This is a genomic window from Vreelandella andesensis (assembly GCF_003989795.1).
Classification (GTDB): domain Bacteria; phylum Pseudomonadota; class Gammaproteobacteria; order Pseudomonadales; family Halomonadaceae; genus Vreelandella; species Vreelandella andesensis.
Map to the genome: position 1 here is coordinate 204,474 of NZ_RZHG01000030.1, position 50,552 is coordinate 255,025.

Sequence of the window (50,552 nt, forward strand, 5' to 3'; positions counted from 1 at the left end):
TCGCTGGGCATCCCACGAATGCTGATATTGCTGCCACCGGTTTTGCCAACCGCCCCACCAACATCGACACCCTCTACATCACGCAACGCATCCGCCACGCTGGTAATGCGTTGGCGCTCAAGTGCTTCACGCGTTACAACGGAAATGCTAGCGGGGGCATCCACCATTGCCTGCTCAAAGCCACTGGCCGATACAACAATACTATCCAGTTGTTCAGACGCTTGAGCATAAGCTGCAGTGGCAGTAACGCAAAGAGCGACGGCGCTGGCTAAGGCGTTGCGAGTAAAGCGTGACATGGTGATCCTCTGAGATAAAACTTGTTTGCTAATGAAAATTGTTTGCTAATGAAAATTGTTATCAAGAGAGGTGGTGATTTTAAGAAGAAAAGTTCCTATGTGCGAGTTTGTTTCATCGAACATTGTGTTGCTTAATCTCGAACAAGATTGCGTGAAAAAGTGATGGTGTTGCATGATCTCGCTAGTGCCTGTCGCTATTCAGACAACTTAATTGCTATCTATGGTGATCATTCGCGATAGGCAAATCATTACTCAGGGCGCGCCGGCTGAGGTGGTTACACGCTACTGCTAGCCCCCGACACCAAAAGCCCGCTGCTAGCGAACGTTCGCTGAGTGGCGTAGCCTGCTTAACCTCGCTCAGATGTATAACGTAACAATCGAAAAGGTACCGATGTGGCTTCTTCAACGCCTCGTTCTCACGCTGAATCTTCAGAAAATACAGGCGCTCACAGCCAAAGTTTTCAAGCGCTCGTCAGGCTGCTGCGTTACGCAAAAGGCTATCGACGGCGGATAGCTGCGGCTACTGCCTGCTCCATTATCAACAAGCTGTTTGATATCGCTCCGGAAATTCTGATCGGTGTGGCGATTGACGTGGTGGTGAACCAGGAAAACAGCTTTGTCGCGCGCTTGGGGTTTGAGTCTCCTCAGGAGCAGATCACTATTCTTGCGGTGCTGACGTTCTTTATTTGGGCAGGGGAATCGCTGTTCGAGTACCTGTTCCAAATCCTTTGGCGCAACCTTGCTCAGCGGTTGCAGGCCGATATGCGCCAAGACACCTACGAGCATGCCCAGCGGCTGGACATGGCGTTTTTCGAATCGAAAAGCTCCGGCCAGCTCGTTGCTACCATGAATGACGATGTTAACCAGTTGGAGCGCTTTCTGGACGGCGGTGCCAATGCATTGATTCAAGTCGGCGTAACGGTGGTGGCAGTGGGGGCAGTGTTCTTTGTGCTGTCACCGCTGATTGCACTACTAGCGTTTACCCCTATTCCGCTGATCATCTGGGGGGCGTTTTTCTTCCAGCGCAAGGCAGGGCCGCTGTATAGCGATGTGCGCGAAAAAGTCGGTGATTTGGCCAGCCGACTTTCAAACAACCTGAGCGGCATTGCCACTATTAAAAGCTTCACCAGCGAAACGCGGGAAGCCGAGCGGCTGCGTGATGCCAGCGAAGCCTATGTGGAAGCCAATCGCCGCGCGATCCAGGTGAGTTCCGCCTTTATTCCAGTCATTCGCATGGCGATTTTGGCGGGGTTCCTGGCGACCTTTACCGTTGGGGGCATGATGGCGCTGAACGGCGACTTAAACGTAGGGGCTTACGGGGTATTGGTTTTCCTGACTCAGCGTTTGTTGTGGCCGCTCACTGGTTTAGCCCAAGTGATCGATCTGTTCGAGCGGGCAATGGCCAGTACCAAGCGAATTCTTGACCTGCTGGAAGTGCCGATAACTGTAAAAGACGACAGCACGACGCCACTGACTGCGCCAGTGAAAGGCGAAGTGCGTTTTGAAGCGGTGAGCTTTCTTTATCCCTCTAGCCAAGTGGGGGTGAGAGGCGTTGATCTGCATGTGCCTGCAGGCAATACCTTAGCGCTGGTAGGCGCCACTGGCTCCGGTAAATCGACCCTGATTAAGCTACTGCTGCGTTTCTACGACCCAGTCAGCGGCCGTGTGTTGGTTGACGGCCAGCCGATTACAGAGGTCAGCATGCACTCGCTGCGCCAAGCGATTGGCCTCGTTAGCCAGGACGTTTACCTATTTGAAGGCAGCATCCGTGACAACATCACCTACGGCAACCCCGATGCCTCGGAAACCGAGATCATTGATGCTGCTAAAACAGCCGAAGCCTGGAGCTTTATTGAAACGCTGCCTCAAGGGCTGGAAACGCCGGTCGGCGAGCGGGGCGTTCGGCTTTCTGGGGGCCAGCGCCAGCGGCTCTCGCTGGCCAGGGCATTGCTTAAAGATCCGCCGATTCTGGTGCTGGATGAAGCCACCAGCGCGGTGGATAACGAAACCGAAGCGGCCATTCAGCGTTCACTAAAGCGTATCGCCCACGGCCGTACGGTGATTATGATTGCCCACCGGCTTTCGACCATTGTGCATGCCGATGAAATCGTGGTGATTGAGCAAGGCCACGTTGCTGAGCGAGGCAACCACTCAAGCCTGCTGGCGGCCAACGGCCACTATGCTGCTCAGTGGCGGGTGCAAACCGGTGCCGCCCAGGCAGGCGATGTGGAAACACTCAGCCACTGAGATGGGCGTGATTGACAGCGTGCTAGCGGTTCACCAGAAGGGCATTCAAGGTGACGGGCACATGCTCGTCGATCTCCTGATAACCTAGTAACGACAGCACGGTTCGCACCGTGCTGTTGGCCATCAGTGCTCGGCCATCCATCGCCATGGGTTCGGCGTGAGTAACGCGCACCTCGTTTAACCCTTCCCGAGTAAAGCGCAGGGGCACCGACTCTTCTTGGCTGATCAAATCGGTTTGCACTCGAAAGGTCAGTGTTTCCACTATAGATTCACCCATATCCAAACCATCCAATCGCTCCGGCGGCATTTGCGCGACCAGCGTAACTAGCGTGGTATTGGCCAGCAAACCTACCCACGGCGGCAAATCACCAAAACGGGTAAGTAAATCGGTCTGGCTCAGGCGCAACGGCAGGCGTAGGGTGCCATCGTCAGAAATATCACCCTGCAGATTATTCACCTGATGATGATGAGTTTGCGGGGTATCGCCATCTAATTGTGTAATGGATGCCTGCACCTGCGACTGGCCAGGGTCCAACTGCCAATCCGCATGAACCGGTGCCGCTAACAACAGCGGGATAAGAGCAATCAAAGCTTTCACAGCGCGTCTCCTCAATAGGAACTCTCTAGCAGACCCCAGGGTTTTCAATAAGTGCCCCTAAAAAAATTCCACTATCACCACAAGATAGCGTGACAAGGGGTAGCCTCGCCCGAACACATTCGCTATTATATGCACGCTTTTCGGGCCTATAGCTCAGTTGGTCAGAGCAGGGGACTCATAATCCCTTGGTCGTAGGTTCAAGTCCTACTGGGCCCACCATCTTTTCCTTTCTATTTCATCGCTTTATCAACTTCAGTCCCTTGCTTGCCTCTGCTGTGGTCGCGTTTTGGTCGCATATGCGCGGGAGCTTATCTTGTATTCCGTCTAGCTTGGCGTCGAAGAAATGCGCGTAGCGACTCGTTACCGTTAAGCTGCTGTGCCCAAGTAGTGCTTGAACCGTAGTCATTGTTTCGCCCGCATTTGCTAGAATGGAAGCGTAGGTGTGGCGTAGGTCGTGAAAGCGCAGGTCTGGCCTTCCAATAATAGCCCTAGCTTTCTCAAAACTATTCCTCAGTCGCGTGTCAGTCGTTGGGAAGGGTAACTCTGCCAAAAGCCCCATCGCTTCGTCTGGCACCGGCACCACTCGCGCCTTGCCGTTCTTAGTCTGGTTTGGTCGCAGCACAATGCGACCATCCTGAATGTTGCTAGGCACTAGGCTAAGCAACTCGCCCCGCCTCAACCCTGTTAGGCACGCCATTACCACCAGCCGCCTATCAACCTCCCTGTGATCCGGTATAGCTGCCACTAGCGCCCTGATTTCATCCTCACTCAGATAGACGTGCCGCGCATTGCGTGGCATAGGCTTACGCAGTTTTGCATCCAGAGGTCTGTCTATCCAATCCCATTCCCGATACGCCAGCGACAACACCCGCTTAACGACTTGGGTGCGGTTGTTGATCGTGCTCTGCGACTTGCCCGACGCCTTCACCTCTTTCTGCATACGCCTTGCCGCGTCCAGCGTTTCTTGACCAATCAGCACACCAGGGGCGTGGTACTCAAACCATCGCGCTACCCACTGAATACTATTGGCTTGGCTGGACACGTCGTATTCCTCAACCCAGCGTGCCAACCCTTCCATAAATGATCGGCGTTCTTGCCGTCCCATCGTGCCGTTAAACTCAGCCTCAATTAATTCCGCGTGACGCCTCGCAGCGTACTCGCGGGCTTGCTTTTCCGCTTCAAAAGTCCGCTGATGACGTTTGCCGTTACTGGTTTCTGTGACGACCCAAACGCCTCGCGCTTCTCGGTATCGTGTCGTGACTCCCATAACCTTTCCTCTTTTTGAGAGCCGCGCTTGCATCTATCAATGTATGCCAGCACGGCGTCACGCTCAAATCTTACATTGCCCTCAATAGCGACATAGCCAATTACGTCTTTTAGCGCATAGGCTTTGCGGGTGCTGACAGACAGCATCTTTGCCACGTCGTCAGGCTTTAATAGTGGCTGCATAAAAACCCCAGGCAAAATAAAACCGCCATCTGGCGGAAGTTTTAAATAAAGCGAGCTTTCTGCTGGGCTAGGCCGATTTTCGCTTATAGCCAATCAACGCTGGCAAGCTAAGCGGCGCATGATGGCCATTGTCGCCATTGAGAAGTCCGTTTAATTCTGGCTGTAAAAAGTGAATATAAAGCGACTCAAGTACATCTAGGTCTTGCGCGTCACATGGCACAAAGGCAAATCGATCAAAGTCCTTTTGTTTAACATGAGCCGCTACGCGCGAAATAATGTTTACGGACTGCCCGACATAAACAACATTTTCATCTTTTATTAGAAAATAAACACCAGTCAAATGAGGCGTCTTTCCGCTGTTTTTCACAATTTCTTTGGCAGTAAGAAGCCGCCTGTCAGTTAAACTGCTGCTGAGTTGGTGCATGTTTATTTGGTGAGGCATGTTTGTTGTGGCGGCTTCTAACTCCGCATACCTAGCCTCAAGTGAGGCCAAAGTATTTCTGACGCGCTCAACTTTAGGTGGTCGTACAATATGATTCTTGGCTCTTGCGCGAGCAATAATATCTATAGGCCTATAAAGATTCTGCCTGCTCTTTATAGGCTTTCCCTTGTTTTCCCATCGATAGATGTACCCCGCCGCAGTAACTCCATCAACCTCTATTAGCTTGTTCATCCGAGACTTACCAATCCACTGTCTGAAAACTTCGCGCGGAATAAAGTCAGGTCTCCCGTAGCGCTCACATAGCTGGCTAGTACTTACGTATTGCTCTTGCATGGTGTTCTCCTGAAAAAAGAAACTGAACCAAGACGGCTTTTACCAAACCTCGGTTTCGATAAATTCGCCGCACACATGCTCCCGCGGCGTAACGATATGGCCGGAATCAATTCGCATGGTTACGTTGTCCCAGCCCAACATTGACACCCTATCAATGCCCGTCACAGGCGCTGTTCTCGTGCATTCACCCACGCTTGCGCCCAGCGGGTCCCAGTGATCGCAGCCTGCGCAGCATGGACCGTTCTTCACGTAGAACTCTTTAATGTTTTTGCGGGCCAGCGCCTCTTTTTCTTCTTTGCTTCGCACGATGCGCATTAAGAACCGGCTTGCCGCTACCTGCTCAATGTCCATACTTTTCTCCTGACAATAAAAAACCGCCTCTTGGGCGGCGTTATCGGTGCTTAGCGCTTCGGCTCACTTCATCACCCTCATCACGTAATACTCATCCCATATATGCCTAACATTTACATCGTTGTGCGCTCGCTGCATTAGCTCATTACGCAAATCAGTCAGCTCGTTAGGCGTGGCCGCTTGCCCGCACTCTGCTGACTGCTCTGCTATGTAACGAGTGCCGTCATCGGCTTTGCATGCGCAGTACGCAGTCACATGCCAGCGCAGCGGGGCGTGAGTAGCAAACGCAGCTATATCCTCATGCTTATGCGTCGGTACATGAGCGCCAAACTCCCAATCGCCATCAAGCTCATCCCCCAAGTGTCGCAGCGTCAGCACGGCACCTCGCGACCATAGTTCAGCGCGCTCTCTATACGCATCGTAGGCTTTGCGGTTAGCACCCAGCTTGCGGCGGCGCTTCTCTACAGCGCCTTGCTGGCGTTTCTGTGTGCGGTTCATGGCTGCGCCTTGCGGTAGCCCATCGCGATAAGTGTTCGTGCTAGCCACCTATCGCATGAAACACTTATGCCATCAGGCTGGGTTTCGTGTATGCGCTTAATGGCGGTTGTTAGATCATCCTCTGCCCGCTGCTCTTGGGTGCGGATGGGGCGAAAGCACTCCGCGCCAAAAGCATCTAGGCTCTTAACTTTATTGTCTCTCAGCTCAACGGTGAACGCCGCTACCATCCCAGCCTGCTGCTGAAAATGAGCGATTACACTGCACTCATGCCACGCTTCACAATAATCTACTTCACACACCGTACCCACTGGCGGTAATCCCTCGCCATTCCATTCAGCCTCCCGCAACTGCCTTTCTTTCAGCGCCCACTCTTCATCCTCCTCGGGCGTGCATACATCACGTTCAACGCGCTTTAGGGTCTCATGCCATTTGTGACCTTCGGGGATTTGGCCCTTTGTTGCCTGCTCGCTGCACATAGGCTCAACGTTCCATCCTGAGAATCGAGTGGAGTACACTGTTATTGATTCGGGCTTTTGGCCCCATGCCCAATACCATTGGCCGGTTGAGCCTTGAATCTTATATTTAGCTTCAGGAGGCGCTGCCGAATCATCTGGCTCGTTGATTAGCTCAGTTCGGCGGGCAAGCCAGTCGCTCTTATCAATAACCTCGCTGCCATCATCAAGCAGGGCAGTGCACTGCCAACCGCTGTGATATATTGACCATGCGCCAGGTGCATCAGGTGCCGGCACTTCACCATTATTAAAATCAGGCCAATGCGGCCACTCCATTGCCAGCTTCGTCAATAATTCATCACGCTTCATAAATACCTCGCATAAAAAAACCGCATTAGCGGTAGTCTTTAAACAGTCTCGTCATTAGCCGCCGGTGCAGCGATCCGCTTGGCGCTGGGGAGTTTGTCGAGCATATTCCGTACACCTAACTATCACTGTGCGGCCGTCGCGCCTAAGCTGTGGCATGGATTCAAAAGGTAGGCTGCTGCAATTTCTCAAGGCGTGGGTGCAGGTTCGGCACATCCCGCCAGCAGGCTGGTGGATCATCTTTCACACTCCATCTTCTGCCTTAGCGCTATCTGCATTTCCTCGGCAGCCTTGTGAAGGTCGCGTTCCTTCTCTAGCTCGGCAATGCGCTCAGTCAATAGCGCATTGGCTTCACGCTCGCTTTCCAGCGCTTCGGGATTGCACTCGGCATGCAGACGCTTGGCTGCGGCTTCCATATGTGAGCCGTGTTCTTTGGCAGCATTCATGCCCATCCTGGCCAAGCTAGCTTGTCTTTTGATGATGGCGTCGTGTACATCCTTGCGCACATACTCAACGGCCTCTCTTTCGTCGTGATGCTCGTTGGGCGTAGGATCATCGCACCAGACATAACCAAGCCGACCATCGCTTGCATCGGGAATTAAATAGATGCGCTCTGTTGCTAGGTGTTTAATGTCGTTAATGTCCATTTATGCCACCCTCAATCTAGCCAGTTGCTTTGCCTGATCCGCAATATCACGGCGCAGTCGAATGTTGTGCTTTGCGTTACCGTCTGCCTCGGCAATAGCTGCCAGTTTTTCATCAAACAGCGTCATCATTTCGCTGATCAACTGATCGTGCAGGCGCTCCATTGCGGCGCTATGCCGTCGATCAAGCGTGCCCGCGTGTACGGGTATCATCATGTTTATCTCCGGTAATGACGTAACGGTCTGCGCTTGGCCCCACTAGCGGCTTTTGCTTTGGCGCTAAGCGCCACGGGAAACGGTGCAAGCACTCATCGCATTGCTTGGTGTTCATCGACATAAACAGTCGCAGGCGAGTGCAACCGCATCGTGGGCATTGCTTGGTGGTGGGCTTCATAGTCCAGGCTTCAAAAAGTCGTGATTAGCGCGTCGGCTTAACTCAGACGCCAGCCAGCGCCGGCAGTGGGCTTCTCGCGCTACGTCATGTACGCGCTGCGCTTCACGTATATGCGCAATCACGTAGCGACACTCTTGATTCCAGAATCGCCGGTTTCGCTTGCGGCATGTGCTGATTTCGTCGTAGGTGGTCATACATCGCCTTTAATCCGCTTCACGCCATCATGGGGAAGAAAGTCGGTGCCTTGTGTTTGGCCAGTAGTGCGCAGGTAGTCAACCTCAACGCGAGCGCTGTCGATGATCGTGCTAGCCACGCCCTGAATAGCTTTGCCGCGGTCCACTTCGCGCTTAATGCCTTCGGCGTCTAACTCTTCATTACCCAAGCGCTCTAGCTGCGCAAACAAGTGCTCACGCAGATCGGTGATTTTCGTTTTCAAGTTCTCGGCTCCTGCGGTTCATTTTGCGAGATAGCGCACCCTTCAACTGGTAAAGCTGCGCAATCTCAGGCCCATAACGGTGGTAACTGTTTCGCTGCATGTTTTCGCTGCGACTGATTAGCTCAAGATTGGAAGGATCGAAATTGCGCTTGTCGCCATCTCGGAAAAGCACAACATAACCATCGGGTATAGGGCCGTATGCTTCCTCCCAGGCGATGCGCTGCACCTCTACCCAGTCATGTAGTGGGTAACCCGTATCTGTCATTTTCCGCTGCAAGTAGCCTTCCTTAGTGACGCGCTCACTTCCGATAGGCTGCCAGCTGTGCGGCTTTTGCCCTGGCTTAAACCTGCCTTTCTCACTGCCTGGCGGGTTAAACGGTATGCCTTTATTCCACGGCTGTTGACCTTTCTTAAAGCACCCACGCCTTGGCGGCACATAGTCATCCGCTTTCGTCAGCCCTAGTTTGTGAGCCCTTGCGGTGATAGCCTTCTCGGCACGGCCAAAAAGGCGCTCAAGTACGCGTATTTCGTTAACAGGGTAGAGACGGCGCATATCCTCATCATCCTGCGGTGACCAGGGCTTGCCGTGGTTTCGCATCATCACCTCCTTTAAGTGCCGCTCTCACGCGGCGGCATACGGCTTGCTCACGGCCCTACTGCTAATGCAGTGCCGCGCATCCTGTCGGGTAGCGCGTTAAGGAGCGGAACCGCGCAAGCTGGTGCAGTTATTCGCCCCACTGCATCCTAGGGTAAAGTTGATAAGTTATTGATCTAAAACGGGATTTCCGAGTCAAAATCATCATGCTGACCTGGATCAGTCGCGCCATAGGCTTGATGCTGCTGGCCTTGCGGCGGCTGGTTTTGCGGCGGGCGCTGTTGCTGGGCCTGCTGATAGTTCTGCTGTGGTTGTTGCTGCGGCTGCTGCCGTGGCTGTTGCTGCTGCCCGCTTTGCTGACTGCCTGCAAGCGTCAAATCATTAAGCCGAAGCGTCACAGCAAAGCCCTGGCTGCCATCGTTCTTTTGGAATTGGCGGGTGCCAAGCTCGCCGGTCACGCCTACCTGCTGGCCTTTAGTGAGATACTGCACCACGCCACCCTCTGCGCGCTTACCAAACAGTGCGCAATCAAGCCAAAGCGTTGACTTGTTATCGCCATAGCCCACATCTACAGCGACAGGAAAGCCCGCTACTGCTGTGCCGTTTTGCGTGCTGCGAACCTCAACATCACGCCCAATTCGCCCAATTCCGGTAAATACGTTCATGCTCGTTACTCCATTAAAAAGCCCCTTTCGGGGCTATTAGGCAGCCATGACTAGCTGCATTCGTTTGTCTAGCTCTTCGTAGAACGCTTCTACGCGCTCGCTGATTTTGCGAATCATCACTTCATCGCGGTAGGCTCGCTTAACGAACATCGGCATGCCTGGGTAGTAGCTAATAAAGTCAATCCATTCGCGCTCGCTGACCCACAACCCTCCTTGGCATTGGGCGATATGCTCCTTGGGAATCTCGCCATCCAACAGCACTTCAACCTGAAACTTGGGTAGCTTCGTTTTAATCTCTGCCAGCCCATCATTTCCAATCAAGCTGTCAGGGGAGTAGCCAGCACCATAGTTAAGGATGATGCCCACTTGCTCCAATTCCAGCCCGTAGCGCTCGGTGTAAAGCTCCCTGGCCATTGGCTCCAATAAATGCCCGCGCTCGGTGTGGCGATTGCCCTGGAAGGCGTCGGAGGGTTCCTCAGTGATGCGCTCACCGATAAGCTGGTTCATGTAAGTGATAGCGCCGGCACCAAAGCCAGACGGCCCCTTGCCATTAACCAGCAAGCATTGAAGTTCGCTCATGGTCACGATGCCCATGCGGGCTAAGTGCCAAGCCTCAGTGCCTTGCTCTAGCTCCTTAATGACCTGCATTAGCCGTCTCCTGCTGGGCAACGATCTTGCTTAGCTGCGCTATGGTGCTATCGAACTTGGCCTTCGGCACTTTGCTGGCGTCGCCATAATTTGATGCAAACCACTCCTGAGTAGTCTCTGGGCATGCGGCCAGCGCCTTAGCTATCTGCGCAGACTGGAAGGATGTAACTAGCTTGGTAGGCGCTGATGACTCACCATCATCATCTTCGCCGCGTGTAGTGATATTGAGCAGCGAGCAGATCACGTATCGCTTGCCGTAACTGGTAGAGCTACCGAAGGCCTGGACTGCATTTTTGCTACCGCTGGTGTCAGCAGGCAAAATCATTGCCGTTTCTTCGCGGTGCCCGCCTCTGTGCATCAATACGCCGGTGACCTCAACGGCTCTATCCAGAGTCTTGACGCGGAAGCTGACCGCAAACCCATGACGCTGGAGGATAGGGCGCACCTCATCAACAATATCCTCAAGACTCGCGTAATTGCCGTTATGCGATTTGCCACGTCTAGTGATGCTTGGGATTTCTGACTGCATGGCCGCCATTGCCGCGCTGTAGTCGGCGGAGGCCTGTCGATCCATGACGCGCTCCTGCATTTGCAGCAAGCGCTCCATCTTGTCAATGTCCACATCTGGATTCATCGCGGCCCGCTCAATCACCTGGATGATGGCGGTGGCCTCATTGCGCGGCGCTTCAACGGATAGCGCTGCCTCTTGTGTTGTCGCAACTGCATTGCTCATATAAACTCCTTAGCTGATCTTCTCGACGTTGATCTTGGCCCGCTACCTGTTTGCCCAGGTAAGCGGGCTTTTTAGTTGGCGGGCGGCGCAGCTAGCGGCTTCCAGTGAGTAGGATTGCAAAGAAGCACGCCGTTAAACTCACTGTTCACGGGGTAAGTTCCAAACTGGAACCGACCATTGGTCACCAAAAACGCCACCAGTTGCTCTCGCGTATCGCTGCAATAAACCTGAACGTCCTCGCCTTTAGTGGGGAGCTGCTCATCAACGCTTATCCATCCAGCTAGCAGTGCCTCTAATTCGTCTTGCTCGCGATGGTCCAGCCGCTTAGTGCCTTTGGTTACCGTAAACACGCCACGGCTAGCGCTATCAAAGTGCCCGCCGGTGACTTTCCACTCGCTCATAGCTCACCCCGTTGGCGTTTCTCGCTCCACGCTTTAATCAAGTGTCGTACGATCAAGCTGTCAGACTCCTGAAGCAGATAGTCGTAAAGCTCTTGCTCTTGATCCGGCTCACGCATCCATGCGACGAATTCATCCGCTGCCCATACTTCGCCATCATCAAGCGCTTCTTCGGGCGTCAGCTCACGGTCCGGGTCAAATTGAGGGAAGCGGACGGCGTTCTGATCCGGTACTGCGTATGCTGTATTCATTTTGCGGGCCTCAGTCCTGGGCAATGCTCTTCTGCAATGCCGCGATAATCGGGATGGCCAGTTCTGCGCAGCGGGTCAATGCCGCGTGCCGCTTCGGCTTGCCAGACTGCGACGTCTGCGCAGTAGGTGCGGTGCAGATGTCTTTCGTCAGCGGCGTCTAAGTTGGCGGCTAGCACCATGCTGCCGGTGACGACTAACAGGGCAGCGAGGCTAAGTGTTCGCGTGGTCATAGCGCGTTACCTTCTTGATTAGCTCAATAGGAAAACCGCAACGCTTAGCGGCTCGCTTAGCATTTTTGCGGCTACAAAAAAGCCCCAGATGGGGCAGTGGGGTGATGATGTGCCCGCGCTGTTTGCGCAGGATGAAGGCGGCTCTCATGGTTTACCTCGGCTTTCAGCAATCTTCTCTGCTTCTTGCCACACCGCACACCAGCCGCATTTTTTTCCAGCCAGCGCTCCGTTGTCGTAATCCCAAACACCCGGAACTGAATGGCTATGGCCGGGAGCATTGCCGTTCCTGCTATCGCGGTGCGGGATTTCGCTAACGACCGCAGCGATAACGCCATGCGCTTGATTGCGCTCACGCTCTGCAACCTCTAGTCGGTTGAGTAGCTCGATTGCCATTCTGGCCGGGATACTGATTCCCGATTCTGCAAACTCTTTGATCACTGCAATATCAGAACTCATAATCACCTCTCTCGAATTAGGCGCGCTGCCTCTGCAACTCTCGCAGTGCCAACATTGATAGAAGAGAAGCAGCGCGGGCATGGCAGCTCAGTGAAGTGCCATGCCAATAAAAAAGCCCGCGTGGGCGGGCAAAAGGGTAGGAGTCGATGCAATAACATCGGAAAGGGCTCGGTTGCCGACGCGCCTTGCTCAAGGCGCTATGAGTGAGCGATTCTCACGGGCCAAACCCTTGCCGATGCCGCCTGTATTCTCAGCCCAGGCGGCAGGCTCTACACCGCACTACGTAGCGGATCACGACCCCTGTACGCCAGGGGTGGGCGTCTTACTGACTAGCCTTAAATAAGGCAAATACGTCACGGTTGCCTTTCTCAACCATTCCAGAGAGGGCGGCAACGCGGATCTCCGTGTCCGTATGGCGTCGCCTTTCGTCGGTATCCAGCTGATTAAGGCGCGTATGCGTTAGGAGTGAGTTAGCCTTGCGCAGCCCCTTGCTCATGTAGCGGCTTACTTCCTCAGCTGCGTATCGCGCTTGCTCTGATGGCGGAACCAGTCGATAACCGCGCCCTCGCACGTTTTGCAAGGCAATCTGGTGATCGTGTAGCAGAGTCGTTTTCAACGCATCCATACGCTCTAGCAAGATGAACTCGTTTTCACGCACCGCTTGATCGTTAATATCAAGCGCCCATCGCAACCAGTCGTGGCTAACTAAATCGCCATCCTGAAAGTCGGATTGCATGAACCGATCAACCGTTAGACCCAGACTCCACCCCTGTACGGGAAAGTGCTGTGCGACTGTCATTGCATAACCTCCACATCAAAGCGTCCGAACTTCGGGCGATAATCACCAATGCCGCAATATTGGCCGCCATCTTGCAGGCACTTGATAACCTGCTGCCTGTCGATTGACTCAGGATCAAACGCTACTTCGCACGTTAGCGACCAGTGATTGAAAATAGGCCGGTAGCGCATTAATCGACTTGTCTGAACCTTCACCGAGCGGGCGTCATAGAACCGTTGATTCCATAGCTTTTCTACGGTGCGTGGCCCGTCGTATTCGAGCTTGCACTTGTCGTCGATAATCTCAACGCTGCGCTTAAGCTGCGTGCCTAGCTTGCTCAGCTTGCCGCCTGCAATCATGCTGGCTTCGATGTTGACGCCGGGAACGTATGGCCCCAGTTTTTCATCGAAGTACATGCCGCCGCGCCACTCGCTTTTGGCGATCAGCTCGTGATCGTCATCCGTTTTCTTGCGCTTGCCGGTTAGCGTTTTGTGCGCCTTAGTCAGCGGGTTAAGCGGATCAGCGAAAATGTCAGCGTGCATAAGAAGGGGGCGTGCGCCCGTTAGCTTTACCTTGATGATTTCCACGAAAGTCACTCCTTGTTGTCCGCTGCGTGTGCCTTGCGCCGTATGCGCTGCACTGTGCTTTGCGGTGATGCTGAATACACCGGAGGGCACCCGAACCGGATGCCAACCGCTGAAACCAGCCCTTGCCTTGCACTGCCACTCCGTGCCATACCCTGCCGCGCCCCACCTAACCCCGCGATGCTTTCGCACCGCATAACGCTCTCAATGAAAGCGCTACACGCTGTGTCAGCCCTTGCCAAACCCGGCCTAACCAAGCCTCACCCAGGCATTCCGAACCAAGCCGCATGATGCTTTCGCACCGGAAAGGCGACTCTCTGAATCGCCAGACCGCTACGTTGTAGCCCTTGCCTCATCTAGACCTGCCGCACCGCGCCACGCCCGACCTAACCCGGCCTGAGCACGCCTCAATGGTGGCTACCCACCGCACAGCGCCCGTTATAGACGCTGTACGCTTTGCAGCCCTTGCCTAGCCAGGCCAGACCTCGCCACGCCGTGCCTTACCGCGCCTTGCCACGATGGAGTGATGCTTTCGCATCGCGCAACGCCCTCAAAGAAGGCGCTGCAAGATGGCCTGATACTTCAACAGCCTCAGGCAGGCGTACTCCTATCGACCTCTCGTGAGATGCAATCCCCTACGGGCGGATAGGCTTATCTGATTTTTAAAGAGCCTGCTGTTGGTCGGTCAGCATCCGGTGATTCCGTTTCGGTGTTCATACTGCGCTTCCATGTGTTGAAATTTAGCACGCGATGTTTAGCACGTCAAGGGCGTAATTTAGCAAAAATGGCAATAAAAAAAGCCCAGCTAAAAAGCTGAGCCTTTCTTAGTAAAAGCCGACTACGTTATTCGTCTTTTTTATCCTCGCTTTCACTAAGTAAAAAGTCTATTGCTGCTGCCATGCGCGCTACCAACTGATCGTCCACCGCCTCTTGCATAAAACCTCCGTGTGAAAAGAATGTATGAATATACAGTTTAGCTGCTGGATGGTTAAAATCCAACCGCTAAAACTAGTTCATTTTTAGCAGAGGTCGTGCAAAAACTAAACCTTTATAGGCAAAAAAAAGCCCCTAGCAGGCGGCCAGGGGCTTAATGAGAATTTTTAAAGCAGTTTGTTGGCAATATCACCCGATATAGCGGCTGGGTCGCGCTTCGCTTTCAGTTGGGCGTAGGTCTGTTTCATTAGTCCATCTAATTCGTCTTGGCTTATTTCAGGCTTTAGGCGCTGCACTAGCGGGAAAACAATGGTAGCCGCTTGTCCGACAGCTTTAGCATCGGCATCTCCACTATGACGCAGTGAATGAGGCTGCTCGTGTACTGATCCGGTTAGCCACTGCGCACTAACATTTAAATTGGCAGCTAGCTCTGCCCATTTATCAACATCCGGCACAACCAGGCCGCGCAACCATTTACTAGCTGTCTGCGCAGAAACGTCCATATCTTCCGCAAGGCGCGACGCCATGCCGTGCTCTTTGCCGTATTTAGCCGCGCACGCTTGCTTCAAGCGCTCCCCGAAAAGCTCCCTTTTATCTGGTTCTAGTCGCATATCTAACCGCCTCGAAATCTAATTAGTAAGCCCTTTCTTCTATTCTGGCCTAAGCATTGAAATCTAGCAAGCGCTGCGCTCGTTTAGTTTGCTCGTTCGCCATTTACGTGCTAAATTGCGCACTATACAAGCAATTATTAAACCGGAACGCTATGATGCTTAAAGAAATCATCGACTCGATTGGAACCAATCGACTCGCCAGAGAGTGCGGTGTGACAGACGTTGCGGTGGTGAGCTGGAAGCAAAAAGGATTGCCAGTTCGCAGAGGTAACGCACAGAAGCGCCGCGCCCACTACGAGCGAGTTATTGCACGTATGGCAGGAATGAAAGTAGGGGAGCTAAGAGAGCTTCTCGCAAAGGAAGAGGCTGAGCACAAGCAAGCAGCCTAAACGCAAAAAGCCCGGCGCGCTGGGGAGCGAGAACCGGGCTTTAAATACACAACGTGTTGAAGGAATTAAAGCATGGATAACGAAGATCAGCAAGCTAGCCAGCATCAATGGGAGCGCTACGAGTTCGCCAAGAAAGAGCGCCGCGCTTTGCAGCGTTCTGGTGTTCCGCTCGTTGAAACCTACGAGCAGTTTATTTCCCGCATCACTCACGAGCTGGGGGTTTAAAAATGGCCGGAATCGGATTTGTTTATGTAATGACTAACCCGGCCATGCCTGGAATTGTCAAGGTAGGTATGACTGACAGGTCTCCGCACGCACGCGCTATGGAGTTAAGCGCAGGAACCTCTATCCCTTGCCCGTTTGCAGTTGAATATTACGTTGAAGTCGGATCCCCGAGAGAGGTTGAGGCTGATTTTCATGATGCGATGGCAGATTTTAGGGTTAATCAAAGCAGAGAGTTTTTTGCAATGCCTGTTGAGCAGGCGATTTGCGAGATATCTCTAGGCGTAATAGGGCTAAAAGGCATCCTGTCTTCATGGCATAGCGATAAATACCACCCGAGTAAATACGAAAGCTTTCATGCCTTTACAAGAATCTCCATCTCGCCCAGCCAGATAAACAACCATTTATCCGGCGCTAGGCAGTCTGAGCTAAGCCTCCTGGTTATTGAAGGAGGTAAAAAATGAGCGAACATCGAGCATTCCGCGGGGTGTGGATACCCGCAGAGTTATGGATGACCAAAGAGTTATCCATTCAAGAAAAGCTCATGCTAGTTGAGATTGATAGCCTTCAGCACCCTGGTCGCGGGTGCTTTAAATCTAACCGGAAGATGGCTGAGTTTTTCGGTCTATCCGCGCCACGTATCTCAGCAATCATTTCTTCTCTTACAAAGAAGGGCTTTATTCGCGTCGAACAGATTCGCGACGGAAAACAAACGGTGGAGCGTCGCATATTTATGGAGCGCTCTATCCAAGAGGCCTTTGGTGGTCAGGATACAAAAGGGGGGTATTCAGGATCCAATGAGAACCCTAGTCAGGATACAAAAGGGGGGTATTCAGGATCCAATGAAGAGAGGGGTTCAGGGGTTAGGGGTTCAGGTTTAGGGGTTCAGAGTGAGAACCCCCTTGTCTCGTCTGACGACGTGACGGCTGTATTTGAGTTCTGGAAAACGCAGCTAGGAAAGACCAGAACCACCAAGCTGGACAACAAGCGCCGCACCAAGATCAAGACCGCTCTGACTGATTACGGCATGGTTCAAGTGCAGCAGGCCATCATCGGCTGTACGCTTTCCGCGCACCACATGGGCCAGAATCCTCAAAACAAGCGCTATGACGACATAGAGCTAATCCTTCGTGATGCCAAACACGTTGAGCAGTTCATTGGCTATTTTGACCGCAAGCCTACCAACGTAAGCCTTTACGACAATCGCCCCCGCCCCAAGCACACTGGCCTGGATCAAGCCAACGCCGCTGGGTTACGCCAACGCGCTGATGGAGCCTATTCGCTATGACCACTAACCCCATCATGGGCGTGGTTGAAACGAAGCGCGCCCACTGCGAAACACACGGTGATTATGAATCGGTGCTGCTGAACCTGGGACAACCCCGCTGGACTGGATGCCCTGGGTGCTCAAGGGCGGCTATTGCTGACCATGAAGCTAAGCGCGCCGTCGACCAGCCAGAAGAACTACGCCGCCTGCAAGCCCAAGCCATGCTTGAAGCCGCTGGCGTGCCGCGTCGCCTGCAAACGGCCACGCTAAGAACCTATGTGAGCGAGACCGATAGCCAGCAAGCAGCGCACAAGTTGGTGTGCGAATACGCCAAGCACCTGGGCGAGAAGCTGGAAAGCGGTGACGGCCTGATCATGATGGGCAACATGGGCACTGGCAAGACCCACCTAGCCGTTGGCTTGATCCGCGTGGCTACCCGCACCCATAACGTCAAGGCGCGCTACGTAACCGCCCCTGCGCTGTTCTCCCGCGTTCGCGCTTCTTACTCAGGCAACGGCGAGACAGAGGCCGATATTCTCGCTGAATACGCAGACACACCGCTGCTCGTGCTAGACGAAATCGGCGTGGGTAAAGGCTCTGATAACGAGCTGAACCTGATCTACGCCTTGCTAGGCCGCCGCTACGACGAATGCCGCCCCACGGTGATTATCACCAACCTTATGAGCGAAGACCTCCGTGCATGGCTTGGGGAGCGCGTGGTTGACCGTTTACGCGAGACCAGCCCTGTCGTTTTGTTCAACTGGGAATCTTATCGGGGGCGCGCATGAACCTGTTTAGCTTTGACGCTGAAGCGTCCGTGATTGGCTCCGCGTTTATTGAGCCGGATTTGATTGCCGAGCTAGCCGACATCGTTAAGACCGATGATCTTTACCACTACGAGCATCGCGTGGTGTGGGGCGCATTGATCAATACCGCTAAACAAGGCGGTAGCACCGACATCGTGACGATTAGCGAGTACCTGGAATCTATCGGCGTGCTTGATGACATTGGCGGCATGGCGGCATTGGCGGAAATGACCCGCAACACGCCAAGCGCAAACAATGCGAAAGCCTACGCCGAGATTGTTGCTGACTTAGCCCAGCGCCGCCGTCTAGCTGACTTGATGCCCGAAACAGAGGCTACCTTCGCTGACCGCCAATCAGACACTGACACGCTGATAACGCAGGCCGTTAGCCGCCTGGAAGCGATGCGTCGCAGCCGTAAAAACCAGCTACTTCGAGCTGCTGACTACTTGGGTGAACAGTTTGTCGATCCGCTTGATCGCCGCGCAAACGGTGATGAGGATGCAATGGGGCTGCCTTACGGGCTTAAAGAGCTTGATGAGGCCACGCTGGGCATGAAGGACAATGAGCTAGTGATCGTTGGTGGTCGCCCATCAATGGGCAAAACGGCCTTTATGATGAACTGCCTTCGCGCTGCACTAAACACCCATGCGCCGGTGCTGGTGGAGTCGCTAGAGATGAAGCGGCCAGCTTTGTTTAATCGCCTGATTGCCAGTATTGGCGACATCCCTCTTGCAGTGCTTTATGACCCGCGCAACAACGATATAGACGCCTACTGGTCACGCCTATCATTCCCAGTTGTGCAGGTTAAAGAGTCGAATCTGTATATCAATGACGAAACGCCCCGCACGATCAGCCAGATACGCGCCCAGGCCAAAGAGATTTACGACCGCCATGGGCGCATCGGCCTTGTGATGATCGACTACTTGGGCAAGGTTCGCATTGAAGGCGACTACGGCTCACGCCATGACCGCGCTATTGAGGAAGTAGTTGCCGGTGCCAAGTCAATCGCCAAAGAGTTTAGCTGCCCAGTAATGCTGCTATCCCAGCTTAACCGGAAGCTGGAAGACCGCCCGAACAAGCGCCCAAACATGGGTGACCTCAAGGATTCATCGGCTATCGAGCAAGAGGCTGACACCATCCTATTCCTGTATCGCGACGAGGTTTATCACCCTGATAACCCTGATAGCAAAGGCATTGCCGAAATCATCATCGGTAAGCAGCGCGAAGGCCGCACCGACACCATCCATGTTGCTTCTCGACTTGCCAACGCTCGCTTTGAAGACCTCGCTCCGCGCCACTATGAGGAGTCGTTCTCATGATGCTCTCTATCAAGCAACTCGCACAGCTACGCGCCAAAGGCATCTTTGTGCGCATCGAATTCGCCAACGGCGTCGTTAAGTGCAGTACACCGCAAGGCGTGACGTATTACGCCCGCAACGAGCTAGAGCGGATGGCTGAGTCTACGGGGGTGCAGGTATGAAGCTCACAGCCTTCGAGCTAGCACAAAAGCCAGTATCAACTAAGAAGCCGAAAGGCGCTCGCTATCGCGCCGTTTATTCGATTGTCGATAACAACGAATACCGAGCAGACCTTGCGACTGCGCACAGAGCGCCAGAGGTAGCAAAAAAGTGGGGCATCGCAGCCAGCACGGTACGCCAGCATCGCTGCAACTTACGAAAGCGGGGTGAGTTATGAGCAAAGCTAGCCGCGCACGGCGCTTTTTCGACTATGAGCCATGGGCTGAATGGGAAGATGAGTTTGTCACCGAAGTCTACCCGCTGGCGAGTTGGAAGATTGCCGAGATCGCCAAGAAGCTCGATAGAACGGTTGATGCTGTTGTCTCGCGTGCTCATGTGCTGAGCGTCAAGCGTCCGCCTCACCAGCTCGACTACGACGCTATCTGGCAGCTATGGCAGAAGGGTTACAACTACAGCCGCATCGCAAACCGATTAGGGTATTTAGCGCCGTCGGTTAGCTATGCCGTTAAGGCGATGCAGAGGGGGCGGGTATGAGTAAGGAGCAGCCTATTCACCTTCGCCTTGAGATTCTGCGAGACGATAACGGCAATCAGAGAGCGGCCTGGGTAGCCGCTTCTGCTACCGATGCGACAGCTATGCGAGAACGCGGTTACAAGCCAGGAGCGGTTACCAGGGCTGATATGAAGCAGCCGCGCAACATTGGTTTTCATCGGCTTGCCCACGCCATCGGCGGATTGATTGCTGAGCATATCGACGACTTCAACGGCATGGGCCAGCACGAAGCCATCAAAGAGTTGCAGTTCAAAAGCGGCATCGAGTGCGAAGTCACACGCACCGAAATACCCGGCATTGGCATCTTGGAAAGCAAGCAGCCGCGCTCGCTGGCGTTCTCCGCAATGGAGCAAGAACGCTTTTACAAGTTTGTAGCAAGCGTGTGTGAGTACATCGCGCAAGGCTACTGGCCGCAATGCACGCCTGAGCAAATCGAAGATATGGCGTCGGCAATGATTAGCAGAGAGGAAGCGTAATGCTTAAAGCAACGCGCATTGAATCCAAGCATGTTCGCCAAGCGGCCAAAGGCGAGCATTGCACGCTGCAAATTGTCGGCGCTTGCAGTGGTGGCACCGAGACAACCGTATTAGCCCACTTGCCGGATGAGTCGCATGGCATGAGCCGCAAGGCAGACGATCTTAGCGCAGCATTCTGCTGTTCAGCGTGCCATGACGTACTTGATGGGCGTCGTCGCTGGCCGGAAAGCGAGGATCGTGCAGACGTTAAGCAGTTCTACATGCGTCGCGCACAGACGCGCACGCTTCGCCGCTTAGTGGAACTAGGCGTGGTGACCATAAAGGGAGTGAAGCTATGAGTAAGCGCGAAATCGACCCCATCACCGGATTCCCTATGCACATGGTCGACCCGGGCTATGAGGTTGCTGGGCCTGTTGCTGCCACTCTAGAAAAACAGCCGCGCTATCAGGACGCTAAAGGCGAGGACTGGATAGACGAGTTCGCCCGCACTGCAACGGCTGACGAGTTTCGCGGGGCTATGCGCTTCACCATCGGAAAATATAACCGCCGTGCTGGAAAAAAGGACGCGCTAATAAGCGAAATCCGAAAGATGCGTGATTACTGCCAGCGTTGGGAAGATTACGAGCTAGCCCTGCGAGGTGACCAATGAGCATCTGGATTTTACCCGCCGTAGCGCTAGTGGGTGTGATGGCTATTGTCGGCTTTGCGGCATACATCACGCACGGATACGACGACCAGGGCGAGCCAATGGAGCAACAGCATGATCATGATTAGCAGTAAGGCTGGGCAGCGGCTGGCGAAAGCAAAAGCGAGTCGAGACGATCAGCAGATGATCCATAGTGGCGGTGGAGATAACTGGCGCGAGCTGCGCAATGCCCGTCATCAATTTGCAGTTGCTGCTGAGGATTTAGCAGATGAGCTGATAGCTGATTTTCATCACTGCGTCGAGGGGGATTGATGCGCCTATTCATCCCCTACCTGGGCCCAAGCACTAACGCTATATACGCGGGCATTCACTGGACAAAGCGTAAGGAGGCTAAAGACGACGCCGCGGTAGCGGTTGAGGCTGCTATCAACAAAGCCGATATCGGTATGCCGATATCCAGCCGCGTTGATCTTGTGTTCACGCCGCAGCTAGGCAAGGGTGCGCGCAAGCGAGACACCAGCAATAACAGTATGACGGCCAAGCTGATTGAGGATGCGCTGGTGAAAGCTGGTGTGCTCAAAGATGACACAGAGCAGTACGTGCGTAACGTGACGTTATGCCCTGCCCAGGTGGATCGAAGCGCAGACACTGGCATGTGGGTCGAGCTGATACCTGTGGAGGTGGCAGCTTGAAATGGAAACTGAAAGACCGCGCCAATGACCGCTGCATCGTCAGCGACTGTGGCGAGTACCGGATAAGCAAGTACACGCTAAGCGGCGTTGATCTACTTCTGGTGTACCACGCCAGCAACGAGATTGGCAGCGCAGAGAATGGCAATGAAGCACGCAAGATAGCGGTTAAGCACAAGGGGGCAGTATGAGTTATTTGGATTCTAATCCTCGCGTGAGTTGGGCAAATGCGTTTGAGAGTGGCATCCGCACACAAGCCGCTGCCGACTTAGAAGAGGCTGGCTGCCAGGTGCAGACAAGCGGCGCTAAGAGCGGCGGCTGCTATGGAGACGAATACACGCCCGTTTACTCAGCTATCCGGCTAATGGAGCGTGAGCAGCCTTTGCTGGCCGCTGTAGGCCACTGGCTGAGCCTTGCGGATACTCCCGCGGCTAACCAGCACTTAGATGACGTGGCCGACGCCGTACTAGCGCTGTACGTTGCCAAGACGCCTGAATGGACCACCTACCGCAAAGCGCGCAAGGAGCGCGTAGAGGCTCTTATCCAGGCGCGCATGATGCAGGAGCGCAATGATATGGATGGCAGCCGCCCGCTGTGGCAGCCGCTAGAAGTGTGCTTCTACTGTCAGGAATACATGGGGGTGAGGCTGATCGCTAAGAACTGGATACAGGATGGCTGGCACAAGGAGTGGGCAAAGCTAGGCGACATTCTAGCGGCGCTTGAAAGCGAGGCCATGGAGCCGATTTATCAGGTAGTCAAAAAGACTAATCGACTGTACAAAAAAGCAGCATAAAGCCTTGACCCCACAATAAGGTTCCAGTAAGGTGTATTTCACTACGCTGAACAAATTGCGCTTCACCAGCCCTTGATTATAAAGCCTCGACTCTAATCAGTCGGGGCTTTTTGCGTTCTATGCCGTCCTGCGAGCTTACTCCTCGCCCTGAGACAGGGGCGGCAACCCATTCCCATGCCTCGCTTATGCGGGGCTTTTTGTTTTCCGAGGTGTGTATGGCTACCAGTCTAAAGCAGCGGCTGGTGGCAGCCGTTATTGATCGCGAAGGCGGCTACATCAATCACAAGTCGGATCGCGGCGGCCCCACTAACTACGGCATCACCCAGGCAGTTGCTCGCGAAAACGGCTATCACGGGGATATGCGAAAGCTACCCAAGTCGCTAGCGGTGCGTATCTATGAGGCTCGCTACTGGAACAGCATCCGCTTAGACCGTATCGCGCCCATTAGCGCCACGCTTGCAGAATACCTGTTCGACTTCGGTGTTCATTCCGGCCCAGGGCGAGCAGTGCAAGAGCTACAGCGCACGCTCAACGTTCTCAACGGTCGCGGCAAGCTGTTTGCTGACATGCCGGTTGATGGTGCTGTTGGCCCCACTACGCTAAATGCCCTCGCTGATTATCGAAAGCATCGCGGCGGTGCAGGCGCTCACGTACTAGCTGAGTCTATTAACGGTATGCGCATCGCGTTCTGCCGTGGCCTTGCTGAGCGAGATGAGCGGCAAGAGGATTTTGCTTATGGCTGGTTTCACCGCATCGTTAATCTGCGTAACGAGGTAGAGAGCGACTACGGGGAACGCTTAGCGCTTTCGCTCTATTCAGAAATAGATACGGGGGTCGCTTAGCGTCATGGCTAACGAAAGCATACAGCGCACTCAGCTAGACCGCATTGAGGGCAGTCTTGAGCATGTAGATGCCCGCGTTGGGCAGGTGCTTGAGCGCATGGCTCGCGTCGAAGAGCGGCAAGACAATCTCGGCGCGATGGTTGAGTCGCACAGAGTCAAGCTGGAATCGCACGAAAGGCGTATCGGTGCTGCTGAACTACATCAAGCAGTACAAGAGCGAACGCAGGATTCAGATTCCCGCAGAAGCGACGGGCGCTGGTCTGGTGCAGGTGCTATCGGAATGGTGCTGATGGGCGGGTTGCTTAGCTTTGTCGCGTACCTCGCTATCAACTATCTAGAAAACCTGTGAGGCCGTGCCATGAACTTAGTCACTAAAGCGCTTGGTGCTATCACTGGCCCGCTATTCGGCGTGATTGATAAAGCTGTGACCGATAAAGACGAAGCTAATCGCCTCAAACAGCAAATACAGTCTCAGTTGATCGACTCGAAAGACAGCATCGTAAAAGCACAGATGCAGATCATTCTCGCAGAGGCGCAGGGCGAGAGTTGGGCACAGCGTAATTGGCGTCCGGTATTGATGCTGGTAATTGTTGCTGTGATTGCGAACAACTACCTGCTGGCACCGTACCTTGGTGCGATGTTCGGCGTCGGCTTGATGCTCGACTTGCCAGAGCCTTTATGGAATCTAATGACGCTAGGCGTTGGCGGGTACGTTGGCGCACGCACGGCGGATAAGGGCATTAGCGCATGGCGTGAAGTGCAGAGTGAGCGCAATCGCACACAATCGAGCCTTTACCGTGAGGCTGATACCAAGTAGGCGCGTCGAGGCGTGGCTAAGGCTTCACTACCCGTCACCACGCGGCGTGGTGTAGATGCGCATCAAAGAGCGTTCCGTTTTCCTGGGCGCTCTCTAATGTGTATTAACCAAGGAGTGAGCAATGGGCGGTGATTCGGAAGAGATGAAGTTTCAGGAAGGCGAGATCAACTGCTTTGATGATTACGCACTTGAGTCTGCTATCGGCTCTACAGCAGAGGCCGCGCATGGCAAGCAAGGTTTGACGGAGATGATTCTACAGTCGCACCTCAAGATGTTATGCGCTCTACAGTACAAGCGCTTATCAAGTGCCTGTGACGAAAGCCATTAAGCTGAATAGGTAACGATATGAACGATGAAAACGACGGCTTGTAAAACTTTGCAAAGGTAACGATATGACTAAGAAGCCAGATTGGGAGGCAATAGAATCAGCTTTCCGAGCTGGCTCTTTGTCTATCCGCAACATTGCCGACCAGCACGGCGTATCAGATACCGCTATCCGTAAGCGAGCCACTAAGCATGGATGGCAGCGTGATCTTACAGAGCAGGTTCAGAAAGCGGCTAGAGATAAGCTAGTTCGCAAGAAGGTTCGCGAAGCTGGTTCGCAGGAGCAGTTGCGAACTGACGCCGAGATCATTGAAGAAGCGTCTACCGAAGCGGCCAGCGTCGTGCTTAGGCACCGTGCAGGCTTAGCGCAATGGCGCAGCATCTCCGACAAGCTGTGTGCTGCACTGGCAGAGATGGATGTCAACGAAGACAACCACGACAAGTTCAGTCGCTCACTAAATGCGGGCGTCGATGCGCAGCTCAAGGTCATTAAGGGTGAGCGTCAAGCGTATAACCTGGATGAACCCGGCGACAGTGAAGACGAACCGCAACGAGTCAACAAGGTGGAGATAGCCATTGTCGGGCAGGACGCTACAGATACAGGCGACGAAGCCGCAAGCTGAGTTCCTGACCCTCAAGGCTAAGTATCGTCTTTTCTGTGCGGGCTTTGGTTCGGGCAAATCAGAAACAATGGCGAGCGCTGCATTGATTGACGCCAGCCAGTCAGCGTCGATTCTGGTAGGGCTTTACGCGCCCACCTTTGACCTAGTGCGCCTGATTACCGCGCCCCGTATTCAGCTCAAGCTAGCCGAGCATGGCGTCGTTCACCGCTACAACAAGAACGACAACGCCATCTATACCAGCTCGCCAGGGTTTGGCGACTTCATCATGCGCACGCTGGATAACCCTGAGCGCATCGTTGGCTATGAAACCTACACCGCCCACGCGGATGAGCTAGACACGCTCAAGACGGAACATGCCCGCAAGGCGTGGAACCAGATCATTGCCCGTAACCGACAGCGCCCCAAGGGGCTGACTGAACCGTTCAATCAGGCGAGCGCGTACACCACGCCGGAAGGCTTTAAGTTCTGCCATGATCGTTGGGTGGCTAATCGCGGCCCATCGTACGCACTGGTACAGGCGTCTACGTATTCAAATCCGTATCTGCCCAAAGACTATATCGAAAGCCTGCGGGAAAGTTACCCCGCTGAACTGATCGACGCTTACATCGAAGGCAAGTTCGTCAACCTGACGACCGGCACGGTGTACAGCGCTTATGACCGCGAGCGTTGCCGCAGCCATGAGACGATCAAGCAAGGTGAGCCGCTATTCATCGGCCAAGACTTTAACGTAGGGGCCATGGCTAGCACGATCTACGTGCGCCGCCCTAATGGCTGGCATGCAGTCGATCAGCTTACCGGCATCTACGATACGCCAAGCCTGATCACAACCATTGATGATCGCTATGTCGGCCATCAAATCACGATTTATCCCGATGCGTCGGGCAAGAGTCGCAAGACCGTCAATGCCTCAACGTCTGATATTGCCCTGCTTCAACAAGCTGGCTATCGAGTAAAAGCGCCCAACGCTAACCCGCCTGTGAAAGATCGCATCATGGCGGTTAACGGTGCGCTGAGTCGTGGTGATTTATGGGTCAATGACCGCAAATGCCCCGACGTGGCGGCGTGCCTTGAGCAGCAGGCATATGACAAGAACGGCGAGCCGGACAAGCAAGGCGGCTTTGACCACCAGAATGACGCAACCGGCTATATGCCAGCCTTTGAAATGCCTATTCGCAAACCCGTCGCAAGCGTCGGCCCAATCCGTTTTATGTGAGGACACTTCATGCCTGCCGATACTCTCCACCCGCTATACCTAGCGCACGAAGACCGCGCATCGCGGGTGCGGGATGCTGTGGCCGGAACCGATGCCATTAAGGGCAAAGGTGAGCGCTATTTGCCCAACCCTTCCGGCAAGATCAGCGCATTGCCTGAGCGTGAGCGTGAGCAAGCCCAGGCACGCTATGACGCCTACAAGAATCGGGCGTTCTGGCTCGGTGTGACCGGACGCACGCATGAAGGCTTAGTAGGCGCTGTGTTCCGCAAAGCACCGACCGTTGAGCTACCCAGCGTTATCGAGTACATGCGTGATGATGCAGACGGCTCCGGCCTAGCGTTGGAGCAATTTGCTCGCCTGATTACCTCATCGCTAATGAAATCAGGCCGTCACGGGGTGCTAGTGGACTACCCCGAAGCAGAAGACGGACTGACCCGCGAGCAAACCGCAGGGCTGAAAGCCACGCTGCGCAGTTATGACAGCGAGAGCATTATTAACTGGCGGCGTGAAGGTGAAGCACTAACGCTCGTGGTACTAAGAGAAGTCTACGAGAAAGAAGTCGATCAGTTTGAGCGTGACCGTGAGTTTCAGTATCGCGTACTGTCGCTGGAAGATGGCCGTTATGTGCAGACCGTCTACCGCGACAACAAGGAAGTGCCAGCGGCGCGCATAGAGCCGCGTATGGCGAACGGTCAAGCATGGCCGGTGATTCCGTTTATCTTTGTTGGCGCTGTCGCTAACGACGAAACCCCAGACAAGCCGGTATTACTCGACCTTGCTGATGCCAACATTGCGCACTATCAGTCAAGCGCTGATCGCCGCGAAGGCTCGCACACGGTAGGCCAGCCCATGCTCGTGATCGACATTGGCGACATGAGTACACATGAGTTTCAGGAAGCTAACCCGGCGGGCGTCTTGTACGGCAGCCGCTTTGGCCTGCAAGTCAAAGGCGGCAAGGCTGAATTGCTTCAAGCACAGCCGCACGACATGGCGCGCCAAGACATGCTTGATGCCCGAGAAGATATGAAGGCTATCGGTGCGCGGCTTATTGACAGCAAGGGCGGCAATGAGACGGCGGAAGGCGTTCGCGAGCGCTCGGGTGCTGAGCACTCCGCCCTGGCTAGTGTCGCAGTCAACGTAGGTGACGCACTAGAGAAAGCGCTAGAGTACGCGGCGCAATTTATGACCGCTGCTGATGTGTTTGAGCAGATTCTGATAGCGCTAAATCAAGAATTTTACCCAGAAGGCACAGACCCGCAAATGGTGATGGCTCGCATTGCTGAGTTAGACCGGGGGCTGATTGCCGACACCGATTACTGGCAGTGGGCACGAAAGCACGGCTTGATTGATTCTGATCGTGATGATGAGAGTTTGCGTGCAGATGTGCAGGCAGGCGGCACTAACTTAAACGCCATATGATATAATCATGCAGTGGCTAGGCCCGTACAGCCGAAAAGCGGTTACCTCACCGCCTGCCACTCCCATAAACGAGGTGATCGAAGAGAGGTATTCGATATGAAGGTAATCATAAACGACCTAACTCACTCAGATACTGCATATAACTACGCGCTGGCTATTGCCGCCGGGGTTGGTGAGTTTCAGTTAAAGAAAGGCAAAGCACCTAAACTCGTTTCCAGCGGGCGCGGAAGATGGCTTTGGCTTAAGAGACAGATAGACATTAAGAACGATGCGGGATGGCTGATGGCAGTCATTGAGAAGGAAGAGATTAGCGTCTCGCACGCCTCGCTTGGGAATCATAAGGGCGAATGGACCGCCCGCTGCCCCGCCAACACTCTCCACGGTTTCAGCAAAGATACAGAGCATGTATCGCCAGTGTTTAAGTGGGCCGTGATTGGCGCGCTCCTAGATCGATTGCATGGCTCTATAGACCTGCCTGATGATGTTTATGCTGTATACCTAGCTGAGACGAAAGCCTATAAAGATTGGGCTAGGAAGGTTGATTCAGAAAACCCAACAATGGCAGAGATTGAGGCTATGGGCGCATTCGACGGAGTTGAGTTCAGCTAGCCGCACGCCATTAGCAAAAACACAAGAGCCCAGCCAACGCGCTGGGCTTTTTCATGCTCGGAGCCTGAACAATGACAGCCGATTTTCGCCTACTTGAGCGGCTCATAAGGCACCAAGTGTTAGTTCAGCGCTTTTCAGGCTCGCAGATCAAAGCCGCTATGCCCGCTATCAGGAAGCTCGCCAAGGATTTACGGCAGCGCATTGCAGGCGGTGATGCTACCGAGTTCGCCATGGGCCGCATGGTCGCGCTTGAGCGTGATATTCAGCTGCTTGTCGCTACGGCAACCGATGGCATTCAGCAGGTATTAGACCTTGAAGACTTCGCTGTACAAGAGGTCGAGTTCACACAGCGGCTACTCGGTGCAGCGGTAAGCGTTGACCTTGCCGAAGGCATTAACATGGATATGGTGCGTGCGATTACCACGCGCCGCCAGATGCAGCTCGTTAGCGGCGATACGATCAAGCGGCTGACGATTCCCGCCATGTTTGATGAGTTTAGTGAGGCAGTGGGCCGTGATGCGCTGCGCATCGTGCAGGCAGGTGTGCTAGAGGGTCGCACACAGCAACAAATGTCGCGTGACGTTGCCAAGCTGGTCACGACGCGCAGCCGACGCCAAGCAGAGACAGTGATACGCACCGCAACGAATGGTATTGGAGGAGCAGCGCGCAACGAGGTGTATGCGGCCAATAGCGACATTCTCGAAGGCGAGAAGTGGACCTCTACACTTGACGGAAAAACGAGCGCTGTATGTCGCTCGCGTGACGGAGAGGTGTACAGGCTCAATCAAGGCCCACGCCCGCCTGCACACTATGGCTGCCGCAGTCTGATGCGGCCTATCGTCAAAGAAGAGTACCGCATTGCAGCCGTTGGGCAACGCGCTTCCATGGATGGGCCGGTTGATTCCCGCGTCACCTATGGCGGCTGGCTTAAACGACAGCCTGACGCGTTCGTTGATGACGTTCTCGGCCCAAGGCGTGCCGAACTTTTCCGCTCCGGCAAGCTGCGCATTGATCAATTCACCGACGATGCCGGAAGAAGCCTAACGCTTGAGCAGCTACGACAGCGATACGATTTAACCATGCAGTAGCAACACCACATCACTACAGCCCTGCTTTCGAGCGGGGTTTTTTTATGGGCGCGCGGGGCGTGCCTGAATCAACGTTCGGGGAACGTGAAACATGCTGAAGTTCAAGATCACTAAAGACGAGTTTGCAGCACTGGATGAGGCGCAACAGGCACTTTACGCCGAAGCGGGCGACGGTTATCAGCTGCAAGTGGACGGCATTGACGATGGGGCTGAACTAAAAGAAGCCCTGCGCAAGGAGCGCGAAGAGCGCGCCGAAGCAAAGCGGAAGTTAAAAGAATTTGAATCCGACGCTGAGCGCAAAGAGCGCGAGCGGCTAGAGCAGCGCCAAGAATGGGAGCAGCTCGCCAAGAGTGAGCGAGAGCAACGCGAACAGCGCGATAAAGAGCTAGCAGAGCTGCGTGATGAGGTGGCTAACGGTAAGCGCACGACCACCGCAGAGAGCGTAGTTGCTGGCCTGATTGACAAAGAGGCAACCGGTGGCGTGCAGCGCTACAACCTGCTACGCAAAGAGGCGATGCAACACATTGCCCATACACCCGATGGCATCAAGATTAACGGGCCTGATGGCGAGGCGTGGGACGCTAAGCGATTGGGCCAGTATTTGAGTGAAACCTATCCATTTCTGGTGGATGGCAGCAAGGCGTCTGGGGGCGGTGCTCCTGGATCGAGCGGCGGCGGGGCCGTCACGAAAAAGTTTGACCAAATGGACGCCGGTGAGCTTTCCGCGCTCCGACAGCAAAACCCAGACGTATATCAGCGTCTGCGTGACGAATACCACAACCGCTAAGAGGTAACACCCAATGGCTACTGTTCGCCTATCTGACATTATCGACACGACGGTCTTCCAAGACCTTCCCCCTGTAAATGACCCCATGCTAACCCGGCTGCTGCAATCCGGCGTTATCACCCGTAGCGCGCTACTGAACAGCATCGCAAACGCTCCCGGCCGCATGGCTGAGCTGCCGTTCTGGAATGATCTTGACCCTAACGACGAGCCGAATATGTCTAACGACGATCCGGCCTCAACTGCTGCGGCCAAGAAAGTCGTGCAAGGTAAGCAAATTGGCTATGTGTCTTACCTTAACCAGGGCTGGTCTGAGACTGACCTCGCTGCTGAAATGGTAATGGGCGGTCGCGCCATGAACCAAATCCGCAGCCGCGTAGACACCTATTGGAACCGCCAGTGGCAGAAGCGCTTGATCTCTGCTGCGCTGGGCGTTCTGGCTGATAACGAGGCAAACGGTGCAGGCGACATGCTTTATGCCACCACCACTGACCCGTTCACTAAAGCTGGATTCATCAAGAGCGCTGGCACCATGGGCGATCTACGCGACCAGATCACCGCAATGGCTGTGCATTCCAGTGTGCGCGATCAAATGGACTTCAATGACCAGATTGATTATATCCGCGACAGCGAAGGCAATCTGATTGGCGAGTCTTATTCAGGCAAGCTGCTTATCGTAGACGATGGCTTGCCCGCTATCGACGCAGGCACAGGCAATATCGACTACATCTCGGTGCTGTTTGGTGCAGGCGCGTTTGGTTATGGCGAGGGTACACCTACCACGCCAACTGAGGTTGAGCGCGAGGCATCTCAAGGTAATGGTGCCGGTGTTGAAACGCTGTGGAGCCGTAAAACGTGGTTGCTACACCCGTTTGGCTATCAGGCGTCCGCGCCTACTGGACAATCGCATACCCGTGCAGAGCTTGAAAGCGCTGCTAACTGGGCTCGCGTCGTGCCGCGCAAAACCATTCCTATGGCTTTCTTGCGTACTCGCAATGACGGCGAAATCCCGACCACATAACCGAAAAGGGCTGGCCTTCGGGCTGGCCTAGCTTGAGGTAATGCTATGAGCAAGACACTGAGTTTTGAAGAGGTGCAGCGTCGCCAGCGTGAAAAGCGACAGGCGGCGCAAAAGCCCAAGCCCAAGCCTCGCAAAGATCCGGCTGAGGAGTAGTTTATGACCGAGTACGTCACCACTGCTGATGTCGAGGGCGTGCTCGGCACTGACTGGGAAGGCGCAGGCGATGCAGCACGCGCCATACTTGAGGCTAATACGTGGCTGACCTCGCGCCGCGTCAATGCCAGCGACCCTGTAGAGGCTGACATCATCACCGCAGGCGCGTATCTCGCACAGATGGCTGCCGAAGGTGCGCTTTATGCTGACCGCACGCCAGCGCTCAAACGCAAGCGCGTAAAGGCAGACACGGTAGAAAGCGAGCTTGAGTATCAAGACAACGCTACAGCCAGTAACGGGCGTTTACGGCTCGTTCTCGACCTATTGCGGCCCTACCTGCCAGCGGGTGGTGGTTCGACGTTCGATGTGAGGCGCGCATGAGTCTACGCGACGACATACAGGCCGACATTGCCGAGGCGTTCGATAATGACCTTGCCGATGCAGTGACCAGCTTCACCGGCTCGCGTGAGACAGCCGGAAGCTACGATCCGGTATCTGGCACCACTAGCACAACGACCACGACATACATCGGGCGCGGCGTGTTTGACGACTACTCCATTCGCGAGATAGACGGCCAGCACATCAAGCGCAGCGATCAGAAATTAACGGCGCTGCAAAATGAAGTGACGGACATGCCGCAAGTGGATGACACCATCGACGGTTTCACGGTGATTAGCGTCGGCAACGACCCCGCCGCGGCGACGTACACCATTCAGCTGCGCAAAACGTGAGGTGCTTATGGGGTGGAGCAGACTATTAGGCGGCTTCGTTAGCGAAGTGGAAAAAACACAAAACAAACGCCTTCGCGCTGCGGCTATGCAGGCGTTTAGCGGCGTGATTGAGAGATCGCCGGTTGATACCGGTGCCTTTCGCAGCAATAACACGGTAAGCGTAGGCACGCCGGACTATAGCGCTGATGAGAGCAAGACCGACGACCCGCTTGCAGAAGGTATGCAGATCATCGGGCGCGTCAATAACGCATTCGGGGTGATATACGTTCAGAATAATCTTATCTATGCCGAGGAGCTTGAAAATGGCAGCTCTGGGCAGACCGGCAACCGCCCTGGTGGCATCTATGCCGTCACGTTTAATGACCTCAAGGAAGCCAGCCGATGAGCTATGTCAGCATACGCGCTGCTATCCAAGGGCTTATCTATGGTTGGCCTAATGCGCCTATTGCTTGGGATAACGCGCCGACGCCCAAGGAAGCCTTGGAAGCACAGTCTAATGGCGACCCATGGGTAGCGCTGACCATCCTGCCAGGAACCACGATAACAGCCAGTATTGGCTCATCGCCGAATGTTCGCCAAACAGGGCTGATCGCTGTGCAGGTATTCGTCAAGCCTGACACCGGCACCATTGCGGCATACGAGCTGTGCGATTCACTGGCCGCCCTGTTGCAGCACAAGCAAAGCGGCGCACTTGAAACGCTTGCGCTTAGCGTGACACGCACTGGCGAGATGAACGGCTACTTCCAGCTAAACGCCACCGTGCCGTACCGATACAACTGACCTCCCCACCAAGCACCACCCAATACCCGGCCTCTGCCGGGTTTTTTCATTTCTGAAACCCGCAAGAGGTAACACCCATGAGTGAGAGCAATAGAGTTCGCATCGCCTACCGCGAGGCTGGCAGCGTAGAGCCTTGGCAAATTATTCGCCGTACTGGCGACGCGCTAACCGCTGGAACGGAAACTGTTCGCTCGGATGAGATTCGTAGCGACCGACAAAGAAGTGGGCAAAAAGCTACGACGATCACAGCGGGCGGGACTTTGGACTTTGAAATGTCCAGTGGGTCATTTGATAGCTTCCTGGCAGCCGCGCTTTGCACTGACTGGACAACTGACGTACTGACCGTTGGCACCACCACTAAGCGCTTTGACGTGATCAAGAGCTACTTGGCTGATGATGAGCACATCGTCTTCAAGGATATGGAAGTTGGCCAGCTATCCCTAACTGCTGAGTCAGGCCAGAAAATCACCGGCCAGATCACGTTTGCAGGCCGTGAAGTTGATGATGATTACGATATTACAGGCGACACCTTCACCGAGGCCACGACCGGCCTAATCTTCGACTCATCCAACAACCTGAACGGCGTGACCGTTGACGGTATGCCACTGAGCGGAACGGTGTTCAAGGCGCTTGGCTTGACGATCAACAACAACCACCAGACTGACCAAGCCGTTGGCGAGAAATTCCAGAACCATTTCAAAGGTTCGTGCGACATCACCACCACTAGCACGATTCGCATGGCATCGGCGGCGCTTGATCTATGGCGCTCCTCCACGCTTGGCAACGTGCCGGTAGCGCTGGCGTTCAACATGGCCGATGGCAACGGCTACTCCTACGCCTTTGAGCTTGGCGAGGTGTATCTATCCACTGAGCCGCCTTCCGGCGCGCTTGACGCCATTCTCGACCTGTCAGCAGACGGCACAGCAGCCGTTGATAGCACTGGCGAGATGATAACGATTACGCGTGTGACGGTTTAACCAAATACGGCGGCTTGAGCATGTCGTCCGTGTGCTCTTGCTGCCGTTCTACTCGCAGCACCAACGGACACGTAACACCAAACTCAACGGACACGAAAGGTATTTATCATGGCTTTTAACGCAAAACGCTTTAACACTGACGCATTCACCGATGGCGTATGGGTAAACATCCTTGGCGGCGAGTTCAAGGTTGGCCGCGCTGGAAACCCACATTATGAGCGTGCGCTTGAAGACAGCGGCTACCGTAAGCTAGACGACCCAGCGGAAAAGCAGCGCGCTCTCTACACCGCTATCGCCAAAGGCGTGCTGAAAGATTGGCGCGACGTTGAAGACGACAAGGGCCAAGCTATCCCGTTTACTGTTGACAATGCCGTTGACGTTCTCATGGATAACCCTGACTTGGTTGGGCGTCTTTTGAGCGAGGCTAACGACTTATCGAATTGGAAGAAGGATGACGTGAGCAACCAAACAAAAAAGCCACGCAATTCATCTCCTGGCAAGCCCGCTTCCAGCGAGTAGGGCAGTCTCTTGAGGATGCCCAACAGGAATATCGGCGCGATGCTGAGTTCTTAGGCGTTGCTATCGAAGTGCCTGAGCTAGATGGGCGCACGTCCTTTTGGATGAGCGCCTTCGGCATCCTCAACCGCACCCGCCCGGCTAGCATGGGCGGCGTGCCACCGATTAACCCTGTCACCGTGCTTGACCTTGCCGACCGCCTGCAATGGCCTTGTCAGCCAGACGAGGCGCTGACGGTAATAATCGCAATGGACGACGAGTGGCGCTCTATGCAGCAAAAGGACTAGACTGTCTCCTAATTAAAATACGGGAGACAGGCGTAATGATTGGGATAATTCTATTTTTAATACTGGTGCTGCTCATCTATGCGACTGGATTACTGCCGGGCGTAATGAAATTTATATCTGGTTTTTTTGCGCTAGTCATTGTCGCATTTTCGGCAGCGGCATTTGGGTGGCCAACAGTGATTGCCGGATTCGTCGCTGCTGTAGCATTGGCGTTTATTGCGCTTTGGTTAGTGGGGCGCAACGTCAATCGGCCCATTGCTGTTAAATCCAATCACACCGACATCCATCAACAGCTAGAAAAAGTCAACAAAGAAGAAAGGCAGCGCCGCAACAGATAACGCCACCTTAAATCAGATAGGTACACAGACCCGCTTCGGCGGGTTTTTTATTGCTTGAGGATTATTTATGACGTATCGGAGTCGCTTGGAGCTTGAGATTGACAGCCGTGGCGCGGAGCGAAACCTGCGATCTTTTGATCAGCGGCTCCAAGGGACTGAGCGTCGCGGTAACGCCCTTACAGGCACGCTCGGCAAGGCTAGCGTTGCCATCGGCGCTATTGCGGCGGCGGCGGGCGGGCTTAGCTTTGGTCGCATTATCAGTGAAACCGCTGGCTTTGAAGACGCAATGCTTGGCTTGCAAGCCGTGTCTCGCGCTACAACAGAACAGATGAAGCAGCTAGAAAAACAGGCGCGGACGTTGGGCGCTACGTCAATGTTCTCAGCCAAGCAGGCCGGTGAAGCGCAGCGCTTTTTAGCTCAAGCAGGCTTTGAGGTTAATGAGGTGCTTTCTGCCACTCCTGGCGTATTGCGCTTGGCAACAGCGGCAAACATGGACCTTGCCCAAGCGGCAGACATAGCCAGTAATGTGCTAGGCGGCATGGGCCTTGCAGTCAGTGAGCTTGATCGCGTCATGGACGTGATGGCCGCTACTGCTGCCGGGGCTAACACCGATGTTTCACAGCTTGGGCAGGCGCTTTCTTTTGCTGCACCCTTTGCGCGAGCAGCGGGCATTAGCATCGAAGAAGCGGCGGCTGCTATTGGCGTTATGTCTGATGCGGGCATACAGGCATCACGCGCTGGTACGGGCCTTGTGGGCGTTATCCGTCAGCTATCAAACATCACTAACGGCGGCGCGGACGCGCTTTCTAAGTATGGCCTAAGCGTTGAAGATGTTGATATTTCTGCGCATGGCCTTGAAGAGGTGTTGCGGAGAATTCGAGATTCTGGGCTGGCTAGCGACGTTGGTTCAGCAATTGCTCTGTTTGGTTCTGAGGCTGGTGCCGCTGCGCAGGTTGTCGCCAATGGCGTTGATCGTCTTGACGAGTTTACCGACGAGCTTAATAACGCCGCAGGCTCAGCCGAGGCAGCCGCTCAGATCATTGGCTCAGGGCTAACCGGCTCTATGCGTGGCTTTAACTCCATGCTGTCTGAAACCATTATCAGCCTTGGGCGCGATGATGGCGTGGCGGGCGGCTTCCAAGCTGTCACTGATACCGCTACAGGTATGCTTGCTGTCTATAATGACATGCTGCCTGCTTTTGCCGAAGCTAATAAACTGACTGATACGCAAGTCGGCCGCATTGAAATGCTGGCCAGCGGGCTAGATACCCTCGCTACTGTCGGTCTGGCAGGAGCAACCATTGCAGCAGGGCGATTTGCGGCGTCATTAATTGCATCGACAACAGCTTTTGCCTCCAATCAAGTAGCCCTCCAAGCCAATCTTGCGGCTGGCGTAACCGCGACTCAACAAGTTGTTCGCCGCACAGCAGCGGAGCGCCAAGCATCGTTTGCCTTGCTCAGCACTGCAAAAATAGAAGCGCAAGCCACCAAAGGCACGGCAGCGCACACCTTTGCACTTCAACAGCTAAGCGTTGCTCGTAATCGAGCAGCCGCAGCCGCAGGCACGCACACCGCAGCGATGAATGCCGCAACGGCAGCCACAGCAAGAGCTAGCGTTGCAGCCCGAGGATTAGGCGGCGCGCTGGCTTTAGTGGGCGGCCCTCTCGGCCTCTTAGTAGGCGCTGCGGGCCTGCTATACGTCTTCCGCGATGAACTAAACCTGACCGGGCGTCGTGCTGGTTTAACTGAGGATCAAATCAGCGACCTACGCGACGAAATGCAGGATATGTCGCAAGACGATTTAAGCGACTCTCTATCCACTCTCAATTCGGCGTTGGATACCGCAACACTGAAAGCCGCAACAGCACGTGAAGAGCTTGCAAGCCTTCGCGCCGACCTGGGTCGTGGCGAGGGAGGGCTGTCTGTCTTTAGGGAGACTGATGCTCGTCACGAGTTAGCGGCGGCAAGCAACGCAGTAGCTAATGCTGAGCAGCGCATTGCCGAATTAAACGACCGCGTGAGCGTAGCGCGTGGCGAGAACGCTAGCCGTATCGAGCAAGCCGCCAACGCCTATGTAGTTTATGCCGACAGAATAGAAGAGGCGAACGAAGAAACACAGCTTGCTGATGAGTTTACTAAGACGCTCACTAGCTCCACCGCTGACGCAGCCGATAAAACCACCACCCTCGCCGACGCCTACGAATCCCTGCTCGACCGCATCACCCCGAATCGCCGCGAGGCTCGCCAGTACGCGCAAGATTTAGGCGTACTGAATCTCGCCTTGGCCTCTGGCCGCATGAATACCCAGCAGTACATGCAGGCCATGGGTATGCTGCAAGAGTCATTCCAGGAAGCGCAGAGGGAGACAACCGAGATAGCGGAAGTCACCGATGTGGCCGCGCAGGAAATGGCCCGCGCATGGGAAGAAGCTAGCAACCGCATTGACGAAACATTTGCCGATGCCTTCGCCGGTGCCTTTGACAGCTTCGATGACTTTGGTGACCAGTTACTAGACGGCTTTAAGCGCTTGCTTGCTGAGTTGGCGTATCAAGCCACGTTAAAGCCCATCGTCGTCGCCTTTACGGGCGATATGCAGAGCATGATGGGTATCGGTGGTGCTGGTGGCGGCATGAACTTCAGCAACACCATTGGCGCGGCTAAGAATCTTTACAGCAAAGGGTCATCGCTCTTAGGCATTGGCGGCGGCTCAAGTGCAGCGGGCGGACTATATGCAGGGGCTAATACTGGTGCGGTAGCGGGCACGCTATACGGTAGCGCTAATACAGGGGCTGCCGTGGGCGGCTTGTACGGCAGTGCGGCAACTGGTGGCCTAGCCTCCGGCGGCGGCTTTATGGGTGCCGCTAGTGCTGCGATGCCGTGGATTGGCGGCGGCTTACTGTTGGATAACGTGCTTGGCCTAGGTATTACCGACAGCATCACAAAAGCTATCGGCGGGCTGTTCGGCGGCGGCAAAACAAAAACCCGTCTACAGCTATCCACCGGCGGCTCAGCGGGATCGTTTGAAGACGCGGACCGCGGCGGGTTTGCTTCCGGTGCGTTTGGCAACGTCGGTTTTGATGCGGGCGGTTCCGAGCGTTTAAGCCGTGCGTTTGGCGAGAGCTTTGAAAAAATAGGCGAGTTTACCCAAACGATTGCCCAGATTGATGACGCCGTTGCAGCGCTATCGCAGTCGGGCGGCGAGCTAGCCGAAATGACCCGCGCTGTGCAGGAAATTAACCTACGCGGCGGTAGCGCCCAAGCGATACAGTCACAGCTAGATAAGCGCTGGGATGCTGCACTATCAGAGCTAAGCGGCGATTTCGGCAGCTTTGTTAACTCGCTGAATGGCAGCGTTGAGCAAGTTATCGCCCAAGCACAGCAAGCCCAGCAGGCGCATACCCTGTTGTCTAGCAGCATGCAGCGGTTAAACCTGCAATTTAACGCTACCGGTGCGGGCGCGTTTACCGCAGCAACCCAGATTGCACAGTACGCAGGCGGCGTTGAGCAGCTTGCTAGCCTGCAAAACAGCTATTACCAAGCGTTTTTCAGCGATGCCGAACGTGCCGCTAGCTTGCAGAGTGACTTAAGCAACACGTTGGCTGCGATGAATATGCAGCTACCGCAAAGCCGTGACGGTTACCGCCAGCTAGTCGAGGCGCAAAACCTCAACACCGAAGCAGGGCAGCGCAACTATGCCCAGCTACTGCAACTGTCGGGCACGTTTGACAACCTGCAAACGCTGCTTGACCAAACCGGAAGCGGTGTAGACCGCTTCGCTGATCGACTGAGCGAGCTAAACGACCAGATCGGCACGCTTGAAAACGACGTTCGCCGCGCTTACCAAGCATTTGAGCGTCAAGCATTTGATCAGCAAATCACACTGATGAACATGGCGGGCGACAGTGCCGGCGCATTAGCGCTACAGCGCGAGCGTGAATTGCTCAGCATTGACCCGTTACTGCATGAAACACAGCGCGTGATATGGGCGATTGAAGACGAAACCCAGGCCAAGCAAGACGCCATCGGTGCGGCTAAAAACTACGCATCTTCCTTAGCGCAAATCACTGACCAGCTGGCGAACACGTTCAACGGTATTAGCGCGTGGGTAGACCAGCAAAACGCCACCGGCGGCACGCCTGGCGCTAATCTGGCTGAAACACAGGCGCAACTAGCGCAGCAATTAGTGCTAGCTGAAAGCGGGGATCGTAATGCCCTGAGTAACATCACTCAGTACGCTGACCGCGTGCTGCAAGCTAACGACGCATACAACGCCAGCGGCACGGCAGGACAGGCAATCCGTGATGAGGTGCTTGCTGCGCTGGAAGCATTGCCCGAGCAAATCAGTCCTGAAGAATTTATAGCGGAGGAAATCAAGCAGGCACTACGCGAGCAGACGCAAGGCATTAGCAGCCAGTTGGGCGATGTGCTGCGTGGCGATAACCCTAGCAACATCGCGGGCAATCTGGCCGGTTACTTTGATACGCTAGCGGGCGGTATCGACGGCGTTCTAACCCGTGAGCAGCTAGGCATCGTCATGAGCGGCAAAGCGACCGATGCCGAGCTAAACGCCATCATGCGTGCGGTAGACCTCAATGGCGATGGCGTGATGAATGGCCTGGAAAGCGTCATCATTAAAGCGCTGCCGACAGACGTCATACTTGAAACAGCGCTAAGCAATAAGCTGACCGAGCTGGGTACTGATCAGCTAACAGAAGCGCAGATCCGTAGCGCCTTATCGCCTATCGCGACCGATGCTGAAATTGATCGTCTGTTGAACATGAGCAGCAGGGTGGGTGAGACTCAAATCAGCTGGCTGAAATGGCAGGACGGCAAACTCCGGGCAATCAATAGCGAGTCTCGCTACACCAACTATAGATTAAAGGGGCTAGCGAGAGGCATCGGCGCATCCCTGTCGCCAATGTTTGGCGAAATTGATTCAAACCTTGATGGCCTGATTGATTACAGCGAGTTTGGCAAAGCGTTTGCGGGCATGGCTACTGACGCCGAGCTAAGGAAGATTTTTCGCAAGCTGGACGTTGACGGCAACGGCACAATAAGCAAGCTCGAAGCATTGAATCGGTCTAACGAGGGCACTGAAAGCAACACTGATTCCATGGAGTCACAAGCGCGTGACCAGCTGACTTCGTTAAACGGGCTTGTGAGGGAAATGAGCCTCACCACTGACCAGTTCGTAGGGTTAAATAGCGGCATCACCAGCCTTAGCAAATCAATCAACGCACTGGGCGTGGCTCAGGCTGATATAGCGCGGATAGAGCGCGAGAAAAAAGCGGCTGAACAGCGAGCGAAAGATGGGATTGCAACTGAGCGAAAAGCATCTGCAATAGAAGGGCGAGGCGCTGACGCGAAAGCAGGGATTGCTAATTTTAACCGACTGCTGGGAGAGAGTTGGAATCAATACGCAGAAGACGACCGTGTTGACCGTTACCGTACTTACAACTGGATCACAGAGGACGAAAGCGCTTTTGTAAACCGGATTGAAGACTGGACAGACGCGGGTAGGTACTCAGCTTTTGCAGCACGCTACAAAGAGTTCAGGGAGGCGCGCGAGCAACAGCTAAAACGGGCGCGTGATGACTATAAAGCCTTGACCGGTAGTGCAGCGCCTTTTTATGACGGCGGCTATACCGGCGCTGGCGGCAAGTATGACCCGGCGGGCATTGTACACGCGGGCGAGTTTGTACTGCGCAAAGAAGTTGTAGATCAACCCGGCGTGCGCGGCATGATGGAGTCGCTAAATCGTGGCGGCATGCCTAAGCCAGCGGCTATTCCCCTGCCCAGCTTCCCAATGCTCGGGCAAAACGACGTACTTCAAGTGCTACAGGACGTTAAGCGCGAGCTGCAAGAAAGCCGCAAAGAAAACAAGCGCTTGCAGGAAGAAAGCAACCGCCATGCGGCTGCCGCCGTGCAAGTACAGCAGGCAGGCTTTAACGGCCAAATCAGCGAGACGAAAAAAGGCAACCGCTCGCTTGAAGACATGAGCGCAGCGGCCCGCTTGGAGGCGTCACGATGAGCCATTGGCTATTAACAGTCGAAGCACTAGACGGCGCGGGCAATGCTAAAACACTGCGCTTTAGTACGCCGGGTTACATGGACCCTAACCCGGTGGCGTGGCTGCAACGTATCCAGCAGCCGGGGCTTTTCCGCAGCGGTTTGTTTGCTGGCGAGCTGATCAATGTGGAGCGCAGCGGTTACGGCGAAACCACGCTCATCAACATCGATGGCGCGCTGAACTGGCTGGTGGACTACGCAATGGATGGGCGAAGGGCAACGCTGCAATTTGCCAGTGAAGGCACGCTAACGACGGTGCTGGAGGGCACCGTTGCCCGCGTCGCGTTTAGCAATACGCTGGTGTCGATCAAGCTTCGTGACCCGGTGGAGATACTGCAACAGCCCCATCCACTAACTCGCTACGCAGGCACGAACGTACTACCGGATGGGCTAGAGGGTACCGACGATAATATAGGCGGCAACGTCAAGCCGAGGCTATACGGGCAGGTGCGCAATGCTCAGCCGGTGGCCGTCAATACGTCAAAGCTCATCTACCAAGTCAGCGACCAAGATTGCACCGTCACAGCAGTCTACGACAACGGCATACCCCTGGATTTTGACGGCGATTATTCGTCACTTGCAGAACTGGAAGGCACACCACCAGCGGGAAGCGAGTGGAGCGACTGGGAACCGCCGCGCGGTAAATGGCGGCGCTATCAAGGCTATATTCGCGTCGGTGTCGAGCCGACTGGCCAGATTACCTGCGATGCTAACGCCCCGCTAGTCAATGCCGGTGATGTGATCGAACAGATCGCGGGCGAGTCAGGCGTCACGATTGAGACAACGGGCGCGCTTAACAGCCGTGGCGCGGTGCGCTTGTGGGTGACGGATGAAGCCACCACAGCGGCGCTGCTAGATCGTTTAGTAGCGTCATGCGCGGGGTTTTATCGCCTCACGGGCAATCAAACGATAGTCGCGGGGCTGCTTGCGCCGCCCGCTACGCCAGTGCTAACCCTGTTTGATCATCAAATCATCACGATTGACCGCGACTCAGCAGGCGCTGGCAACAACGGCTTGCCCGTTGGCCGGGTGACGTGGCAAGCCGACCGGATTGAGACCGTGCAAGACAATCTCGCCGGAGGTGTGACGGAATCGCGCCGCGCACGGCTAGCGAGCCAATACCGTGACGCAGTAGCGGTATCTAACGCCACGCTAACCCGCCACCCGCTAGCCGATGCCATCACGCTTGCTAGCGACCTCGCTAGCCGAAGCCATGCCCAAACCACCGCTAATGACGTGCTCACGCTGCTCTCGCCACGGCGCGACCGGCTCAGTGTCGTTGCCCGTGTGGTTGACGCGGGTGGGCTACAGATCAATCAAACGGTACGCATCGTGACGCCTCGCTTGGGTTACAGCGAAGGCAGAAACGTGCTGATTGTCGGCCGCGAGCTGGACGCGTCACGCAACCGTATATCACTCAGCTTATGGGGTTAACTGAATGTTAGAAGATGGAAAAGTCATCCTCTGCTGGCCCAATCACGTCAACAAGGCGACGGTTGGTGGCGGCAACTGGGAGGACGAGCTGCCCGCCAGTAAGCTGCTTGACCCTACGCTGGCAGAGCAAGCGCGCTCTAAAAACCTTGATCTAAGCAGCACCCAGTTGCTGTTTACGTTGCCCCGTTTCCGGCCAATTGGCGTCGTGGCAATGGCCGCGCACAACCTAACGGCCGTGGCACGCTGGCGTGTAACGGTGTACTTCGACGCAGCGGCAACCGAGCAGCTATGGCAGAGCGACTGGGTACGTGTATGGCCCGCTGTGTACGCCACCAGCGAGCTGGAGTGGGAATACGACAACTACTGGGGCGGTGAATTTGACGACGCCGACAGGGAATCGTTTACGCCCCTAGCCACGCTGTTTCTGCCTAGCCCGCAAATCGGGCAAGCAGTGCGCATTGAGATAGACGACACCAGCAACGGCGCGGGCTATGTGAGCTTAGGCCGCGTGTTTATATCCCGTGTTTGGCAGCCCACGTACAACATGAGCTACGGCGTGCAGTGGGGTTACGACATTGACACGCAGTTTGAAACGGCTGGCGATGCCAATAGAACCGAATACGCAGACCCTGCAACGCCAAAACGCACGGTGTCGTTTGCGCTAGAGCACCTTGATAGAGAGGAGGGTTTCCGCAAGGCACTGGCAGCACAGCGTGAAATTGGCTTGCACGGTGAAATCCTTTACGCCCAAGAACCGCAGGCGTCCCCCGAAAGTTTTGCAACAACGTTTATCGCTCGCCAAGTGAGCGTTAGCCCTCTATCTCACCCCTACTTCGGCACTTACGCCAATTCCATTGCACTACGGGAGATCTTATAAATGGTCGATCAAGTACGCTTTCCACCGTCTATCGGCGGCTCAGGCAAAACCTACACGAACGATGCTAACCCAGAAACCGGTGTTTACGGCGGCGGCCACCGGATAAACTTCTTCCCGATGTTGGCCGACAACTTAGCGGGTATTGGCTATGTCGCTAACTACGCCCAAGCCATCGACGGTGCTAAAGCCAACGCCGACCGCGCCGAAGATGCCAAAGGGTTTGTAGAAGCGGTGGTGGATGCCTACAAAGTTAATATTCTTGATCCGTTTAAACGCAGGTCAACGTTGGGAATGGACTTTGTAGAGGGTCGTTATTGGAAAGACGATGGCGATCGGTTTGAAACTAATGATCCAAACGAAATTTTATCAAATTCGCGAACCAGCCCTAAAGAAGTTAAAGGGGTTAATGATTCAATTGTTGAGATACTTGACGATAAACTAGCTAGAGAGTGGGAGGCAGGCGTTGCGCAAGGTGCATTGATTGAGGGATCTAGAACAAACTACGCATTGCGTAGAAATGATCTATCAAACCCATTTTGGGTAAAGGATGGGAGCACAACAGTAACTCAAGCTGGAGATCACTGGATCGTAGAGGGCGCTACTAGTATTAGCGTGTCGTCAGGAGCTGATGTACTGAGGTCACAAAGCGTTAGTATTCCGTTTGCTGAAACGTGCGCGTCAGTGGAGCTTAAAAGTTCTGATATTGCGTCAATGGAGGTTAGGCTCAGGTGGGTAAATATGACGCAAGGGGGAAATTACTACGTAACCGCCGAATTGAAAAACCACTGGCAAACGTTTGAATCCCCAGCGGTTGGAGCGGCTGGGGATTTCTGGAGGCTATACATCGGGTCATCTGAAAAGTTTTTAGCTAGAAACTTTCAATTTGAAGAAGGGCTTTATTCAACATCAAGAATAAAAACTATTGACGTACCTGTCACTCGCTCGCGAGATGATTTTTTATATAACCTTGGTAGTGAGTTTAACGGCAGTAGAGGAACAATATTTTTTGAACATGGAGGCGTTAATCAAATAAATACAGCTATGTTTTTTGCTATTGGGTCTGATTCAAATAATTATTTATCATTCGGCTACACCGAAAATAATATTGGTTATTTCGTACCGTTTCAAGCGAATCTCGGCAACGGCGCGGTAGGTAAAAAATCTCTCCAGCGATGGGCCGTTTCTTACGAAGTTTTGTCACCTGATCAAGTAAAATTGATAATCTGCGTTAATGGAAATGTAGAGATTGATCAGATATATGACGGTGATGCATCACTAATAAGTAGTTGGGATAAAATAACGATTGGTTCGCGGTTTTCATCGTTTCGTGCTGTTTCGATCAAAGCGTTGCAGCTTTACTACAGTCCAAAAGAATCAAGCGTTACAGAACTGCAGGAGCTATCCGCATTATGATCGATTCAATTTTATACGTACCCGATACGTCAGCATTCAGCGAATACGACCCAATGCCGGACGGCGCAACCCACACTAACGGCACTAAAGCGCTAATCTATACGCGCACTAAAGAACCAGTCACTGACGAGCGCGTTACTGTTTTAGCGTATGAAATTTACACAGGCACCGGCACTGCTGATCGTCTTTATGAGTACATTCAACAGCGCGGCGAACTAAACGCGCTATACCATGAGGTGGTGCCTCTTAAACAACTCTACTGGACTGACCCCGAAACCGGCGAAGTTGATTACGACGCTGCGATGGGAACCGAGTTTGTCAAATTCGGCATGCTCGCAGAATCCACACTGCCAGTGCCTAAAGCCGTTAGCGCCCGGCAGGGTATGGAACAACTAATACGGCTAGGGCTAGATGAGCAAGTAGACGACGCCATCGCCGACATTGAAGACGTTGTGCAGCGTAAGATCGTGCGTAACTGGTTAGACAAAGCAGGCGAATGGGAGCGAGATAACCCCCAGTTTGTCGCGTTTGCTAAAATGCTTGGCTTAACGGATGCGCAAACCGACGACTACATGCGCACAGCGGCTGAGCTATGAGCGAGTTTCGCAAATTCGTCGGCCTGCGCATTAGCACCCAAGCGGGCGCGGTGCCTACCACTGCCCAGCTTGGCGAGGGTGAGCTAGCGTTCAACATCGCAGACCGCAAAATCTTCGCCCGCTTTGGCAGTAACATAGACGACATTACTGACCGCTACTCACAGCAAGAGATAGACGGCGCGCTCAGTGGCAAGGTCGATGCGGTTGAAGGCAAAGGGCTGTCAGATCGCAACTACACGCAGGGCGAAAAAACCAAACTCGCTGCCGTGGGCACCCTTGCTAACCGTAACGTCTATCTCTCCGACCAGCCGCACGACGACGCCGTAGGCCAGGACGGCGACTTGTGGTTGCAATACTGGGATATATAGCATGCATCTACGTATCGGCAACAAATGGTGCTATTCGGAGGTGTGTATGCGCATAAACGGAAATTATCGTGCCGTATCAATCTGGGAGAAAAAAAACGGCGAATGGGTGTTGGTGCAAGACGCCCGTACGTGGGCGCTGCATGAACTTGAGTGGGAAGATGATAATTTCTGGGGTGGGTTGGAATAAATACACTCTGCCATAGGTCGCATGGCACAGGGCACTTTGGTCGCGTCTGGGTCGCAGAACGATAGCAATTCAGGCAAATATCGCAAGCATGTAACGGCGTAACTGCATGAATATAAACGAATTGAAGGCGCAAGCACGGCTGTACGTTTAACTCATAATCCCTTGGTCGTAGGTTCAAGTCCTACTGGGCCCACCATCTTATTTTTCTCCACAGTTGATTTTTCTCCATATGTTTGTTTCAAAAATCGCAGGCTTTACTGCCTAGTGGTACCGTAGCTGTGATTTTTTTTCATTTATAAACAGCGCCTCTGACGTTACCCCTTCTTCAGTGAGCCTGCATTTAAATAAATCCTTCCGCTAATGAGCAGGCGTGCTTTCAGGGCATATCGGCAGTAATAACAATACTGATTGGCTCAAAGTGCGTTGGTTTGATCAGTCGACCTATCAGGGTGACGAGCGGATTTATCGCGAAGGTCTTTATTAGTGGCTGCCGGAGCCATTTGGCATCGGCACGCAGGCGCGTACAACACGTGAATATTTATTTCCTTAATTTTACTGTTTTTAATCAGTAACTCACATAACGTCATAGTGATTGAGCAAGCGGTCATACTCACGCTTAACGACTGCATAGCACTCGCAAACTCGTGCTTCCAGCCCCAGGCGGTTGGTTACTTTGATATGCCCCCGGTTGTAAGAGATCAAACCAGCCTTCTGAAGCTTACCTGCTGACTCAGTAACGCCTTCGCGTCGAACGCCCAGCATATTAGCGATTAACTCTTGCGTCATGACCAGTTCATCGCTTGGTAGTCGATCAAGGCTGAGCAGTAGCCAGCGGCATAGCTGCTGATCGACGCTGTGATGACGGTTACATACTGCCGTCTGTGCCATCTGTGTTAGTAAGGCCTGGGTATAGCGAAGCAGCAATCTTTGCATTGAACCGGCACGGTAGAATTCGTTTTTGAGCAACTGGCCCTTAAGGCGGTAAGCATACCCTGCACTTTGAACTACCGCTCGGCTGGGTGTGGTTTCGCCCCCCATGAACAGCGAGATACCTACGATACCTTCATAGCCCACTACGGCGATTTCCGTCGAGGCACCATTCTCCATCACACATAGCAGCGAAACGATAGAGTCCACGGGAAAGTAGACATGACTCATTTGCCGACCAGATTCGCTGAGTGATTGACCTAATGTTAACGTCACTTTTTCTAGATGAGGCCTCAGATGAGCAAGATCGTCTTCGGGCAGCAAACTAAGCAACGCATTTTTTTTAAAATCATGCGGTTCAAGCATTTAATACCCTCCTTTTTTAAATTTAGTTTTTTAACGCTAGCTTTTGTGTAGTGTTGCCAGCACATATTTCTAACAAGGCCATCTTTATGAATATTTATCACAAGACGCTAGACACGGTTCTTTCGAGTATAGATTGCCTTGAAGCAATTCCTGCACGCTATCGAACATATGGCTGATTAATAGCCTGTAAAGGTGCGGGTTTTTTTAATGAAAATATCTTGCCGCTTGTGTTCGCTATCGCACAGTGAGCTAGTTATCTATCGTCTAATGTCATTGTCAGTGGGGCAAAGGAGTTGCCCAAACAGGATGTTGCACTGTGCGCTGCAAGGAGCGCAGCGCCAACTTTTCAATTATTCACAGCCGCATATCTAGCGATTATTCATTTTATCAATGTTGAGTAATCTAAAACTTATAACAGTTTAGTGACTGTAATGGAAAAACTTGGGCGAGTTGTGATGCTGGATGACATTTCAAAGTAAAAAGATGCGACTTGGACACGGTTACACATGAAAAAAAACGTCATGCTGTGCGGTGGTTGTCAAAGTAATAATGCTCAAAAGGTACGGAATGATGCCGGGCAGGATGTTGACGAGCGATTGCATAGTATTGAGTCGGCCCTGCAAGCTGAAAAAGATTGGGCTAAAGCGACACTAAACTCAATCGGTGACGCGGTGTTGACCACCGATTTGAACTGCCGAATTACTTACCTGAACCGTGTCGCTGAAGCATTGACCGGTTGGCCTAGTGCAGAAGCATTAGGTATGCCGCTGGATCAGGTCCTTACGCTTGTTAATAACCAAACGTTTCAGACAACGGCTAATCCAGCACGGCGCGCGATGGAAGAAAACCGTACCGTTGGGCTAGCCATTGGTTGTGTATTGATTCGCCAGAACGGTAGTCAATTAGAGATAGAAGATTCGGCGGCCCCTATTCATGATAGCCATGGCACGACGGTAGGTGCGGTGATTGTGTTTCATGATGCTCAGCACTCCTTGGCTCGCGCAGAGCAATTAGCCTATCAAGCTCAGTGTGATGCCCTCACCGGATTGCCCAACCGTTTTTTATTTGCAGAACGTCTTGCTCGCGCTATTGGTTTAGCAAAACGCCACCAACATCACGTTGGACTGATATATCTGGATGTTGATAATTTTAAAACGGTCAACGACTCACTGGGTCATGCTACTGGTGATTGTTTATTACAGGTCGTCGCTAGTCATCTCAGAAAGTGCATACGCGATACCGATACTGTGTGTCGGTATGGGGGCGATGAGTTCATCGTTCTGCTGAGTGAAATTGAAAAGCTGAGTGATGCCGTCAGCGTTGCAGAGAAAATCCTTCATGCACTAGCCATGCCATGTTGTGTTGGTCACTATCAGTTAAGCATCAATGTCAGTATTGGGATCAGCGGTGATTTTCAACCCAGTTGTCCAAATGGCTGCCTCTAAGCAGCCTGTTTATTACGCTCGATTTCGTGCATTTTTCCAGGGTTGAGCGACACCGAACCGAGCACCTCCCAGTTTCGGGTGCTGCCCGACCAGCGTTGTGGATGCCGGCGCTTAGCCCTTTCGTAAACCGCTTTGCGGTGCTCAAGACGTTCTCGGTCGACACCTCGATGCCGATCAGCGGGTGTCACGTACCGAATGCCACTATGCAGGTGCTGTTCGTTATAAGCGCGTTCGAACGCCAGCATCCAGTCTCGTACCGCACTCAGCGATGCAAACCCCTTCGTAGGCCACGCGGGGCAATATTTGACGGTGCGGAACAACGCTTCCGAGTAAGGGTTGTCATTGCTCACTCTCGGCCGGCTGTAAGACATCAACATTCCCAGCTCTGTTAATCTTGCTTTAAGCGTATAAGACGTCATCGGCGCACCGTTATCTGAGTGCAGCACCGGGGGCTGATGCCAGCAGCCTTCTCGCAATAAGGCGCGTTCCAGCAGTTGTTTCGCTAACTCGCCTGATTCCGCCTCATGGACTTCCCACGCGATGATTTTGCGGCTGTAGATATCCATGATCAGATAGAGATACCAGTGCTGACCACGCACAACGGAAGAACAGTAGCTGATATCCCAACACCAGACCTGGTTCGGCCCAGTGGCCGTAAAGCTCGTCGGCTCAGGTACTGGTCGGCGTGGTTTCATTCGCCCTCGGTGGTGCTGCTGTTCGTGCTTTTTCAGCACCCGGTAGAACGACGATTCGGACGCCAAGTAGGCCCCTTGATCGGCCAGTAACGGCACGATTTGAGACGGCGGCAGGCTCTGATACTCGGGGCGATGGCAGGCGTTCAAAATGGCCTGTTTCTCCTCGTGAGTCAGTTGATGCGGCTGACGGCCTTGTACCGCGTGTGGACGCTGATCCTCAGCCACCGCGCCACACGCAGAACGCCAGCGTTTCAGTGTGCGCTCGCTCACGTCGATAATCGCCGCTGCTTGATAACGGGAAGCACCCCCCGTTATCGCTTCATCAAATAACGCAATGAGCCTTGCACGTTCCTCAAACGGCGTCAGTCGTCCTCGCCGCTGTTCGGGTCTTCGCTGTACAAGGCGTCGAGCTTTTTTGAGAGCACCAGCAACGACGTGGTTTCCGCTAGGGCTCTGTCTTTGCGGCGCACTTCCGCTTTGAGTTGTTTGATCGTCTTACGGTCTTGTTTACGCTGCTTTTGTGCCGTTTTTTGCTGGTCTTCTTGTTGGCCAGCGCCCTGGAGACAAGCGGCTTTCCACTGCTGGATTTGCTCGGGATAAAGGCCTTTTTCGCGGCAGTAAGCACCAAGCTCTGTTTCTGAGAGGGTGGCGGTTTCGATGACCACGGCAAGCTTGGCGTCAGGCGACCACTCGTTGTCGCTTTGGGTGTAACCCGGCACAGGCACTCCTTTTTCTCGACACTGTTTTAACCAACTATACAGCGTCGCGTCAGAGATGCCTTCTTCAGTGGCGACCGACACCACACTGCGATTATGGGGGGGCAACAACTTTTTCAGTACGGCGGCTTTACGCTCTGCAGAATAACGTGGCACACGTGCTCCATGCCGCTCCCTCTGGAATAGATTTGGGCAATATCGCCAACCGGACAACTAGGTTGACAGAGGGGG

The 50,552-nt window shown here is 54.0% G+C and carries 70 protein-coding genes and 1 tRNA gene (1 of these 71 only partly in view); 47 read left to right on the forward strand and 24 right to left on the reverse strand.

Annotated features, from left to right (window positions below):
• Positions 1–296, reverse strand: the beginning of a protein-coding gene (locus tag ELY33_RS16920) for a TonB-dependent receptor domain-containing protein (RefSeq protein ID WP_126949075.1). 1,837 nt of this gene lie to the left of the window's left edge; only the first 296 of its 2,133 coding nucleotides appear in the window; the start codon lies at positions 294–296; its stop codon lies beyond the left edge, outside the window.
• Between the two features lie 393 nt (positions 297–689).
• On the opposite strand from ELY33_RS16920, the gene ELY33_RS16930 reads away from it, so the two are divergent.
• Positions 690–2,543 carry an ABC transporter ATP-binding protein gene (locus ELY33_RS16930; protein ID WP_126949076.1) on the forward strand — a complete coding sequence of 618 codons (1,854 nt, stop codon included), beginning with the start codon at positions 690–692 and terminating at the stop codon, positions 2,541–2,543.
• A gap of 22 nt (positions 2,544–2,565) precedes the next feature.
• On the opposite strand, the gene ELY33_RS16935 is transcribed toward ELY33_RS16930, so the two are convergent.
• A complete protein-coding gene (locus ELY33_RS16935; protein WP_126949077.1) occupies positions 2,566–3,141 on the reverse strand; it encodes a hypothetical protein in 576 nt (191 codons plus the stop codon).
• 142 nt (positions 3,142–3,283) lie between these two features.
• On the opposite strand from ELY33_RS16935, the gene ELY33_RS16940 reads away from it, so the two are divergent.
• Positions 3,284–3,360 (forward strand) — tRNA-Ile (locus tag ELY33_RS16940).
• A gap of 16 nt (positions 3,361–3,376) precedes the next feature.
• On the opposite strand, the gene ELY33_RS16945 is transcribed toward ELY33_RS16940, so the two are convergent.
• From ELY33_RS16945 to ELY33_RS17035, 19 genes are all read right to left on the reverse strand, one after another.
• Positions 3,377–4,408 (reverse strand): tyrosine-type recombinase/integrase, encoded by a 1,032-nt coding sequence (locus tag ELY33_RS16945; RefSeq protein ID WP_167470110.1) that lies wholly within the window; start codon positions 4,406–4,408, stop codon positions 3,377–3,379.
• Positions 4,409–4,657: 249 nt separating this feature from the next.
• Entirely contained in the window at positions 4,658–5,365 is a 708-nt protein-coding gene (locus ELY33_RS16950; RefSeq protein ID WP_126949079.1) for a GIY-YIG nuclease family protein, read from the reverse strand.
• Positions 5,366–5,404: 39 nt separating this feature from the next.
• Positions 5,405–5,716, reverse strand: a complete 312-nt coding sequence (locus ELY33_RS16955; RefSeq protein ID WP_126949080.1) for a hypothetical protein — start codon at positions 5,714–5,716, stop codon at positions 5,405–5,407.
• 63 nt (positions 5,717–5,779) lie between these two features.
• Positions 5,780–6,214 (reverse strand): hypothetical protein, encoded by a 435-nt coding sequence (locus tag ELY33_RS16960; RefSeq protein ID WP_126949081.1) that lies wholly within the window; start codon positions 6,212–6,214, stop codon positions 5,780–5,782.
• On the reverse strand, positions 6,211–7,035 hold the full coding sequence (locus ELY33_RS16965; RefSeq protein ID WP_126949082.1) for a hypothetical protein: 825 nt from the start codon (positions 7,033–7,035) through the stop codon (positions 6,211–6,213). The genes ELY33_RS16960 and ELY33_RS16965 overlap by 4 nt, the downstream gene beginning before the upstream one ends.
• 233 nt (positions 7,036–7,268) lie before the next feature.
• A complete protein-coding gene (locus tag ELY33_RS16970) occupies positions 7,269–7,679 on the reverse strand; it encodes a hypothetical protein (protein WP_126949083.1) in 411 nt (136 codons plus the stop codon).
• The gene (locus tag ELY33_RS16975) at positions 7,680–7,892 is read right to left on the reverse strand and encodes a hypothetical protein (protein WP_126949084.1); all 213 of its coding nucleotides are present in this window, start codon (positions 7,890–7,892) and stop codon (positions 7,680–7,682) included.
• A 174-nt stretch (positions 7,893–8,066) separates the two neighbouring features.
• Positions 8,067–8,264 (reverse strand): hypothetical protein, encoded by a 198-nt coding sequence (locus ELY33_RS16980; RefSeq protein WP_126949085.1) that lies wholly within the window; start codon positions 8,262–8,264, stop codon positions 8,067–8,069.
• Positions 8,261–8,506 (reverse strand): hypothetical protein, encoded by a 246-nt coding sequence (locus tag ELY33_RS16985; protein WP_126949086.1) that lies wholly within the window; start codon positions 8,504–8,506, stop codon positions 8,261–8,263. Before ELY33_RS16985 ends, ELY33_RS16980 begins: the two co-directional genes overlap by 4 nt.
• Positions 8,478–9,104: an HNH endonuclease signature motif containing protein gene (locus ELY33_RS16990; protein WP_167470111.1), complete on the reverse strand. Its 627-nt coding sequence runs from the start codon at positions 9,102–9,104 to the stop codon at positions 8,478–8,480. The genes ELY33_RS16985 and ELY33_RS16990 overlap by 29 nt, the downstream gene beginning before the upstream one ends.
• 173 nt (positions 9,105–9,277) lie before the next feature.
• Positions 9,278–9,766, reverse strand: a complete 489-nt coding sequence (locus ELY33_RS16995; RefSeq protein WP_126949088.1) for a single-stranded DNA-binding protein — start codon at positions 9,764–9,766, stop codon at positions 9,278–9,280.
• A gap of 36 nt (positions 9,767–9,802) precedes the next feature.
• On the reverse strand, positions 9,803–10,414 hold the full coding sequence (locus ELY33_RS17000) for a lambda exonuclease family protein (RefSeq protein WP_126949089.1): 612 nt from the start codon (positions 10,412–10,414) through the stop codon (positions 9,803–9,805).
• On the reverse strand, positions 10,401–11,147 hold the full coding sequence (locus ELY33_RS17005; protein WP_126949090.1) for an ERF family protein: 747 nt from the start codon (positions 11,145–11,147) through the stop codon (positions 10,401–10,403). The genes ELY33_RS17000 and ELY33_RS17005 overlap by 14 nt, the downstream gene beginning before the upstream one ends.
• A gap of 71 nt (positions 11,148–11,218) precedes the next feature.
• Complete coding sequence (locus ELY33_RS17010) at positions 11,219–11,548, reverse strand: DUF551 domain-containing protein (protein WP_126949091.1); 330 nt, start codon at positions 11,546–11,548, stop codon at positions 11,219–11,221.
• Positions 11,545–11,796, reverse strand: coding sequence for a hypothetical protein (locus ELY33_RS17015; RefSeq protein ID WP_126949092.1), 252 nt, complete (start codon positions 11,794–11,796; stop codon positions 11,545–11,547). Before ELY33_RS17015 ends, ELY33_RS17010 begins: the two co-directional genes overlap by 4 nt.
• Complete coding sequence (locus tag ELY33_RS17020; RefSeq protein ID WP_126949093.1) at positions 11,793–12,026, reverse strand: hypothetical protein; 234 nt, start codon at positions 12,024–12,026, stop codon at positions 11,793–11,795. The genes ELY33_RS17015 and ELY33_RS17020 overlap by 4 nt, the downstream gene beginning before the upstream one ends.
• Before the next feature lie 144 nt (positions 12,027–12,170).
• A complete protein-coding gene (locus tag ELY33_RS17025) occupies positions 12,171–12,482 on the reverse strand; it encodes a hypothetical protein (protein ID WP_126949094.1) in 312 nt (103 codons plus the stop codon).
• 322 nt (positions 12,483–12,804) lie between these two features.
• Positions 12,805–13,281, reverse strand: coding sequence for a hypothetical protein (locus ELY33_RS17030; RefSeq protein WP_126949095.1), 477 nt, complete (start codon positions 13,279–13,281; stop codon positions 12,805–12,807).
• Positions 13,278–13,847: a hypothetical protein gene (locus ELY33_RS17035; RefSeq protein WP_126949096.1), complete on the reverse strand. Its 570-nt coding sequence runs from the start codon at positions 13,845–13,847 to the stop codon at positions 13,278–13,280. Before ELY33_RS17035 ends, ELY33_RS17030 begins: the two co-directional genes overlap by 4 nt.
• A gap of 42 nt (positions 13,848–13,889) precedes the next feature.
• Between ELY33_RS17035 and ELY33_RS17040 the strand changes: the two genes are divergently transcribed.
• The gene (locus ELY33_RS17040) at positions 13,890–14,135 is read left to right on the forward strand and encodes a hypothetical protein (RefSeq protein WP_126949097.1); all 246 of its coding nucleotides are present in this window, start codon (positions 13,890–13,892) and stop codon (positions 14,133–14,135) included.
• 809 nt (positions 14,136–14,944) lie between these two features.
• On the opposite strand, the gene ELY33_RS17045 is transcribed toward ELY33_RS17040, so the two are convergent.
• Positions 14,945–15,388 (reverse strand): helix-turn-helix domain-containing protein, encoded by a 444-nt coding sequence (locus tag ELY33_RS17045; protein ID WP_126949098.1) that lies wholly within the window; start codon positions 15,386–15,388, stop codon positions 14,945–14,947.
• Between the two features lie 152 nt (positions 15,389–15,540).
• On the opposite strand from ELY33_RS17045, the gene ELY33_RS17050 reads away from it, so the two are divergent.
• The 43 genes from ELY33_RS17050 (at position 15,541) to ELY33_RS17940 (ending at position 46,172) form a co-directional block, all read left to right on the forward strand.
• On the forward strand, positions 15,541–15,777 hold the full coding sequence (locus tag ELY33_RS17050; RefSeq protein WP_126949099.1) for a hypothetical protein: 237 nt from the start codon (positions 15,541–15,543) through the stop codon (positions 15,775–15,777).
• Positions 15,778–15,849: 72 nt separating this feature from the next.
• Positions 15,850–16,002 carry a hypothetical protein gene (locus ELY33_RS17930; protein ID WP_167470112.1) on the forward strand — a complete coding sequence of 51 codons (153 nt, stop codon included), beginning with the start codon at positions 15,850–15,852 and terminating at the stop codon, positions 16,000–16,002.
• Between the two features lie 2 nt (positions 16,003–16,004).
• Positions 16,005–16,463, forward strand: a complete 459-nt coding sequence (locus ELY33_RS17055) for a GIY-YIG nuclease family protein (RefSeq protein WP_126949100.1) — start codon at positions 16,005–16,007, stop codon at positions 16,461–16,463.
• Complete coding sequence (locus ELY33_RS17060) at positions 16,460–17,287, forward strand: helix-turn-helix domain-containing protein (RefSeq protein WP_126949101.1); 828 nt, start codon at positions 16,460–16,462, stop codon at positions 17,285–17,287. The genes ELY33_RS17055 and ELY33_RS17060 overlap by 4 nt, the downstream gene beginning before the upstream one ends.
• On the forward strand, positions 17,284–18,054 hold the full coding sequence (locus ELY33_RS17065) for an ATP-binding protein (RefSeq protein ID WP_126949102.1): 771 nt from the start codon (positions 17,284–17,286) through the stop codon (positions 18,052–18,054). Before ELY33_RS17060 ends, ELY33_RS17065 begins: the two co-directional genes overlap by 4 nt.
• The gene (locus ELY33_RS17070) at positions 18,051–19,391 is read left to right on the forward strand and encodes a replicative DNA helicase (RefSeq protein ID WP_126949103.1); all 1,341 of its coding nucleotides are present in this window, start codon (positions 18,051–18,053) and stop codon (positions 19,389–19,391) included. Before ELY33_RS17065 ends, ELY33_RS17070 begins: the two co-directional genes overlap by 4 nt.
• Positions 19,388–19,552: a hypothetical protein gene (locus ELY33_RS17935; protein ID WP_167470113.1), complete on the forward strand. Its 165-nt coding sequence runs from the start codon at positions 19,388–19,390 to the stop codon at positions 19,550–19,552. The genes ELY33_RS17070 and ELY33_RS17935 overlap by 4 nt, the downstream gene beginning before the upstream one ends.
• Positions 19,549–19,767 (forward strand): hypothetical protein, encoded by a 219-nt coding sequence (locus tag ELY33_RS17075; protein WP_126949104.1) that lies wholly within the window; start codon positions 19,549–19,551, stop codon positions 19,765–19,767. The genes ELY33_RS17935 and ELY33_RS17075 overlap by 4 nt, the downstream gene beginning before the upstream one ends.
• Complete coding sequence (locus tag ELY33_RS17080) at positions 19,764–20,084, forward strand: hypothetical protein (RefSeq protein ID WP_126949105.1); 321 nt, start codon at positions 19,764–19,766, stop codon at positions 20,082–20,084. The genes ELY33_RS17075 and ELY33_RS17080 overlap by 4 nt, the downstream gene beginning before the upstream one ends.
• Positions 20,081–20,578, forward strand: coding sequence for a hypothetical protein (locus ELY33_RS17085; protein WP_126949106.1), 498 nt, complete (start codon positions 20,081–20,083; stop codon positions 20,576–20,578). The genes ELY33_RS17080 and ELY33_RS17085 overlap by 4 nt, the downstream gene beginning before the upstream one ends.
• Positions 20,578–20,916, forward strand: coding sequence for a nuclease domain-containing protein (locus ELY33_RS17090; protein ID WP_126949107.1), 339 nt, complete (start codon positions 20,578–20,580; stop codon positions 20,914–20,916). Before ELY33_RS17085 ends, ELY33_RS17090 begins: the two co-directional genes overlap by 1 nt.
• Positions 20,913–21,227, forward strand: coding sequence for a DUF3310 domain-containing protein (locus ELY33_RS17095; protein WP_126949108.1), 315 nt, complete (start codon positions 20,913–20,915; stop codon positions 21,225–21,227). The genes ELY33_RS17090 and ELY33_RS17095 overlap by 4 nt, the downstream gene beginning before the upstream one ends.
• Complete coding sequence (locus ELY33_RS18295) at positions 21,224–21,352, forward strand: hypothetical protein (protein ID WP_279629885.1); 129 nt, start codon at positions 21,224–21,226, stop codon at positions 21,350–21,352. Before ELY33_RS17095 ends, ELY33_RS18295 begins: the two co-directional genes overlap by 4 nt.
• The gene (locus ELY33_RS17100; RefSeq protein WP_126949109.1) at positions 21,339–21,536 is read left to right on the forward strand and encodes a hypothetical protein; all 198 of its coding nucleotides are present in this window, start codon (positions 21,339–21,341) and stop codon (positions 21,534–21,536) included. Before ELY33_RS18295 ends, ELY33_RS17100 begins: the two co-directional genes overlap by 14 nt.
• The gene (locus ELY33_RS17105; protein WP_126949110.1) at positions 21,536–21,916 is read left to right on the forward strand and encodes a RusA family crossover junction endodeoxyribonuclease; all 381 of its coding nucleotides are present in this window, start codon (positions 21,536–21,538) and stop codon (positions 21,914–21,916) included. Before ELY33_RS17100 ends, ELY33_RS17105 begins: the two co-directional genes overlap by 1 nt.
• Positions 21,913–22,104 (forward strand): hypothetical protein, encoded by a 192-nt coding sequence (locus ELY33_RS17110; RefSeq protein ID WP_126949111.1) that lies wholly within the window; start codon positions 21,913–21,915, stop codon positions 22,102–22,104. Before ELY33_RS17105 ends, ELY33_RS17110 begins: the two co-directional genes overlap by 4 nt.
• Entirely contained in the window at positions 22,101–22,706 is a 606-nt protein-coding gene (locus tag ELY33_RS17115) for a hypothetical protein (protein ID WP_126949112.1), read from the forward strand. Before ELY33_RS17110 ends, ELY33_RS17115 begins: the two co-directional genes overlap by 4 nt.
• Positions 22,707–22,921: 215 nt before the next feature.
• Complete coding sequence (locus ELY33_RS17120; RefSeq protein WP_126949113.1) at positions 22,922–23,548, forward strand: glycoside hydrolase family 108 protein; 627 nt, start codon at positions 22,922–22,924, stop codon at positions 23,546–23,548.
• A gap of 4 nt (positions 23,549–23,552) precedes the next feature.
• Positions 23,553–23,897, forward strand: coding sequence for a hypothetical protein (locus ELY33_RS17125; protein WP_126949114.1), 345 nt, complete (start codon positions 23,553–23,555; stop codon positions 23,895–23,897).
• A gap of 9 nt (positions 23,898–23,906) precedes the next feature.
• Entirely contained in the window at positions 23,907–24,365 is a 459-nt protein-coding gene (locus ELY33_RS17130; protein WP_126949115.1) for a 3TM-type holin, read from the forward strand.
• Between the two features lie 121 nt (positions 24,366–24,486).
• Positions 24,487–24,693 (forward strand): hypothetical protein, encoded by a 207-nt coding sequence (locus ELY33_RS17135; RefSeq protein ID WP_126949116.1) that lies wholly within the window; start codon positions 24,487–24,489, stop codon positions 24,691–24,693.
• Positions 24,694–24,757: 64 nt separating this feature from the next.
• The gene (locus ELY33_RS17140) at positions 24,758–25,312 is read left to right on the forward strand and encodes a hypothetical protein (RefSeq protein WP_126949117.1); all 555 of its coding nucleotides are present in this window, start codon (positions 24,758–24,760) and stop codon (positions 25,310–25,312) included.
• The gene (locus ELY33_RS17145; RefSeq protein ID WP_126949118.1) at positions 25,266–26,525 is read left to right on the forward strand and encodes a phage terminase large subunit family protein; all 1,260 of its coding nucleotides are present in this window, start codon (positions 25,266–25,268) and stop codon (positions 26,523–26,525) included. Before ELY33_RS17140 ends, ELY33_RS17145 begins: the two co-directional genes overlap by 47 nt.
• Before the next feature lie 9 nt (positions 26,526–26,534).
• Complete coding sequence (locus ELY33_RS17150; protein WP_126949119.1) at positions 26,535–27,944, forward strand: DUF4055 domain-containing protein; 1,410 nt, start codon at positions 26,535–26,537, stop codon at positions 27,942–27,944.
• Positions 27,945–28,040: 96 nt separating this feature from the next.
• A complete protein-coding gene (locus tag ELY33_RS17155) occupies positions 28,041–28,553 on the forward strand; it encodes a hypothetical protein (protein ID WP_126949120.1) in 513 nt (170 codons plus the stop codon).
• A gap of 71 nt (positions 28,554–28,624) precedes the next feature.
• On the forward strand, positions 28,625–29,641 hold the full coding sequence (locus ELY33_RS17160) for a minor capsid protein (RefSeq protein ID WP_126949121.1): 1,017 nt from the start codon (positions 28,625–28,627) through the stop codon (positions 29,639–29,641).
• A gap of 91 nt (positions 29,642–29,732) precedes the next feature.
• Positions 29,733–30,428, forward strand: coding sequence for a hypothetical protein (locus ELY33_RS17165; protein ID WP_126949122.1), 696 nt, complete (start codon positions 29,733–29,735; stop codon positions 30,426–30,428).
• A gap of 13 nt (positions 30,429–30,441) precedes the next feature.
• The gene (locus ELY33_RS17170; RefSeq protein ID WP_126949123.1) at positions 30,442–31,446 is read left to right on the forward strand and encodes a phage coat protein; all 1,005 of its coding nucleotides are present in this window, start codon (positions 30,442–30,444) and stop codon (positions 31,444–31,446) included.
• Between the two features lie 156 nt (positions 31,447–31,602).
• Positions 31,603–31,980 carry a DnaT-like ssDNA-binding protein gene (locus ELY33_RS17175; protein ID WP_126949124.1) on the forward strand — a complete coding sequence of 126 codons (378 nt, stop codon included), beginning with the start codon at positions 31,603–31,605 and terminating at the stop codon, positions 31,978–31,980.
• Positions 31,977–32,330 carry a hypothetical protein gene (locus tag ELY33_RS17180; RefSeq protein ID WP_126949125.1) on the forward strand — a complete coding sequence of 118 codons (354 nt, stop codon included), beginning with the start codon at positions 31,977–31,979 and terminating at the stop codon, positions 32,328–32,330. Before ELY33_RS17175 ends, ELY33_RS17180 begins: the two co-directional genes overlap by 4 nt.
• Positions 32,331–32,337: 7 nt before the next feature.
• Positions 32,338–32,715, forward strand: a complete 378-nt coding sequence (locus ELY33_RS17185; RefSeq protein WP_126949126.1) for an HK97 gp10 family phage protein — start codon at positions 32,338–32,340, stop codon at positions 32,713–32,715.
• A complete protein-coding gene (locus tag ELY33_RS17190) occupies positions 32,712–33,110 on the forward strand; it encodes a phage tail terminator-like protein (RefSeq protein WP_126949127.1) in 399 nt (132 codons plus the stop codon). Before ELY33_RS17185 ends, ELY33_RS17190 begins: the two co-directional genes overlap by 4 nt.
• A gap of 77 nt (positions 33,111–33,187) precedes the next feature.
• Complete coding sequence (locus ELY33_RS17195) at positions 33,188–34,087, forward strand: phage tail tube protein (protein WP_126949128.1); 900 nt, start codon at positions 33,188–33,190, stop codon at positions 34,085–34,087.
• A gap of 108 nt (positions 34,088–34,195) precedes the next feature.
• Positions 34,196–34,606 carry a hypothetical protein gene (locus ELY33_RS17200; RefSeq protein ID WP_126949129.1) on the forward strand — a complete coding sequence of 137 codons (411 nt, stop codon included), beginning with the start codon at positions 34,196–34,198 and terminating at the stop codon, positions 34,604–34,606.
• 68 nt (positions 34,607–34,674) lie between these two features.
• Positions 34,675–34,890: a hypothetical protein gene (locus ELY33_RS17205; protein ID WP_126949130.1), complete on the forward strand. Its 216-nt coding sequence runs from the start codon at positions 34,675–34,677 to the stop codon at positions 34,888–34,890.
• Between the two features lie 35 nt (positions 34,891–34,925).
• Positions 34,926–35,228 (forward strand): hypothetical protein, encoded by a 303-nt coding sequence (locus ELY33_RS17210; protein WP_126949131.1) that lies wholly within the window; start codon positions 34,926–34,928, stop codon positions 35,226–35,228.
• A gap of 67 nt (positions 35,229–35,295) precedes the next feature.
• Complete coding sequence (locus tag ELY33_RS17215; protein WP_126949132.1) at positions 35,296–41,259, forward strand: phage tail tape measure protein; 5,964 nt, start codon at positions 35,296–35,298, stop codon at positions 41,257–41,259.
• Positions 41,256–42,731: a hypothetical protein gene (locus ELY33_RS17220; RefSeq protein ID WP_126949133.1), complete on the forward strand. Its 1,476-nt coding sequence runs from the start codon at positions 41,256–41,258 to the stop codon at positions 42,729–42,731. The genes ELY33_RS17215 and ELY33_RS17220 overlap by 4 nt, the downstream gene beginning before the upstream one ends.
• Before the next feature lie 4 nt (positions 42,732–42,735).
• Positions 42,736–43,608 carry a hypothetical protein gene (locus ELY33_RS17225; RefSeq protein WP_126949134.1) on the forward strand — a complete coding sequence of 291 codons (873 nt, stop codon included), beginning with the start codon at positions 42,736–42,738 and terminating at the stop codon, positions 43,606–43,608.
• Positions 43,609–45,021, forward strand: coding sequence for a phage head spike fiber domain-containing protein (locus ELY33_RS17230; RefSeq protein ID WP_126949135.1), 1,413 nt, complete (start codon positions 43,609–43,611; stop codon positions 45,019–45,021).
• Positions 45,018–45,617, forward strand: coding sequence for a hypothetical protein (locus tag ELY33_RS17235; protein WP_126949136.1), 600 nt, complete (start codon positions 45,018–45,020; stop codon positions 45,615–45,617). The genes ELY33_RS17230 and ELY33_RS17235 overlap by 4 nt, the downstream gene beginning before the upstream one ends.
• Positions 45,614–45,985, forward strand: a complete 372-nt coding sequence (locus tag ELY33_RS17240; protein WP_126949137.1) for a hypothetical protein — start codon at positions 45,614–45,616, stop codon at positions 45,983–45,985. Before ELY33_RS17235 ends, ELY33_RS17240 begins: the two co-directional genes overlap by 4 nt.
• Positions 45,986–46,031: 46 nt before the next feature.
• Complete coding sequence (locus tag ELY33_RS17940; RefSeq protein WP_167470114.1) at positions 46,032–46,172, forward strand: hypothetical protein; 141 nt, start codon at positions 46,032–46,034, stop codon at positions 46,170–46,172.
• A gap of 573 nt (positions 46,173–46,745) precedes the next feature.
• Here ELY33_RS17940 and ELY33_RS17245 read toward each other — a convergent pair.
• On the reverse strand, positions 46,746–47,465 hold the full coding sequence (locus ELY33_RS17245; RefSeq protein ID WP_126949138.1) for a Crp/Fnr family transcriptional regulator: 720 nt from the start codon (positions 47,463–47,465) through the stop codon (positions 46,746–46,748).
• 506 nt (positions 47,466–47,971) lie between these two features.
• On the opposite strand from ELY33_RS17245, the gene ELY33_RS17250 reads away from it, so the two are divergent.
• Positions 47,972–48,910 (forward strand): diguanylate cyclase domain-containing protein, encoded by a 939-nt coding sequence (locus tag ELY33_RS17250; protein ID WP_126949139.1) that lies wholly within the window; start codon positions 47,972–47,974, stop codon positions 48,908–48,910.
• On the opposite strand, the gene ELY33_RS17255 is transcribed toward ELY33_RS17250, so the two are convergent.
• Positions 48,907–50,477, reverse strand: a protein-coding gene (locus tag ELY33_RS17255) for an IS3 family transposase (protein ID WP_126942763.1) whose coding sequence is annotated in 2 segments (ribosomal slippage) — positions 48,907–50,024 and positions 50,024–50,477 — 1,572 coding nt in all. Because the reading frame shifts where the segments join, the coding sequence is not laid out codon by codon here. The genes ELY33_RS17250 and ELY33_RS17255 overlap by 4 nt on opposite strands.
• Positions 50,478–50,552: the final 75 nt, after the last annotated feature.

What these genes read in the sequence shown, in the direction of transcription:
- ELY33_RS16975 (WP_126949084.1), bottom strand. Translation starts at nt 7,892, where the DNA reads ATGATGATACCCGTACACGCGGGCACGCTTGATCGACGGCATAGCGCC.
- ELY33_RS17165 (WP_126949122.1), top strand. Translation starts at nt 29,733, where the DNA reads ATGCTGAAGTTCAAGATCACTAAAGACGAGTTTGCAGCACTGGATGAG.
- ELY33_RS17150 (WP_126949119.1), top strand. Translation starts at nt 26,535, where the DNA reads ATGCCTGCCGATACTCTCCACCCGCTATACCTAGCGCACGAAGACCGC.
- ELY33_RS16970 (WP_126949083.1), bottom strand. Translation starts at nt 7,679, where the DNA reads ATGGACATTAACGACATTAAACACCTAGCAACAGAGCGCATCTATTTA.
- ELY33_RS17140 (WP_126949117.1), top strand. Translation starts at nt 24,758, where the DNA reads ATGACTAAGAAGCCAGATTGGGAGGCAATAGAATCAGCTTTCCGAGCT.
- ELY33_RS17040 (WP_126949097.1), top strand. Translation starts at nt 13,890, where the DNA reads ATGCGCTGCACTGTGCTTTGCGGTGATGCTGAATACACCGGAGGGCAC.
- ELY33_RS16950 (WP_126949079.1), bottom strand. Translation starts at nt 5,365, where the DNA reads ATGCAAGAGCAATACGTAAGTACTAGCCAGCTATGTGAGCGCTACGGG.
- ELY33_RS17105 (WP_126949110.1), top strand. Translation starts at nt 21,536, where the DNA reads ATGCGCCTATTCATCCCCTACCTGGGCCCAAGCACTAACGCTATATAC.
- ELY33_RS17200 (WP_126949129.1), top strand. Translation starts at nt 34,196, where the DNA reads ATGGCTTTTAACGCAAAACGCTTTAACACTGACGCATTCACCGATGGC.
- ELY33_RS17940 (WP_167470114.1), top strand. Translation starts at nt 46,032, where the DNA reads ATGCGCATAAACGGAAATTATCGTGCCGTATCAATCTGGGAGAAAAAA.
- ELY33_RS17225 (WP_126949134.1), top strand. Translation starts at nt 42,736, where the DNA reads ATGTTAGAAGATGGAAAAGTCATCCTCTGCTGGCCCAATCACGTCAAC.
- ELY33_RS17215 (WP_126949132.1), top strand. Translation starts at nt 35,296, where the DNA reads ATGACGTATCGGAGTCGCTTGGAGCTTGAGATTGACAGCCGTGGCGCG.
- ELY33_RS16955 (WP_126949080.1), bottom strand. Translation starts at nt 5,716, where the DNA reads ATGGACATTGAGCAGGTAGCGGCAAGCCGGTTCTTAATGCGCATCGTG.
- ELY33_RS17045 (WP_126949098.1), bottom strand. Translation starts at nt 15,388, where the DNA reads ATGCGACTAGAACCAGATAAAAGGGAGCTTTTCGGGGAGCGCTTGAAG.
- ELY33_RS17175 (WP_126949124.1), top strand. Translation starts at nt 31,603, where the DNA reads ATGACCGAGTACGTCACCACTGCTGATGTCGAGGGCGTGCTCGGCACT.
- ELY33_RS17195 (WP_126949128.1), top strand. Translation starts at nt 33,188, where the DNA reads ATGAGTGAGAGCAATAGAGTTCGCATCGCCTACCGCGAGGCTGGCAGC.
- ELY33_RS17020 (WP_126949093.1), bottom strand. Translation starts at nt 12,026, where the DNA reads ATGACCACGCGAACACTTAGCCTCGCTGCCCTGTTAGTCGTCACCGGC.
- ELY33_RS17030 (WP_126949095.1), bottom strand. Translation starts at nt 13,281, where the DNA reads ATGACAGTCGCACAGCACTTTCCCGTACAGGGGTGGAGTCTGGGTCTA.
- ELY33_RS17245 (WP_126949138.1), bottom strand. Translation starts at nt 47,465, where the DNA reads ATGCTTGAACCGCATGATTTTAAAAAAAATGCGTTGCTTAGTTTGCTG.
- ELY33_RS17210 (WP_126949131.1), top strand. Translation starts at nt 34,926, where the DNA reads ATGATTGGGATAATTCTATTTTTAATACTGGTGCTGCTCATCTATGCG.
- ELY33_RS17240 (WP_126949137.1), top strand. Translation starts at nt 45,614, where the DNA reads ATGAGCGAGTTTCGCAAATTCGTCGGCCTGCGCATTAGCACCCAAGCG.
- ELY33_RS17155 (WP_126949120.1), top strand. Translation starts at nt 28,041, where the DNA reads ATGAAGGTAATCATAAACGACCTAACTCACTCAGATACTGCATATAAC.
- ELY33_RS17930 (WP_167470112.1), top strand. Translation starts at nt 15,850, where the DNA reads ATGGATAACGAAGATCAGCAAGCTAGCCAGCATCAATGGGAGCGCTAC.
- ELY33_RS16965 (WP_126949082.1), bottom strand. Translation starts at nt 7,035, where the DNA reads ATGAAGCGTGATGAATTATTGACGAAGCTGGCAATGGAGTGGCCGCAT.
- ELY33_RS16960 (WP_126949081.1), bottom strand. Translation starts at nt 6,214, where the DNA reads ATGAACCGCACACAGAAACGCCAGCAAGGCGCTGTAGAGAAGCGCCGC.
- ELY33_RS17080 (WP_126949105.1), top strand. Translation starts at nt 19,764, where the DNA reads ATGAGCAAAGCTAGCCGCGCACGGCGCTTTTTCGACTATGAGCCATGG.
- ELY33_RS17135 (WP_126949116.1), top strand. Translation starts at nt 24,487, where the DNA reads ATGGGCGGTGATTCGGAAGAGATGAAGTTTCAGGAAGGCGAGATCAAC.
- ELY33_RS17125 (WP_126949114.1), top strand. Translation starts at nt 23,553, where the DNA reads ATGGCTAACGAAAGCATACAGCGCACTCAGCTAGACCGCATTGAGGGC.
- ELY33_RS17935 (WP_167470113.1), top strand. Translation starts at nt 19,388, where the DNA reads ATGATGCTCTCTATCAAGCAACTCGCACAGCTACGCGCCAAAGGCATC.
- ELY33_RS16990 (WP_167470111.1), bottom strand. Translation starts at nt 9,104, where the DNA reads ATGCGAAACCACGGCAAGCCCTGGTCACCGCAGGATGATGAGGATATG.
- ELY33_RS17220 (WP_126949133.1), top strand. Translation starts at nt 41,256, where the DNA reads ATGAGCCATTGGCTATTAACAGTCGAAGCACTAGACGGCGCGGGCAAT.
- ELY33_RS17015 (WP_126949092.1), bottom strand. Translation starts at nt 11,796, where the DNA reads ATGAATACAGCATACGCAGTACCGGATCAGAACGCCGTCCGCTTCCCT.
- ELY33_RS17115 (WP_126949112.1), top strand. Translation starts at nt 22,101, where the DNA reads ATGAGTTATTTGGATTCTAATCCTCGCGTGAGTTGGGCAAATGCGTTT.
- ELY33_RS16995 (WP_126949088.1), bottom strand. Translation starts at nt 9,766, where the DNA reads ATGAACGTATTTACCGGAATTGGGCGAATTGGGCGTGATGTTGAGGTT.
- ELY33_RS17185 (WP_126949126.1), top strand. Translation starts at nt 32,338, where the DNA reads ATGGGGTGGAGCAGACTATTAGGCGGCTTCGTTAGCGAAGTGGAAAAA.
- ELY33_RS16980 (WP_126949085.1), bottom strand. Translation starts at nt 8,264, where the DNA reads ATGACCACCTACGACGAAATCAGCACATGCCGCAAGCGAAACCGGCGA.
- ELY33_RS17065 (WP_126949102.1), top strand. Translation starts at nt 17,284, where the DNA reads ATGACCACTAACCCCATCATGGGCGTGGTTGAAACGAAGCGCGCCCAC.
- ELY33_RS17060 (WP_126949101.1), top strand. Translation starts at nt 16,460, where the DNA reads ATGAGCGAACATCGAGCATTCCGCGGGGTGTGGATACCCGCAGAGTTA.
- ELY33_RS17170 (WP_126949123.1), top strand. Translation starts at nt 30,442, where the DNA reads ATGGCTACTGTTCGCCTATCTGACATTATCGACACGACGGTCTTCCAA.
- ELY33_RS17070 (WP_126949103.1), top strand. Translation starts at nt 18,051, where the DNA reads ATGAACCTGTTTAGCTTTGACGCTGAAGCGTCCGTGATTGGCTCCGCG.
- ELY33_RS17000 (WP_126949089.1), bottom strand. Translation starts at nt 10,414, where the DNA reads ATGCAGGTCATTAAGGAGCTAGAGCAAGGCACTGAGGCTTGGCACTTA.
- ELY33_RS17160 (WP_126949121.1), top strand. Translation starts at nt 28,625, where the DNA reads ATGACAGCCGATTTTCGCCTACTTGAGCGGCTCATAAGGCACCAAGTG.
- ELY33_RS17090 (WP_126949107.1), top strand. Translation starts at nt 20,578, where the DNA reads ATGCTTAAAGCAACGCGCATTGAATCCAAGCATGTTCGCCAAGCGGCC.
- ELY33_RS18295 (WP_279629885.1), top strand. Translation starts at nt 21,224, where the DNA reads ATGAGCATCTGGATTTTACCCGCCGTAGCGCTAGTGGGTGTGATGGCT.
- ELY33_RS17010 (WP_126949091.1), bottom strand. Translation starts at nt 11,548, where the DNA reads ATGAGCGAGTGGAAAGTCACCGGCGGGCACTTTGATAGCGCTAGCCGT.
- ELY33_RS17005 (WP_126949090.1), bottom strand. Translation starts at nt 11,147, where the DNA reads ATGAGCAATGCAGTTGCGACAACACAAGAGGCAGCGCTATCCGTTGAA.
- ELY33_RS17085 (WP_126949106.1), top strand. Translation starts at nt 20,081, where the DNA reads ATGAGTAAGGAGCAGCCTATTCACCTTCGCCTTGAGATTCTGCGAGAC.
- ELY33_RS16945 (WP_167470110.1), bottom strand. Translation starts at nt 4,408, where the DNA reads ATGGGAGTCACGACACGATACCGAGAAGCGCGAGGCGTTTGGGTCGTC.
- ELY33_RS17190 (WP_126949127.1), top strand. Translation starts at nt 32,712, where the DNA reads ATGAGCTATGTCAGCATACGCGCTGCTATCCAAGGGCTTATCTATGGT.
- ELY33_RS17180 (WP_126949125.1), top strand. Translation starts at nt 31,977, where the DNA reads ATGAGTCTACGCGACGACATACAGGCCGACATTGCCGAGGCGTTCGAT.
- ELY33_RS17230 (WP_126949135.1), top strand. Translation starts at nt 43,609, where the DNA reads ATGGTCGATCAAGTACGCTTTCCACCGTCTATCGGCGGCTCAGGCAAA.
- ELY33_RS17050 (WP_126949099.1), top strand. Translation starts at nt 15,541, where the DNA reads ATGATGCTTAAAGAAATCATCGACTCGATTGGAACCAATCGACTCGCC.
- ELY33_RS17095 (WP_126949108.1), top strand. Translation starts at nt 20,913, where the DNA reads ATGAGTAAGCGCGAAATCGACCCCATCACCGGATTCCCTATGCACATG.
- ELY33_RS17075 (WP_126949104.1), top strand. Translation starts at nt 19,549, where the DNA reads ATGAAGCTCACAGCCTTCGAGCTAGCACAAAAGCCAGTATCAACTAAG.
- ELY33_RS17250 (WP_126949139.1), top strand. Translation starts at nt 47,972, where the DNA reads ATGAAAAAAAACGTCATGCTGTGCGGTGGTTGTCAAAGTAATAATGCT.
- ELY33_RS17130 (WP_126949115.1), top strand. Translation starts at nt 23,907, where the DNA reads ATGAACTTAGTCACTAAAGCGCTTGGTGCTATCACTGGCCCGCTATTC.
- ELY33_RS17100 (WP_126949109.1), top strand. Translation starts at nt 21,339, where the DNA reads ATGATCATGATTAGCAGTAAGGCTGGGCAGCGGCTGGCGAAAGCAAAA.
- ELY33_RS17120 (WP_126949113.1), top strand. Translation starts at nt 22,922, where the DNA reads ATGGCTACCAGTCTAAAGCAGCGGCTGGTGGCAGCCGTTATTGATCGC.
- ELY33_RS17055 (WP_126949100.1), top strand. Translation starts at nt 16,005, where the DNA reads ATGGCCGGAATCGGATTTGTTTATGTAATGACTAACCCGGCCATGCCT.
- ELY33_RS17025 (WP_126949094.1), bottom strand. Translation starts at nt 12,482, where the DNA reads ATGAGTTCTGATATTGCAGTGATCAAAGAGTTTGCAGAATCGGGAATC.
- ELY33_RS17235 (WP_126949136.1), top strand. Translation starts at nt 45,018, where the DNA reads ATGATCGATTCAATTTTATACGTACCCGATACGTCAGCATTCAGCGAA.